At 61.5% G+C, this 57,671-nt stretch carries 39 protein-coding genes, 2 tRNA genes and 4 rRNA genes (1 of these 45 running past the window's edge); 9 read left to right on the top strand and 36 right to left on the bottom strand.

Annotated features, from left to right (window positions below; genetic code table 11):
* The 14 genes from pgaA to BB029_RS23735 form a co-directional block, all read right to left on the bottom strand.
* Positions 1–1,136, bottom strand: the beginning of a protein-coding gene (pgaA, locus tag BB029_RS23795; RefSeq protein ID WP_065941020.1) for a poly-beta-1,6 N-acetyl-D-glucosamine export porin PgaA. 1,345 nt of this gene lie to the left of the window's left edge; the window shows 1,136 of its 2,481 coding nt (coding positions 1–1,136); its start codon is at positions 1,134–1,136; its stop codon lies beyond the left edge, outside the window.
* A gap of 300 nt (positions 1,137–1,436) precedes the next feature.
* A complete protein-coding gene (locus BB029_RS23790) occupies positions 1,437–2,933 on the bottom strand; it encodes a YdgA family protein (protein WP_065941019.1) in 1,497 nt (498 codons plus the stop codon).
* 148 nt (positions 2,934–3,081) lie between these two features.
* Positions 3,082–3,714 carry a hypothetical protein gene (locus BB029_RS23785; protein ID WP_027608077.1) on the bottom strand — a complete coding sequence of 211 codons (633 nt, stop codon included), beginning with the start codon at positions 3,712–3,714 and terminating at the stop codon, positions 3,082–3,084.
* An 81-nt stretch (positions 3,715–3,795) separates the two neighbouring features.
* Positions 3,796–5,238 carry an efflux transporter outer membrane subunit gene (locus BB029_RS23780; protein WP_065941018.1) on the bottom strand — a complete coding sequence of 481 codons (1,443 nt, stop codon included), beginning with the start codon at positions 5,236–5,238 and terminating at the stop codon, positions 3,796–3,798.
* Positions 5,235–6,125, bottom strand: a complete 891-nt coding sequence (locus tag BB029_RS23775) for an efflux RND transporter periplasmic adaptor subunit (protein ID WP_065941017.1) — start codon at positions 6,123–6,125, stop codon at positions 5,235–5,237. The genes BB029_RS23780 and BB029_RS23775 overlap by 4 nt, the downstream gene beginning before the upstream one ends.
* Positions 6,122–6,331 carry a DUF1656 domain-containing protein gene (locus tag BB029_RS23770; protein WP_012721577.1) on the bottom strand — a complete coding sequence of 70 codons (210 nt, stop codon included), beginning with the start codon at positions 6,329–6,331 and terminating at the stop codon, positions 6,122–6,124. The genes BB029_RS23775 and BB029_RS23770 overlap by 4 nt, the downstream gene beginning before the upstream one ends.
* The gene (locus BB029_RS23765; protein WP_065941016.1) at positions 6,328–8,406 is read right to left on the bottom strand and encodes an FUSC family protein; all 2,079 of its coding nucleotides are present in this window, start codon (positions 8,404–8,406) and stop codon (positions 6,328–6,330) included. Before BB029_RS23765 ends, BB029_RS23770 begins: the two co-directional genes overlap by 4 nt.
* Positions 8,403–8,813, bottom strand: coding sequence for a MarR family winged helix-turn-helix transcriptional regulator (locus BB029_RS23760; protein ID WP_065941015.1), 411 nt, complete (start codon positions 8,811–8,813; stop codon positions 8,403–8,405). The genes BB029_RS23765 and BB029_RS23760 overlap by 4 nt, the downstream gene beginning before the upstream one ends.
* Before the next feature lie 381 nt (positions 8,814–9,194).
* Complete coding sequence (locus BB029_RS23755; RefSeq protein WP_065941014.1) at positions 9,195–9,440, bottom strand: DUF2789 domain-containing protein; 246 nt, start codon at positions 9,438–9,440, stop codon at positions 9,195–9,197.
* 32 nt (positions 9,441–9,472) lie between these two features.
* Positions 9,473–9,676: a hypothetical protein gene (locus BB029_RS32510; protein ID WP_083236474.1), complete on the bottom strand. Its 204-nt coding sequence runs from the start codon at positions 9,674–9,676 to the stop codon at positions 9,473–9,475.
* A complete protein-coding gene (locus BB029_RS23750) occupies positions 9,660–11,174 on the bottom strand; it encodes a TolC family protein (protein WP_065941013.1) in 1,515 nt (504 codons plus the stop codon). The genes BB029_RS32510 and BB029_RS23750 overlap by 17 nt, the downstream gene beginning before the upstream one ends.
* Before the next feature lie 40 nt (positions 11,175–11,214).
* Positions 11,215–18,171, bottom strand: a complete 6,957-nt coding sequence (locus BB029_RS23745) for an Ig-like domain-containing protein (protein ID WP_065941012.1) — start codon at positions 18,169–18,171, stop codon at positions 11,215–11,217.
* Positions 18,172–18,218: 47 nt separating this feature from the next.
* Complete coding sequence (locus BB029_RS23740; RefSeq protein WP_083236473.1) at positions 18,219–19,064, bottom strand: sulfotransferase; 846 nt, start codon at positions 19,062–19,064, stop codon at positions 18,219–18,221.
* 149 nt (positions 19,065–19,213) lie between these two features.
* On the bottom strand, positions 19,214–20,794 hold the full coding sequence (locus tag BB029_RS23735; RefSeq protein ID WP_065941010.1) for a glycosyltransferase family 39 protein: 1,581 nt from the start codon (positions 20,792–20,794) through the stop codon (positions 19,214–19,216).
* A gap of 216 nt (positions 20,795–21,010) precedes the next feature.
* Here BB029_RS23735 and BB029_RS23730 point away from each other — a divergent pair, with 216 nt between their 5' ends.
* Both BB029_RS23730 and BB029_RS23725 read left to right on the top strand, forming a co-directional pair.
* Positions 21,011–21,601: a phage tail protein gene (locus tag BB029_RS23730; RefSeq protein ID WP_065941009.1), complete on the top strand. Its 591-nt coding sequence runs from the start codon at positions 21,011–21,013 to the stop codon at positions 21,599–21,601.
* Between the two features lie 58 nt (positions 21,602–21,659).
* The gene (locus BB029_RS23725) at positions 21,660–21,971 is read left to right on the top strand and encodes a hypothetical protein (RefSeq protein ID WP_065941008.1); all 312 of its coding nucleotides are present in this window, start codon (positions 21,660–21,662) and stop codon (positions 21,969–21,971) included.
* On the opposite strand, the gene BB029_RS23720 is transcribed toward BB029_RS23725, so the two are convergent.
* The 4 genes from BB029_RS23720 to BB029_RS23705 are packed head-to-tail and all read right to left on the bottom strand — an operon-like array spanning position 21,964 to position 26,621.
* Positions 21,964–22,458: a GNAT family N-acetyltransferase gene (locus BB029_RS23720; protein WP_065941007.1), complete on the bottom strand. Its 495-nt coding sequence runs from the start codon at positions 22,456–22,458 to the stop codon at positions 21,964–21,966. The genes BB029_RS23725 and BB029_RS23720 overlap by 8 nt on opposite strands.
* A 16-nt stretch (positions 22,459–22,474) precedes the next feature.
* On the bottom strand, positions 22,475–24,571 hold the full coding sequence (locus BB029_RS23715) for an efflux RND transporter periplasmic adaptor subunit (protein WP_065941006.1): 2,097 nt from the start codon (positions 24,569–24,571) through the stop codon (positions 22,475–22,477).
* The gene (locus BB029_RS23710) at positions 24,571–25,893 is read right to left on the bottom strand and encodes an efflux RND transporter periplasmic adaptor subunit (RefSeq protein WP_065941005.1); all 1,323 of its coding nucleotides are present in this window, start codon (positions 25,891–25,893) and stop codon (positions 24,571–24,573) included. Before BB029_RS23710 ends, BB029_RS23715 begins: the two co-directional genes overlap by 1 nt.
* Complete coding sequence (locus BB029_RS23705; RefSeq protein WP_371914634.1) at positions 25,890–26,621, bottom strand: efflux RND transporter periplasmic adaptor subunit; 732 nt, start codon at positions 26,619–26,621, stop codon at positions 25,890–25,892. The genes BB029_RS23710 and BB029_RS23705 overlap by 4 nt, the downstream gene beginning before the upstream one ends.
* 205 nt (positions 26,622–26,826) lie before the next feature.
* Between BB029_RS23705 and BB029_RS23700 the strand changes: the two genes are divergently transcribed.
* The gene (locus BB029_RS23700) at positions 26,827–28,989 is read left to right on the top strand and encodes an outer membrane assembly lipoprotein YfiO (protein ID WP_065941003.1); all 2,163 of its coding nucleotides are present in this window, start codon (positions 26,827–26,829) and stop codon (positions 28,987–28,989) included.
* Positions 28,986–29,690, top strand: a complete 705-nt coding sequence (locus BB029_RS23695; RefSeq protein ID WP_065941002.1) for a DUF3142 domain-containing protein — start codon at positions 28,986–28,988, stop codon at positions 29,688–29,690. Before BB029_RS23700 ends, BB029_RS23695 begins: the two co-directional genes overlap by 4 nt.
* Positions 29,691–29,795: 105 nt before the next feature.
* Here BB029_RS23695 and BB029_RS23690 read toward each other — a convergent pair whose 3' ends face one another.
* The 11 genes from BB029_RS23690 to BB029_RS23640 form a co-directional block, all read right to left on the bottom strand.
* A complete protein-coding gene (locus BB029_RS23690; RefSeq protein WP_065941001.1) occupies positions 29,796–32,246 on the bottom strand; it encodes a TonB-dependent siderophore receptor in 2,451 nt (816 codons plus the stop codon).
* 92 nt (positions 32,247–32,338) lie between these two features.
* Positions 32,339–33,289 carry a FecR domain-containing protein gene (locus tag BB029_RS23685; protein ID WP_065941000.1) on the bottom strand — a complete coding sequence of 317 codons (951 nt, stop codon included), beginning with the start codon at positions 33,287–33,289 and terminating at the stop codon, positions 32,339–32,341.
* The gene (locus BB029_RS23680) at positions 33,286–33,795 is read right to left on the bottom strand and encodes a sigma-70 family RNA polymerase sigma factor (RefSeq protein ID WP_027608065.1); all 510 of its coding nucleotides are present in this window, start codon (positions 33,793–33,795) and stop codon (positions 33,286–33,288) included. Before BB029_RS23680 ends, BB029_RS23685 begins: the two co-directional genes overlap by 4 nt.
* A 73-nt stretch (positions 33,796–33,868) precedes the next feature.
* Positions 33,869–35,314 (bottom strand): efflux transporter outer membrane subunit, encoded by a 1,446-nt coding sequence (locus BB029_RS23675; RefSeq protein WP_065940999.1) that lies wholly within the window; start codon positions 35,312–35,314, stop codon positions 33,869–33,871.
* Positions 35,311–36,369, bottom strand: a complete 1,059-nt coding sequence (locus BB029_RS23670) for an HlyD family secretion protein (protein WP_065940998.1) — start codon at positions 36,367–36,369, stop codon at positions 35,311–35,313. Before BB029_RS23670 ends, BB029_RS23675 begins: the two co-directional genes overlap by 4 nt.
* Before the next feature lie 15 nt (positions 36,370–36,384).
* Positions 36,385–37,920: an MFS transporter gene (locus BB029_RS23665; RefSeq protein WP_065940997.1), complete on the bottom strand. Its 1,536-nt coding sequence runs from the start codon at positions 37,918–37,920 to the stop codon at positions 36,385–36,387.
* Positions 37,921–38,155: 235 nt separating this feature from the next.
* The gene (locus BB029_RS23660) at positions 38,156–39,076 is read right to left on the bottom strand and encodes a LysR family transcriptional regulator (protein WP_027608061.1); all 921 of its coding nucleotides are present in this window, start codon (positions 39,074–39,076) and stop codon (positions 38,156–38,158) included.
* Positions 39,077–39,135: 59 nt separating this feature from the next.
* Positions 39,136–39,984: an ABC transporter permease gene (locus BB029_RS23655; protein WP_065940996.1), complete on the bottom strand. Its 849-nt coding sequence runs from the start codon at positions 39,982–39,984 to the stop codon at positions 39,136–39,138.
* Between the two features lie 12 nt (positions 39,985–39,996).
* Positions 39,997–40,848 carry an ABC transporter ATP-binding protein gene (locus tag BB029_RS23650; RefSeq protein ID WP_065940995.1) on the bottom strand — a complete coding sequence of 284 codons (852 nt, stop codon included), beginning with the start codon at positions 40,846–40,848 and terminating at the stop codon, positions 39,997–39,999.
* Between the two features lies 1 nt (position 40,849).
* A complete protein-coding gene (locus BB029_RS23645; RefSeq protein WP_065940994.1) occupies positions 40,850–41,875 on the bottom strand; it encodes an ABC transporter substrate-binding protein in 1,026 nt (341 codons plus the stop codon).
* Positions 41,876–41,889: 14 nt separating this feature from the next.
* Positions 41,890–42,783 (bottom strand): TauD/TfdA family dioxygenase, encoded by an 894-nt coding sequence (locus tag BB029_RS23640; protein WP_065940993.1) that lies wholly within the window; start codon positions 42,781–42,783, stop codon positions 41,890–41,892.
* A 265-nt stretch (positions 42,784–43,048) separates the two neighbouring features.
* On the opposite strand from BB029_RS23640, the gene BB029_RS23635 reads away from it, so the two are divergent.
* From BB029_RS23635 to BB029_RS23615, 5 genes are all read left to right on the top strand, one after another.
* Positions 43,049–43,756, top strand: coding sequence for a GntR family transcriptional regulator (locus BB029_RS23635; RefSeq protein WP_065940992.1), 708 nt, complete (start codon positions 43,049–43,051; stop codon positions 43,754–43,756).
* Between the two features lie 337 nt (positions 43,757–44,093).
* The gene (locus BB029_RS23630) at positions 44,094–44,852 is read left to right on the top strand and encodes a DUF3050 domain-containing protein (RefSeq protein ID WP_065940991.1); all 759 of its coding nucleotides are present in this window, start codon (positions 44,094–44,096) and stop codon (positions 44,850–44,852) included.
* Entirely contained in the window at positions 44,849–45,787 is a 939-nt protein-coding gene (locus BB029_RS23625; protein WP_065940990.1) for a diiron oxygenase, read from the top strand. Before BB029_RS23630 ends, BB029_RS23625 begins: the two co-directional genes overlap by 4 nt.
* Complete coding sequence (locus tag BB029_RS23620) at positions 45,784–49,161, top strand: amino acid adenylation domain-containing protein (RefSeq protein ID WP_065940989.1); 3,378 nt, start codon at positions 45,784–45,786, stop codon at positions 49,159–49,161. Before BB029_RS23625 ends, BB029_RS23620 begins: the two co-directional genes overlap by 4 nt.
* A 19-nt stretch (positions 49,162–49,180) precedes the next feature.
* Positions 49,181–49,645, top strand: a complete 465-nt coding sequence (locus BB029_RS23615; protein ID WP_065940988.1) for an SRPBCC family protein — start codon at positions 49,181–49,183, stop codon at positions 49,643–49,645.
* 38 nt (positions 49,646–49,683) lie between these two features.
* Here BB029_RS23615 and BB029_RS23610 read toward each other — a convergent pair whose 3' ends face one another.
* From BB029_RS23610 to BB029_RS23580, 7 genes are all read right to left on the bottom strand, one after another.
* Complete coding sequence (locus BB029_RS23610) at positions 49,684–51,564, bottom strand: methyl-accepting chemotaxis protein (protein WP_027608051.1); 1,881 nt, start codon at positions 51,562–51,564, stop codon at positions 49,684–49,686.
* 377 nt (positions 51,565–51,941) lie between these two features.
* Positions 51,942–52,057 (bottom strand): 5S ribosomal RNA (gene rrf, locus BB029_RS23605).
* A gap of 109 nt (positions 52,058–52,166) precedes the next feature.
* A 5S ribosomal RNA gene (rrf, locus tag BB029_RS23600) occupies positions 52,167–52,282 on the bottom strand.
* Positions 52,283–52,434: 152 nt separating this feature from the next.
* Positions 52,435–55,326: ribosomal RNA gene (locus tag BB029_RS23595) — 23S ribosomal RNA — on the bottom strand.
* Between the two features lie 249 nt (positions 55,327–55,575).
* A tRNA-Ala gene (locus BB029_RS23590) sits at positions 55,576–55,651 on the bottom strand.
* Positions 55,652–55,681: 30 nt separating this feature from the next.
* A tRNA-Ile gene (locus BB029_RS23585) sits at positions 55,682–55,758 on the bottom strand.
* Between the two features lie 83 nt (positions 55,759–55,841).
* A 16S ribosomal RNA gene (locus BB029_RS23580) occupies positions 55,842–57,378 on the bottom strand.
* Together the 16S, 23S and 5S rRNA genes with 2 tRNA genes alongside form the textbook arrangement of a ribosomal RNA operon.
* Positions 57,379–57,671 lie beyond the last annotated feature (293 nt).

The following is a 57,671-nucleotide window of genomic DNA, read 5'->3' as shown; positions in this document are numbered from 1 at the left end:
TTATCGCTTTCCTGCAAGGCGTAGAACAGCGCAGTGGTGTCTTCGACCCGATCATCGGGCTCGGCGTCGGGGGCGCTCAGGGCCTGGCGATACAGCGGCTCGGCTTTTTCCGGCTGGCGCTGGTCCAGGTAGGCCGCAGCCACCCAACGCACGGCGTAGGTCGGCAGTTGCACGCCTTCGGCCTTAAGCGTCTCGTATTCGCGGATCACCTCGGCGGTACGCGCCCGCGCCTTGAGTGCACCGAGGCGGTCGATGCGCCAGCGCACCACATCGTCATGGGCGCTGGCGTCCGGGGTCCAGCGGGCGAGCAGTTTGTCGTAATCCGCCAGGGCGCGGTCGGCAATCACGTAGCGTTCTTTTTCGCTGCGTGTGGCGAACTCGGCCATGCGCACACGCTCGGCAGCGAGGTCGCCTTCCAGGCGGCGCTGGGTCACCGGGTCCAGCAGGCCAGGACGCTGGGCCGACAGGCGCAACGCGGCTTCCGGCAGGCGGGCCTTTTGCAGGGCGACGATGTATTCGCGGGCGACGTCAGGCTTGTCGCCGGCGCGGATAAACGCCTGGTCGAACTCGAACAGCGCGTCGTAGTTCAAGCCGGCGCGGGTCAGTGCATAGCCCAGGGCCATGCGACGGTTGGGGTCATCGGGCTTGGCGGCGACCAATGCGCGGGTACGTTGTACCGCTTCGTCCGCCTTGCCGCCGTCGGCCTGGGTCAGGGCCAGGCCCAGTTGCAGGTCAACGTTATTCGGCTCACGCAGCAACGCCTGGCGATAGACGGCCTCAGCCTGGGCCCATTGCTTCTGGTTGCGATAGGTCCGCGCGACGGTGGCGAGCGCCTGGGTGCTGAGGTTGCGATGTTTACCCTGGGCCTCGTACACCTTCAGCACTTCGGCGTCCTGGCCGGCCCAGCCGGCGATCACCACATGATCGCTGACCTGGCCTGGCGTCTGGCGCTCGGCGGACAGTTGGCGCAATTGAGTCAGGGCCGGGGTGAAGTTGCCGTTGCGCGCCTGAATGATCAGCGCGTCATAGGCCGGATCGGCCATGGCGAAGGCGGGGATCAGTAATTGGCTGCATAAGGCGGCCCCGACGAGCAGTCGCAACCGGCCTGATGCACTGAGTGGTGGGTTTCGCAACATATCGTGAGCTTCCTTACACACGGAAAGCTGTAACGATAGGTGGTCCTGAGCGAATTGCCGCAGGGTGCCGGCGTCCAATGACCCGGCCTAGCTTTCCTGTGTGAACTATCTCTCAGGAAAGTAGGGAAAAGACCAATCCGGAACAATTGTTCAGAATTGCGCGGCCCGCCTGAAATGTGAATGTGGGAGCGGACTTGCCTGCGATAACGGGGTGCCAGTCAGTACGTGCGTCGACTGTTTGACCCTTATCGCGGGCACTTGCGCTCCCACATTATTTATTTCCGGGCGATGGCGAACGCTTTACTGGGCGCCGCTGACCGCGCCGAACTTGGCCATCACAAACCCAATGAACTGCTCGACGGTCATCTTCTGACCGTTGAAGGTCACTTCATTGTTGGCGTAGTGCAACTTGGACACCACATCGCTGCCGACCAGGGTCGCCAACTGAGTACCGACCGCCATGCCGCTGACCATCTCGGCGGCCATCTGGGACTGCTGCTCGATGGCTTTCGGGTCGGTCACGCCACCGAGTTGCGCCTGCAGGGCAGCCACGTCACCGATCATCGGCTTGGACAGGGTCAGGTTGGCATCCAGCAATGCAATCATCTGCTTGCCCAGTTCAACCGGCGGCAACTCCATGGAGGCCGGCTTGGCCAGGTCCACCAGCAGGTTGAACTTGCTTTCGCCATGGGTGGTTTTCAGCGACAGGTTTTCCACGGCGATCTGCGGCTTGGCGGCCAATACCTGGTTGACGTTAGCTTCAGCCAGGGCCTGCTCGGCTTCGGTCAGTTGCAGCTCAGGCGTGGGCTGGCCCGCTGCGGCAGCGGCTTGCACCGGCTGCATCTTGTCCTGGTACAGCTTGGTCAACACCAGCATGGCCGGGATGTCGACGTTCTTCATGCTCAGGGCCATGGCCGCCGAACCCACGGGTTTGCCCTGGTAACCGATCTCGTCGATCTTGTAGTCGACACGGCCGGCCAGGTTGTTGTCCTTGGTTTCGCTGGAGTCTTTCTGCTCGAAGCCTTTGACCGTCAGCACGGATTTCTGCGGGCCGAAGGTGAATGTGCTGTCGGTCAGCTCAACGGTGTTTTGCCCGGTGTAGAAGCCAAAGGTGGATTTTTCCAGGTTGCTGGCGATGGTCAGGCCAGCCAGTTCGGCCTCGAAGGCGTCGCCCTTGGCATCGACCGCTGCGATCTTGAGGCTGTTCATGAAGCCGTCGGCCTTGACCTTCTGGCCTTCGGCGGTGCCGTCGAAATTCAGGTTGGCGCCGGAGAAGTTCACCGAAGACGTGTCGTCCTTGAACGTCAAGGGCAGCAATTCGATGTTGCCGTTGACCGAGCGGCTGTAGCCGATATTGGCCACGCCCTTGAGCGGCGACACGTCTTTGGCGGCGGCGAACCACTTCTCGGTGGTGGGGTTCTTTTCCAGTTCGTAGTGACTGGTGGCCATGACCGGCAGCCATTTGAGCGTCACCAGGCGCGAGAACGGCAGCGGGCCGTGTTCGATATGGTCGACGAAGAGCAATTCCGGATTAGGGTTTTCTTCGCCGAACACCGAGCCTTGGCCCTTCAGGCGGTAGTGCGCGGTGCTGCTGAACACGCCACGCTCCAGGGACACCAGCTCCAGGGCCACGGTGCCATCGACGCCGGCCATGGAGGTCTGCAGTTCCTTGTTGGCGTTCTGGATCGCGGTTTGCAGCACCGGTTCCAGTTGTTTACCGGTGTACCAGGCGCCGCCTGCACTGACGACGCCTACGGCGACAACTAAACCCAAAAGAACGACTGCTGGCTTATTCATGAAGTGACCTGATCAAATCCTGTGAGAAGTGGGCTGTCTTCCTTGAACCCCGTAAGGGTTGGCTCAAGCCCGCCGAAAACGGGGGAAGATTAGCACTGGCGGCCGCAAACGGCCCAGCTTTCTCAGAGGGGTCAGGCGTGCAGTTGGTTCACGAATACTCCAACTCGATCTCGTCGAGCTGGTGGTCAAAACTCTTCAGGCGCGCCGTCCAGGTGTACACCAGCACCTCAAACTCGCGGTGTATCACCGCATTGCCGGGCGTGTCGGACTTGGGGTCGCAGAAGTCCAGCTGGTAGCGCTCCCGGGCCATCTGCGTGGCGACGTCGGACAATTCCCGCGCGTTATTCAGCCAATGCCGGCCATCGGCGACCTGCCGATCGAGGGCCACGCACTGTTTTTTCAGGACTTCGAGGCTTTTTTCCAGGGGCGTGCCGGTAAGGTCGCCCATGACTTCCTGGAAGGTGCGCCCCGGCTGCCAATAGCTGCCCCAGAAATAGCGGTCGAACACGGTTTCGACCCGACGCAGGGCGACCTTGGTGTCCCAGATCGCGACGCGGGTCTTGCCTTGTTCGAGGAGTTTTTTCTTCACGCGCTGGTTCTGGTAGGACGCCCAGGCCACCACGCCGATGGACAGGGAGCCGATCACCAGGCAGGCGCTGTCGAGGAACACCATGGCCTTGTCGAGTTGATGGGCGAGCATGACGCCGTAGAAATACGCGGCCGATAACAACACCAGTGCGAAGAGCACGCACCAGAAAGCGGGAGCATAAGGGTTTTTCATTATTGGAATCCCCATGAGCAAACGCGAGCAGTGTCAGGCGAGTCGTCACGGCGACCCGCCTGTCCAAGCATAGCTATTCGCTCAGGGTTTGCCGGGCTGTGACGCTTGCGTTCGTCCGCTTTCCCAGCCGCCGCCCAGGGCCAGGAACAGATCGATCTGGCTCATGGCAACCTGGGTATTCGCCGCCGCCAGTTGCGCGCGCATCGCGGTGTAGGTGCGGGTGGCTTGCAGGTCGGCGAGGAACGATTCGCGGCCGGCCTGGAAGAAGCGGTGGGTCTGGTCTGCCGCCTCTTGGGCCGATTGCTCGGCGTCCGCCAGCGCTGCGCGCCGTTGCAGCACGGCGGTGTATTGCGCCAGGCCGGTCTGGGTTTCGCGGATGGCGTTGAGGACCACCCCGTCGAAATGCGCCAGGGCACCCTGGGTCGCGGCTTCGGCCTCGTGGATGCGCGCACGGGCGCCGTTGGTCGGCACCGTCCAACTGATCATCGGGCCGAAGCCCCAGCGGTTGGTCGCGGGCTGGCCGAGGTTGTCGAGCAGGCCCACGGTGCCCACCGTGGCGCCGATGGCGATGTCCGGGTACAAGGCGCCGGTGGCCACGCCGATACGCGCGGTGGCGGCGGCCAGTTGGCGCTCGGCCTGGCGCACGTCGGGGCGACGTTTCAGCAGCGCCGCACCATCGCCCACCGGCAACAGCTGGGCGATGTGCGGCAGCTCGGCGCAGGTGCCGGTGCCCGCCGGCAGTTGGTCCACTGGCTTGGCCAGCAGCATCGACAGGCGAAACAGCCCGGCCTGGCGCGCCGCTTCGTAGCGCGGCATGTCGGCGCGCAAGGATTTGTACTGGGTTTGCGAGCGGGTGACCTGGGTTTCATCGCCACGGCCCGCGTCACGCAGGCGTTGGGTCAGTTTGGTGCTCTGGGCTTGCAGGTCGAGGGATTCGTTGGCAATCGCCAGTTCTTCGTTGGCCGCGCAGACCTGGGTGTAGGAGCGCACCACATCGGCCACCAGGGTGATGCGCGCGGTATCGGCGGCAGCCTGGGCCGCATCGGCGCTGGCCTGGGCGCTTTCGATGCCACGTTGCAAGGTGCCGAACAGGTCGAATTGATACGAGGTGGTAAGGCCGACGCTGCCGATGTTATCCACCGGCACTTTGTCCGCCTGCAAAAACGCTTCGCCGGATTCCTGCAGGCGCTGCACTTCGGCCTTGGCGCCGGCACTCCAGCCGCCGACGGATTCAGCCTGTTGGGTCTGATAACGGGCGCGCTGCAGGTTGGCTGCGGCCACCCGCAGGTCGGTGTTGGAGGCCATGGCCTGGCGTACCAGCTCGTCCAGGCGCGGGTCTTTGTACAGCTTCCACCAGTCGGCCGGCACCGGCGCCGACACCACGTCGCTGCCCTTGCCCGCCAGTTGCCCTTGCAGGTCAGCGCGGTTGACGGCAGACGTTTGCGGCAACTGGTAATCCGGCCCCACCACTTGGCAGGCCGACAGTAACAACCCCAGCGCAGCGGTTGCCCACAGCGGCTTCATGGCTTGGCTCCCTCATTGGGTTTGTCGCCAATGATCGATACCGTGGCCGTACGCCCGGCGATCATGCGGAAGTCCGCCGGGACATCGTCAAAGGCAATACGCACCGGAATCCGCTGGGCCAGGCGCACCCAGCTGAACGCCGGGTTGACGTTGGGCAGCAGGTTCGAGCCGCTGCTGCGGTCGCGGTCTTCGATACCGGCGACGATGCTCTGCACATGCCCGTGCAGGCGGGCGTTGTCGCCGATCACACGGATGTCGACGCCCATGCCGACGTGGATGCCGTCGAGCTTGGTCTCTTCGAAGTAGCCGTCGATATGGAAGGAATTGCTGTCCACCACCGACAGCACCGGCCGCCCGGCGGTGACGAACTCCTGGGTACGCGGTGCGCGGTCGTTGACGTAGCCGTCCACCGGGCTGCGGATTACCGAGCGGTCGAGGTTGAGTTGGGCCGAGTCCACCGTCACTTGCGCTTCGGCCAGGGCCGATTGGGCGCGGGCAACACGGGACTGGCTTTCTTCCAGCTGCTCGCTGGGCACCAGGTTGCCGAGGCCACGGTTACGCTTGTACTCGCGACTTGCCTGGGCCAGGGTTTCCTGGCGGTCGGCCACGGCGGCCTGGGCCTGACGCAGGGCCAGCTTGAAGCGGTCCTGGTCGACGGCAAACAGTACCTGGCCCTTGGTCACCAGCTGGTTGTCGTGCACATCGACGCGCTGGATCAGCCCGGACACGTCCGGCGCGATCTGCACGATGTCGGCACGGATGTGACCGTCACGGGTCCAGGGCGCAAACATGTAGTACATGACCATGCGCCACACAACGACGACCGCGAAGCTCACGATCAACAACGTCAGGACTACACGGCCGATGGTCAAAAAAGGTTTTTTCATGTCATCAGGTATCGACTGAGTGAGTCCACCGCGCCCAGCAACAGCGCGTAGAGCCCCACATTGAACAATGCCCGGTGCCAGACCAGGCGATAGAAGTGGACGCGGGTCAACAGCCCGTGCACCACCAGAAATAACACGTACGTAATGCCCATCAGCACCAGCAGCGTGGGCAGGAACACCCCGCTGATATCCAGATCACCGATCATAAAGGCGCTCCATCGGGTAGCGGCGCTTCCATCTCAGTGCCGCCAATGAATTCCACACCCGGCAGCAGTGCCAGGCGCAGGCCGGCCAGCGCGTGCAGCAGGTGCAGGCGGGTATCGTCTTCGTCTTGCAGGCCCTGGCCGTTGAGGGCGCGGCGCGTGCGGTCGAGGGTCATCAGCAGACCGCTGGGCGCGGGCAAGCGTTCACCCGCCTTGAGGCAGGCCTTGAAGTAACCGCCCACACCTTCCACCACCTGGTTGAGCAGCACCCGCGGCACGCCGAGGATGCGCGGCGAATAGGCCAGCAGGTCGAGCAGGTTGAGCGCCACGCGCAGGTCGCGCAGGGCGATGCCGGTGTCCTGGCCGATCATCGCCAGGCGCGGCAGGTGCTGCATCAGGCGGTCGAGCATCTGTGCGGCGAGGTGCCGGTGTTCGTTCAGGGTGGCGGGCTCGGTCAGGCCGACGATGTCACGCCAGCTGAAACGGGTCAGGCGCTTGGCCGCCAGTTCGGCGCCGAAGGGCCGGGCGATCAACGTCCACACAAAGGCGAACAGCAGGCCCACGGGCCCGGCCAGGTTGACGTTGGCGAAGTTGAGGAAGTCCGCGTCGTAGGCGCCCTGGATGCTGATGAACGACGAGGTGTTCACCAGCGTCAGCAGCATGCCCAGGTAAAAACGCGGCTGCACGGTCAGCGTGCCGATGCAGATGAACGGCACCGCGAACGCCAGTACCAGCATCGGGAAATCGTGCAGGTTGGGCAGGACCAGGAACAGGTAGAGGCTGGCGAACAGCACCGACATGGCGGTCCAGAAAAAGAACCGATAGATCTGCGGCGCCGGGTCGTCCATAGAAGCGAAAAAACTGCAGGCCACGGCTGCCAGGATCACCGCGCTGCCGCCGTCGGTCCAGCCCAGCAGGATCCACAGCACCGACGCGACGATGATCGCGGTGACGGTGGAAAACGCCGAGTAGAGCATCAGGCCATGGTCGAGGAACGGCGTGAGCCGGCCCAGGCGCCAGTGACGGTACACGGCACGCCAGGTGTCCTGGCTTTCGCACTGGATGGCGACTTGCAGGCTGCGACAGTCCTGCCACAGGTCGATCCACTCGCCCAGGCGGTAGAGGGCATTGGAGAACAGCAGCGTGTGGCGCTCGTCCAGCACTTCGCCGTGGGGTTGCAGGGCGTCGACCTGGTCACGCAGGGCACGCCAGCGTTCCAGCGGTGCGCTTTCGGTGGTGTTTTCCAGCCACTGCCGGGTAGCTTCCAGCAGCGGCGTCAGTTGCTCGAGAAACTGCGGCGCACGCTGTTCGACGGCATACAGCGCATCGTCGAGCTCCTCCACCAACGGCAGCAGGTGGATCATGCGCCCGCGCAACTCCTTGGTATTGCGCACCGTCTGCGGCCGCGCGCCTTCGTGGGGCAACTGGCCGATCATCAATTCCAGGGTATTGAAGGTGGCGACCATGCCGCCGCGCAGGGCGCTGACTTCTTCCGGCTGCACATTGCGAGAAAGAAAACGCTGGCTGTAGACCTGGGCGTCGCCAAACCACTTGGCCACCGCGCCATCGAACACCGGCATCAGCCGCCGCGGCCAGAACATCGCGCCCACCACCGCCGCGACCGCAATGCCGAGGAAGATTTCCTCGGTCCGCGCCTCGGCCACATCCCACACCGCCAGCGGGTTATCCACCACCGGCAGGGCGATCAGCGGCAAGGTGTAGCCGGCCAGCATCAAGGCATAGTTGTTGGCGGTGCGCAGGTGCATGGAGAGGAACAGCAAGGTGCCCGTCCACAGTGCGATCACCACCACCAGGATGTACGGCGACTGCACGAACATCGGCACAAAAAACACCGCCGCCGCCGCCCCCATCAAGGTGCCGATGGCGCGGTACAACGCCTTGGAACTGGTAGGCCCGACAAACGGGCTGGAGACGATATACACCGTGGCCATCGCCCAGTACGGACGCGGCATTTGCATCAGCATGGCGATGTACAACGCGATCATCGACGCGGCGAAGGTACGAACCCCATAGAACCAGTCACGGGCGGGCGGAAAGCCGGTAAAAAATCCGTTCAAAGCGTCGCCGCCTCAAAGGCCCGCAGTACGCGCAGCGCGGCTTCCATGTCGGCGGTCGGAAGGTCCGCCAGCACTTCGCGGCGCAGGCGCACCAGTTGCACCTCCACCGCCTGCACCAACTCGCGACCACGCTCGGTGAGGCTCAGGGCCTTGGCGCGGCGGTCGTGGATGTCTTCGGTACGGCACACATAGCCGTCATGGCACAGCCGGTCGAGCAGACGCACCAGGGACGGGCTTTCCATCCCCGACGCTTGGGCCACTTTGACCTGATGCACCCCGTCGCCCAGGCGGCCGATCATCAACAGCGGCACGGCGCAGGCTTCGGAGATGCCATAGCTGACCAGCGTGCTCTGGCAGATTTTGCGCCAGTTACGGGCGCCCACCACCATGCTGCTGCTGAGGTTCATCTGAAGTTGTTCGAGGGATTGAGGCACTGGATAGTTCGCATACAGTTAGTTTGCTAACTATCAATATGGCCGAGGGATCGAATTGCGTCAAGTTTTGAAACAATTTAGCGGATGGGTGGAGCGATATCAGTGGCGACACCGCAGGACGAATGCTGGAGGGGGCTTATTCCCGACAGTGGAGTGTCAATGAACTGATTCATTAGCTGATCCACCGCCATCGGGGGCAAGCCCCCTCCCACATTTGGATCGGTGTCGGCTTCAGGGTTGCTGTGCGGCCTGGCCATCCGCGACCTCAGAAAAAATCACTCAGGCGATCAAAACCCAGATTTTTTTACTGCTCACCATTTTTTTTTACAAAAACACAATTTTCAAAAGATTTTTTTACACCCCTCGCCCACCCCGCAACATCAGATTCAACTCATCCACCACTTCCGCCCAATCCGCATCGTCCAAAATTTCCTCGCGCAAAAACGCTTTCTGGCTGTCGGTCCAAAAAAACGCATCTGCCAATTTCAGCTCCGGCTTGAGTGGCGAATGGGTGGTCACAAACTGATCAATACTGACCGGATCATCCGGCAGCCCAAGCTGTTTGAACAGTGACGGCAAGCTGTGCACAGGCGATTCCATGGCGGGCTCCTGAGAAGATGAATGCCCAGAGTCTAGTTCAGGCGCCAACCAGGCCAACAACCGCTCGACGCCCTGCTGTGCCGACAGCACCACACTTCCCGATAATCGGCACCCAGGCGCTCGGCGAAGACCTCGCGCAATCGCACCAGGGGCTCAATCAGCGCCAGGATCACGATCTGCTCGATGGCCATTGCGCGCCTCGCCGTCGGCGCCACCAGGTTATTGGGCGACGGCACGCGGCACCGGTGCGGTGATGTTGCCGGCGGCCCAGGCCGATTCACGGCTGGCCAGAGCGGTGGCGATGCTTTGCACGCGGTCGGAGTCCAGTTGTTCCGGCAGCGGGTCGAGCCCGGCGCTGGCGAAGATCTGGCCGTAGGCGTTGCGCAGGTCCGCATAGGCCAGGTCGCGGCGCAGGTCGGCTTGCAGGGTGTTGAGCTCGCCCTGGATCAGGTCGAGCTCGCCCAGGCCCGCCGCCTGATGGCGATTGCGCAGCTGGGTGAGGATCTGCCCGTCGATATTGGCCAGTTGTTCGTTGGTCTTGAACTGACGCACGGCGTCCTGGTAGTTGGCGTTGGCCACGTAGATCTGCGCCAGCACCGCGATGGACATCGCCTGGCGACGGGCGGTGGCGACCTCTTCCCCGGCCTTGGCGACGTCAATGGCGGCCGGGGCCGAGATCACGTTGAACAGGTTCCAGGTGACCTTGGCGCCGTAGTCGGCCCAGCGGTTGTCCACCAGGAACGAGTTGCTGTCGTAGTGCCCGCCAGCGCTGAATTCCAGGCCCGGAAGCAGGCGCAGCATGGCTTTGCGGGTTTCGGCGGCGCTGATGCGGGTCTGATAGTCCTGCTCGCGCAGTTCAGGCCGGTTGGCCAGGGCTTCCTGTTCAAGGCTGGCGAGGTTGACCTTCAATTGCGGCACGCTGTAGTCGTCCGGCGTGGCCAGCTTGAGGTCGGTGCCCATCGGCAGGTTGATCAGGGTCGCCAGTTCGGTCTTGGCCAGGGACAAGGCCCGGCGCTGCTCCTGCAGCTGGCGCGTGGCTTCGATCAGCGAGCGCTGGTAGCCAAGGGCCTGGACCGGGTCGCCGATGCGTTGTTCGCTCATGCTCTGGCTGTCGGTCTGGGCCTGGTCGACCCGCGCCATCAGGCTGTCGATCTGGCCGAGCAAGCGTTCGGCCGCCACGGCGCGCCAGTAGGCCGAGCGCACGTCCTGAACGATGGTGTTGATCACCTTGCGGCGGCGTTCCTGGATGATCAGGCGCTGATCGCCTTGCTGCTTGGCGCTGATATAGCTGACGCCAAAGTCGAGCACGTTCCACACCATGGTCAGGTCCGCCACGCGGCGGTCGCGATCCTGGGAGGTGGACGGTTCCAGGGACTGGGTACCGGTGCGCACGCTCTGGCTGCTGGAGGCGTTGGTGTTGTTGCGACCGGCGTAACCGGCCGACAGCGCCATGCGCGGCAGCATGTCAAAGCTGGAGAGGTCGGATTGACGCTTGGCCAGCGCCTCTTCCATCACCTTCAAACGACCTTCGAGGTTGTACTTCACCGCACGGGCCATGGCCTCGTGCAGGGTCAGCGGGCCGCTCAGCGGTTCCTGATCCTTGTACATACCCTGCAGGTCACTACGAGCGCGCTGCTCGCTGACGCTGCGCTCAATCGGCTTGCTGGTGACCGCACAACCGCTGATCGCCAGCGCCAGCAGGCTGGCGCCGAACAACTTGTGACGTGTATTCATCCTTGTACTGCCCCTGTTCCTGCGCCGAAATTAAGTATATTCAAGCCTGCATTTCGCTGATGCCGACTTGTTGCAGTGCCTGTGCCAGGTCGATCATCTGGCGATGCTCCCTCTCGTTGATCTGTTGCAATTGTTGCCCAAGGGTCGGCGCGCCAAAGACGCCACGCAGGCCCTGGGCCGCATCGCCGCCGCCCTTGATGGACTTGCTGTCGAACGCCTTGAAGCCACTATCGTTGCCACCGGTGTCGCGATTGAACAGGCCCGACAACGTGCTTGAGCCAAACACCCCGCCGTCTCCACCACCGAAGCCGAGGAAACCACTGCCACTTCCGTCGCCACTGCCATCGGTGCTGAACACCTGGGCGATAAAGCTGGGAGACGAGGCACCGTTGCTGATGAAAATGCGGCCGATCGGCGGCAGGCCTGCGCCCATTTCACGTTGCTCAAACAGCGGCGGGAAGCCGATGGATGAACCCAGGTCGCCAGTCGGGCGGCCGAAGATAATGGGCTGCAACGGCGCGTTCGGCGCGCCCTGAGGCGCAACCGGGTCGGTGACGCGAAACAGCGGGTCCCCGGTCAGTGCAAGGGTGTTGACCCCAAAGTTATTGGAGTTGGCAAAACCGCTACCGGCGTTGCCAGCCAGGTCTGCCACCAGGCTGGTGTCAAGGGTGATGAAATTACTCGGGTCGTTGATATTCGCCGTCGGCGTCAGGGTCGCGGTCCAGGTCTTGCCGCCATCGCTGGTGGCCAGGTTGGACAAGGTGCCGTTGGCGACGCTGAGGTCATCCAGGTCGAAGCCGGTGACTTTCTCGCTGAAGGTGAAGGTTACGGTCGTGGTCTGACCGACGACCAGGTTCGGATTGGCGACCGAAATAGTCGCCGTCGGCAGGTCGCCGTCGATTGCGTAGTTATTGGAGATGGCAATGCCCGAGCCGGCATTGCCTGCGCCATCGCTGACCAGGCTGCCGTCGAGTACCACCAGGTTGGTGGCGTCGGTGATGCCGGCGGTGGGGGTGAGGGTCGCGGTCCAGTGGATATTGTCGCTGGTGGTCAGGTTGGACAACACACCGTTGGCCACGCTCAGGTCCGACAGGTCAAAGCCGCTGACCGCCTCGGTGAAGGTGATGCTCACGGTGGTGGTCTGGCCGATCCCCAACAGGCCGTTGGCCACTGTAATAGTCGCGCCTGGACGCTGGGTGTCGATGCTGTAGTTACTGGAGGTTGTGGTGCCGCTGCCAGCGTTGCCGGAGGCGTTGACGACACCGCTGTTGTCCAGGGTGATGACGTTAGTGGTGTCGGTGATATTGCTGGTCGGCGTGAGTGTCGCGGTCCAGGTGATGCCACCGTCGCTGGAGGTAACGTTCGTCAGTGTGCCGTTGCTGAGGCTCAGGTCGGCATTGCTGAAACCGCTCACGGCTTCGCTGAAGGTGATGGTCACCGTCGAGGTTTCGCCAGCCTTGAGAGCCGTATCCGCCACTACGATAGTTGCGGTTGGCCGCACCGTGTCGATGGTGAAGTTGGCCGAGTGGGTCACACCGGTGCCGGTATTGCCTGCCAGGTCGGCGTAGCCGGTGTTGTTCAGGGTGATCAGGTTGGTGGTGTCGTGAACATTGCTGTCCGGGGTAAAGGTCCCGGTCCAGGTGATACCGCCGTCGCTGCTGACCAGGGTGCCCAAGGTGCCGTTGGGCACGCTCAAGTCGCTGCTGTCGAGGCCGGCCACCGCTTCGCTGAAGGTGATGGTCACCGTCGTGGTTTGCCCGACGAGCAGGCTCGCGCTGCCGAGCACAATGCTGGCCGTCGGCGCCACGGTATCGACGCTGTACGCATTGGAGACGGTATTCCCCGCACCGGCATTACCGGCACTGTCGCTGACCAGGCTGTTGTCCAGGCTGATGACGTCGCCGGCATGGGTGGTCGCGGCGTTCGGCGTCAGGGTTGCGGTCCAGGTGATGTTGTCCAGGGTGCTCAGGTTGCTCAGGGTGCCGTTGGGGGCTGTCAGGTCGCCCAGGGTGAAGCCGGTCACGGCTTCACTGAAGGTGATGGTCACCACCGATGAACCCGCTGCATTCAGGGCGTCGTTACTGACCACGATGGTCGCCGTCGGTCGCTGGGTGTCGATGCTGAAGTTGTTGGAATCGGTACTGCCGATGCCGGTGTTGCCCGAGGCATTCGCCACGCCGGTATTGTCCAACACGATCAGGTTGCTGATGTCGGTGATGTTGCTGGTCGGCGTTAAGGTCGCCGTCCAGGTGATGCCGCCGTCGCCGCTGGCAAGGTTCGTCAACGTGCCGTTGCTGATCGTCAGGTCGGCGCTGCTGAAGCCGCTCACCGCTTCGCTGAAGGTGATGGTCACCGTCGAGGTTTCACCAAGCGCCAGGGCGCTGTCCGCCACCACGATCGTCGCGGTCGGCCGTACCGTATCGATAGTGAAATTACCCGAGGTGGTGGAGCCGGTGCCGGCGTTGCCCGACAGGTCCGTATAGCCTGCGTTGTTCAGGCTGATGATATTGGTGGTGTCCTTGATGCCACTGGTCGGCGTGAACGTTGCGGTCCAGGTGATGCCGCCATCGCTGCTGCTCACCGCGCTCAACGTGCCATTGGGCACGGTCAGGTCGCTGTTGTCGAAACCGTTCACCGCCTCGCTGAAGGTGATGGTCACCAGCGAGGTTTCACCCGCCGCGAGCACCGGATCGGCTATCACGATGGTCGCGGTCGGCCGTTGGCTGTCGATGGCATAGTTGTTGGAGTCAGTGGTGCCGGAGCCGCTGTTGCCAGCAATGTCGACCACGCCGGTGTTGTCCAGGGTGATCAGGTTACTGGCCTGGTTGATGCCCGCCACCGCCGTCAGGGTTGCGGTATAGGTGATGTTGTCGCTGGTGCTCAGGTTGCTGAGGGTACCGTTGCTGACGGTCAGGTCGGACAGGTTAAAGCCGGTCACCGCTTCGTTGAAGGTAATGGTCACCGTTGACGTGCCACCGACGCCCAGGTGCTCGTTGGCCACCACCACGGTGGCGGTCGGGCGTTGGGTGTCGATAGCGAAGTTGTTGGAGTCAGTGGTGCCGCTACCCACATTGCCCGACACCATCGCCTGTACGCCGCTGTTGTCCAGGGTGATCAGGTTGGTGGCGTCGGTGAGATTGTTGCTCGGGGTGAAGGTGGCGGTCCAGGTGATGCCACCGTCGCCCGTGTGCACCGCGCTCAGGGTGCCGTTGGCAATGGTCAGGTCGGCATTGCTGAAACCGGTGACCGCCTCGCTGAACGTGATGGTCACCAGCGACGTGCCACCGATATTCAACGCGGGGCTGGCTACCACGATGCTGGCGGTGGGTAACACGGTGTCGATGGTGAAGTTGGCCGAGGTGGTACTGCCGGCACCCGCGTTGCCGGCAAGGTCAGCGATACCGGCATTGGCCAGGGTAATGGCATTGGTTGCGCTGCTGGTGTTCGTGCCTGGCGTGAAGGTCGCGGTCCAGGTGATGCCGTCAGCGCTGCTCAAGCCGCTCAGGCTCCCGTGGCTGGTACTCAGGTCGCTCAGGCTGAAACCGCTTACCGCTTCGCTGAACGTGATGGTCACCAGCGAGGTTTCCCCGGCCGTCAGTGTCGGATCGGCGACGACGATGGTCGCCGTCGGCCGCTGGGTGTCGATGCTGTAGTTGTTGGAGTCAGTAGTGCCGGTGCCGGCATTGCCAGCCGTGTCACTGTAGGCAGTGTTATCCAGGGTGATCAGGTTGGCGGTGTCGGAGACGCTCGCGCTCGGGGTGAAGGTGGCGGTCCAGGTGATGCCGCCGTCGCTGGTACTCACCGCCGTCAGCGTGCCGTTGGCAACGGTCAGGTCGGCGTTGCTGAATCCGACCACGGCTTCCGAGAAAGTAATAGTGACCAGCGAGGTGTCGCCGATTTTCAGCGAGTCGTTGGCGACCACCACGCTGGCGGTCGGGCGCACGCCATCGATGGCGATGTTGTTGGAGGTGCTGCTACCGCTGCCGGCGTTGCCCGCCCCATCCTGGACCCCGGTGTTGTCCAGGGTGATGTGGTTGCTCGCGCTGACGATGGCCGCGGTCGGGGTGAAGGTCGCGGTCCAGGTAATGTTGTCGCTGGTACTCAGGTTGCTCAGGACGCCGTTGCTCACCGTCAGGTCGGCCAGGGTGAAACCGCTCACGGCTTCGCTGAAGGTGATGGTCACCGGGGAGGTTTGGCCGATCCCCAGGTTGGTGTTGCCGAACACGATGGTCGCGGTCGGGCGCTCGGTATCGACGGCATAGGTGTTGGAGCTGGTGCTGCCGCTGCCGGCGTTGCCCGCAGCGTCGGTAATCAACGTGTTGTTCAGGGTGACCAGATCACCACTGTGGGTAACCCCACTGTTGGCGGTGAGGACGGCCGTCCAGTGGGTGCCATCGACCTGGACCAGGTTGCTCAGTACGCCATTGGATGCGCTCAGGTCGCTCAGGTCCAGATCGTTGACCGTTTCGCTGAAGGTGATGGTCACCTGAGACGAACCGCCAATGTTGAGCGCGGTGTTGGACACCACGATGCCCGCGGTCGGCCGCACGGTATCGATCACGTAGGCGTTGGACGTGCTGGTGCCGGTGCCCGCGTTGCTTGCGGTATCGGTATACAGCGTGTTGTCCAGGGAGATGCTGTTGCCGCTGCTGTTGTTGCCGGCCGCCGGGGTCAGGGTGGCGGTCCAGTGGATGTTGTCGCTGGTGGCCAGGTTGCTCAGGGTGCCGTTGGTTGCCGTCATGTCCGACAGACTGAAACCACTCACTGCCTCGTTGAACGTGATGTGCACTTGGGACGAGCCACCGACTTTCAACGCGGGACTGTCGACCACGATGGTCGCGCTCGGGCGCTCGGTGTCGACGGTGTAGCTGTTGGACGTGGTGGTGCCGATGCCTGCCAAACCCAGCGACTGGCTGGTGACACCGGTGTTGTCCAAGGTGATCTGGCCGGCACTGCTGGCGACGTTCGCGTTCGGGGTGAAGGTCGCGGTCCAGGTCTTGTTATCGCTGGTGGTCAGGTTAGTGAGAACCCCGTTGGCAGCTGTCAGGTCAGCCAGGGTGAAACCGTTGACGGCTTCGCTGAAGGTAATGGTCACCTGCGACGTGCTGCCGATATGCTGGGCTGGGGTTGCAACCACGATGGTTGCGGTCGGGTTCGGCACATAGGCATTGTCCGACGTACCGCCGATATCGTTGAACAGGCCATTGACCGCCGTCGGTTTGTTGCCGGCCGTGCCGGCACTGGCCAGGCCGCCATTGCCGCTGGCGCCGGAGTTGGCGCTACCGCCCAGGCTGGCGAAGTTGGCCGCCGTGATCAGCACCGAACCCTTGTTCCAGATTGCGCCGACGCCCAGGCCACCGTCGCCGCCATTGGTGGTGCTGCCGCTGTTCAGGGAGCCACCACCGCCGCCACCGCCGCCAGCACCGATGTTACCGGTAATCGCCGAGGTGCCGATGATGGTCAATTTGGCGCCAGCGGCGTTGTAGATACCGCCCGCAGCACCACCCCCCTTGCCACCGAGGGCGTTCCAGCCGGCACCGCCGCCACCGCCGCCGATCGATATTCCGCCGACGGCCGCAGCGCCGCCGGCGCTGCCGTTGGAGTAGCCGTAGGGGTTGGTCGAGCCCGCGCCGGCGCTGCCCGAGCCACCCTTGCCGCCCATCACAACCAGGTTATACCCGCCTCCCGTACCGCCCTGGTTGGCCGAGCCAGCGGCGCCAGCGTAGTTGCCAGTACCACTGCCGGTGCTGCCGCCATGCCCGCCGATGCCGTTGCCCAATGCCCCGCCACCACCCCCGGCGCCGCCGACCGCGCCACCGGTGACACCGCCACCGCCACCGCCACCGGAAGCCGCGTTTGCCGTGACGCTGACGTTTCTCAGCGTCAGGTCGCCGAAGTTGCTGAGCCCCGCGCCCAGCGAGTTGCCCGCACTGGTACCGCTGCCGCCATTGCCACCGTTACCGGCAATCAGGCCACGGGTAATCACCAGGCCGTCGAAGGTCACGGTGGTACCGCTGTTGACCTGGATCACGCTGGTCTTGTACTGCCCGTCCAGGGTTACCTCGGCAACGCCGTCATTGTTCAGGTCGCCGTCGAGGGTGATGTTCTTGGTGACCACCAACTGGCTGTTCAACAGTACGGTCATGCCGTTGTTGAAGGTCACGATGTCGCCGTTCTGCGAGGACGCCAGCGCCGCGCGCAGGGAGCCGACCCCCGAATCATTGCCGTTGGTCGCGGTCCAGGTCGCCAGGCCCCACTGGTAATCGTTCATCACCTGTTGCGACAGCAGGGGCGTGCTTTCGATGGCGCCGGTTGCGATTTCCAACGTCCAGTCGCCACCCAGGCCGGTGCGGTTGGTGGAGGCAGCAATGTCACGCCCGGTGTACTGCGCCAGGGAATCGACGAAGCTCACGCCGCGCTCGCCTTCGGCAGTGTTGCAGGCGTAGATCAGGATATCGCCGCCCACGTTCATGTCTTTGCCGATCTGACCCAGCACATCGGCGCGCGCCGCGACGTTGTCCGCCGACAGGTAGGTGCTGCCCAGCCACAAATCACCGGTATTGCCGTGGGCAATGATCTCCACGGTGCTCACGCCCTGGTGGCTGCCCAGGTAATCGGCGATCTGTTGCAGGCCGTCCTTGCTGCCGTCCAGCACCACAACCTGAGTGCCGGGAGCGACGCCCTTGAGCAGGCTGTCGAAGTCCTTGACCCGCGAGTCGACAAACACCACGGCCTGGCCGGGCACGGCAACAGGTGCGGTCGCCGGGGTGGCATCCGCCTGACCATGGGTGTCCTTGGCAGCAGTGGGCTGGTCTGCGGTGGGCGGCTTGGCCGCGTCCACGGTCGAGTGGTTATCGGCCGCCGTCGCCACAGTCGCCGCCACGGCGCCGTCGAACAACATGCGCGGTTCCAGGGACATGATCATGGGCGAACCCAGGGACCGGGCTGCGGCTGTTGCCCGCGCTACTCCACGCGACTTCTGTTTATTCCACCACATGAGACTCACCCGGGATCGAACGTCTGAAACTCAGGAAAAAACCGCGGTCAATGACTCGCAGGGTTGTTTTTGATACGAATCACATTGGCGGCGCTGGAGGCACCATCCAGCCAGAACGACAGCTTGGAATACTGTTCGAACAAGTCCGGCGGCAAAATCGTGGTGCGTGTCTCAAAGGCCACCTTGCGCTTGACCTTATGCAGCCCGGCCACGCCCAGGGCTTCATCGAAGGCCGGGGCGTCATAGGCGAGGTTGTCGAAGTCGTGCTCGAACCAGGGCTCGCCGATGAACTCGTAGACCAGGCGCAGTACACGCTCAGGCGCCTGGCTCAGCAGGTCGTAGTCTATAATCAGCAAAGAGTCGGCCTGTTCGCCGTAATAGGCTTCCTTGAGCGCCGCCCAGGCAAACCCCACCAGGCGATTACGCTGGGCCAAGGTTTCGACCCGGCTGTAGACGGTGTTGCGCTCACCGTCATCATTGAACAGCTTGGTGTTCTCGAAAGGATTGGCGCGGTACAGACGCTCGATGCTGTCCATGACCCAGGCGACATTGCGCACACAAGCGATGACCTTGGCCTGGGGAAACAAGTCGCGAATAGCCGGGAGACGAGCGGACCACTGCCGATTGGTGTCGAACACCACGGACTTGTCGACCTGGTCGGCGTAATAGGCGTCGAACAAACCGCCCAGCAGGCGGCGACGTACATCCGTGTTGATGACCGCGCCAAACTCACTGCCGGCACTGCACTGGCCAAGTACACCGGCAAACAGCGCACCGACAGGGCTGGTCATGCCCGCATGAAAACGCGGATTCTGTAAAAGAATGGCGGACAACAGGGTCGAACCCGAACGCGGCAACCCGGAAATGAAGTGAAAACGGCTCAATCCTTTCACCCTTACTGGCAGTCCTTTGTAGGACAAAGCGTAGCGTAAGAAATCATTTCAGACCAATATTACTTTGCCATCAACTGGTTTAATTCGGCATGAATGCCCTTTGTTTTCGGGGCTATGCGATATATCCGACGAATGACACCTATTGCGCCTCAGGGCCCCACACAGGTCAGATGACAAACCTCATATAAAACTGCCTGTGTATCACCCCCTGCATGCTGGTCAATGGCTCGCCAGTTCTTCGGAATCGAGGGGAATTCGTCAGGGGCTACCCGGCTCATCACCAGCCATACCCGGCCGTTGCCAATGGGAAGATCGTTCAAGTCGTCCAGATAAACCCCGGCGTCGGGCTCGATCAAGGTACCGAAGCCGTAGGCATTGGGCCGGGTTGACGCACCATTGGCCGCCGGCGGGGTGTAGAGACGGGGTGCGGTTGCGCTTTTATCGTAATAACCCCAGGTGAGGTACCAGAACATATCCCCCAGGACTACCTGGTCACCGGCCACGGTGTGCTGGTTCATATAGTCGACCATGTTGCTGAATTGATCATCGGGGTCGACCGTGTAGTTGTTCTTCAGCCCCACGACCGAAGCGCCCAGTACCACGGCCAGCAGCACCGCCGCCAAGGTTCTGTGGCGCAGGGCCAGGCGGTCGATGGCCAACGCCAGGACAATCGGCAAACCCAGGGCCGGCGCGGTCAAATAGCGGTCGATAAACACCGGCGAAATAAACGATATCGCAAACACCAGCAGCACCGGCAAGGTGCAATAGATCACTACCAGCGTGGCGAAGCGGTAGCGGCTGCGGTCGTTCCACAGCACATAACCGAGTACCGCCGTAACCACAGTCGGCAACGTGAGTAACAGCCACGCCGGCATGGTTTCTCCATCATCCAGCGCCAACAGCTGCCAGACCATCGACGGCAGTGAACGCCAGGTGACCGGCAACTCCCACCCCACATCGTTGCCGGCCTTCAGCTCGTCCATGTGCAGTACCAGGTCGATCAGCCCGGGCAGCCAGGGCGCAAACAGCAGCACAATCGCGACGTTGGCCAGCCACCAGTCGTGACGGCCGATAAAACGCTGGCGTGCACCAGGCACGGGCCCGAGCAGCGCCACATACAACCAGTGGGCAAGCACACACAAGGCCGCGAAATAATGGGTGTAGAACGCCGCCGTCATCAGCAACGCGTAGAGCACCAGGTAACGCGAACGCTGCGGCGCCTTCACCCAATACACCAGCGCGAGGGTCGCCCCCAACAGCCAGACACCCAGCAACGAGTACATGCGGATTTCCTGGCTGTAGCGCACCGCCGTGGGCAGCAGGGCCAGCAGCAGGCAGGCCAGCAACGTGGCCCGGCGCGTGGCGATCAGGTGCACCAGCCAGGTGCCGAGAAACACCGCGACCACCCCCGGCAATGCGCTGAGCAGGCGGAGCGACAGGATGGAGTCGCCAAACACCGCGATCCAGCCGTGCAGCAGCATGAAATACAGCGGCGGGTGCACATCGTGGGCCGCATGGAACCAGATGCCGGGCAACGCGTAATGGGCCAGCAAAAGGCTGGAGCCTTCATCGCCCCAGATCGCCGCCGCCGTCAACTCATAGCAGCGCACCCCCAGGGCCAGCGCCAGGAGCGGCAGTAACCAGGGTTCGCGAAGCAATTGGAAAAGAGAGCGTGCAGGTGGAACAGGCTGACAAGTGCTCATTGTTTCATCACGACTCGGAACGCCCATTACCACCCTCTGGAATCGACAGCAGCACCCGGCTGGGTGCTCGAACGCGCTGATTGTAGGCCGAAAGCAGGCCCAGCGGCCGGTGTAATCCCACCCCTACACCACAGCGAGGCCAAAAAGCGGACGAAGTGCGAACCCGCGTCTAGGCTGTGGGGCGGTGCGCCAGGTTTGCATCGCGCGGCGTATCTCATCCGACACTTGGCAGGAGAGGTTTTCATGGAAGTTTTTCTCGGTACGGTTCAGATGTTCGCTTTCAACTACGCCCCCCAGGGATGGGCCTATTGCAACGGCCAGTTGGTATCGATCGCGCAAAACAGCGCACTGTTTGCCTTGTTGGGCACGGTCTATGGCGGTGACGGCCAGAACACTTTTGCCCTACCCAACCTGCAAGGCCGTGCACCGATCCACATGGGCAATGGCGGCGGCCTGACGCCACGGGTCATCGGTGAAGTCGGCGGCACCGAAAAGTCGAGCATCCTGAGCGGCAACCTTCCGACCCAACTGATCCCCACCACCGGCCTGACGGTCACCACCACCATCAACCTGGCCAACGAACCCAGTGCCGCCGCCACCACACCAACCAGCACCAATGCCTACATCGGCGCCTCCAGCACGGGGGGCCCAGGCTCGGCGGCGATCTACTCCGACAAACCCGGCAGCGCACCCGTCGCCCTCAAAGGCGCCAGCAGCACCTTGGGCGGCAACCTGACGGTTCCAGGCGGCAACCAGCCGTTGCCAACAATGGCACCCTACCTCGCGCTGAATTTCAGCATCGCCCTGACAGGGATTTTCCCGCCCCGCCCGTAAACCGCTCCAACACCGGGGCAAACACCCCGGTGCCCGCCGCAACTATCGGAGACGCCCCATGCTGCAACAGGTCTGCAACGAACACTTCCAGCCCCTGATCAACCAGTCCTGCCCGCTGCAACTGCCCGATGGCCGAGTACTGCACGTGCACATCGAGGCCGTCGACCTGCGCCCGCAATCGCGCCTGCCGGACAACCCCCGCACGCCCTTCAACGTTACGCTGCGCAGCCTTGCGCCCACGGATTTCGTCGATGGGCTGTGCGCCCTTGCGTTACCGCAACTGGGCACCGTTGAAGCCATTTTTGTCTCACGGGAGCCGGCCATGGGCCGCGACCCGAACCTTGGCTATTTCAACATTGTGTTCAACTGAGCCCCGGGTACCACACCAGCCGCTCGGCCCCCGGCACGGATTCCTCGACGCGAAACCCCAGCGCCAGGTAATGCTGGCGCGCACCGGGGTTGCTGGCCCACACCACCGTCGCCACCGGACAGCGCACTTGGGCGGCGGCTTTTTGCACGCCTTGCAGCACTGCGCGGCCAAAACCCTGGCCGCGCGCAGCGGGGACAAATGCCAGGTAGAGCACGCGCACTTCATTCGCACCGAAGTCCGCCGTCAACACGCCGATCGGGGTGTCGAGTTTCTCCACCACGTAGTGCATCGCTCCCGGAAAACGCTCGGCGATCCCCTGTTCCTGAACCTGATACTGCTGGGCGACAATCTGCTCGATCACTTCGGGGTCGGCATCGACCCACTGCAACTCCGGCCGTGCGCTGCGGTACAGGTTGTGCAAAAACGGCGCATCGGTGGGCCGTGAAGGGCGCATGGATAAACCTGCGCACGACGAACTGTCCAGCATTGATCATCTCCTTGGATCAAAAACCACTTTCGCGTACACCCAACGCCGCCATGCGCCGCCAGGCCGTCCCCAGCAATGATTCACTGCGCCCCTGCAAAACCACCACACCGCGCAGTGGATGGGGGGGCGCCGGCGCGTCGTCGAGCAGTTTCAGGCGCGCGCCATACTGCGCCTGCACCGGCTCCGGTCGACGGCTCTCGTCACGGCGTACGGCAATCGGCCCGTGCTGGTCCGAAGTCAGGGCTTCCTGGTCGAGGACGGCCACGCCGTTGGCATCCACGTCCAACAGTTCCACCGGCCACGCCGGGCGCATCGGGTCGTCGGCGATAAACCGCCCGCTGGCACCCGGCGCCACGCGCCACAGGTCCGCCTCAGCCAGGTAACCGCGCAGGCGTGTGCCGCCTTCGACAATGCGCGCCAGCGGGTCGCGGGTCGACACCCAGCGGCCTGCCACCAACTGCGGCATCAGGTCACGCACCTGCCCAGCCTCGGGCGCGCGCAGCAGCAGGCGCTCACGCCGGGCCTGCAAGCCGCGGTATTCGGCGACGGCTTCGGCCAGGCGTTGCTCCAGAATGCCGACATCTGCCGCCGTTTCGCTGCGTCCGGCCTGGCGGCGCATCTGTAATTGCAGGATGTCGATTTCGCGGCGCACGATCAGCAGCCGCGAATCAATGTCCGGCGACTCCAGTTCCACCAGCACCGCGCCCCGCTCCACGGTTTGGCCATCGACCACATTCACCTGCTTGACCCGCGACGCCACCGGTGCATGCAACGCCGTGACCCGCGCCGCCTCAAGCATCGCCGGCACCTCCACGCTGCTGCGCCACGGCACCGCCACCAGCAACAACAGCGCCAGCAGCCCCAGGCCCGTCACCAGCACACGCGGGGTATGCGCCTGCTCGCGCCGGCTCCACCATTCACGACCTTCCTTGAGAATCGGCAGGACAATAAACCAACCCAACTCCACCACCATCAGAAAGATCCCCAGCAGCTTGAAGAACAAGTGGTAGACCGCCAGCGCGATCCCGAAAAACAATGCGGCGCGCCATAGCCACGACAAATAGCCCCACCACAACAGGCGCCGGCGCATGGCGGGCGACCACGCCTCCGGCGCGGGTTCGCCGTAGCCGAACAAGGCCTCGCGCAGACGCCAGCGACACAGGGCGAAGGCGCGTCCTTGCAGGTTGTCGACCTCCCATAGATCGCTGATCAGAAAATAACCATCAAAACGCATGAATGGGTTGAGGTTGACCACCAGCGTGGTGATCCACGTCGCGCTGGCGAGCATGAATGCGGCGGTGCGCGCCGGCCCGTCCGGCAGCAACGACCAGGCCAGCAAGGCGATGCAGGCCAGCAGCAATTCGGCCATGACCCCACCGGCACCGATCAGCAGCCTCGCCTTGCGATCGTTGACCCGCCAGGCATCACTCACATCGGTGTAGAACAACGGCAACAGCACCATGAACGCCACGCCCATGCTCTGCACCCGACACCCCGCGCGCTTGGCCATGAACGCATGGCCGAATTCATGGCACAGCTTGGCGAAGAACAACGCCACACCAAACGCGAGGGCACCGCCGAGGCTGAACAGATGGGGAAAGGTCGCCAGGAACCGCTCCCAGTCACGGGACACCAGAAACACACCGAGCCCGAGCGTCGCCGGCAACCCGTAGCGCAACAAGCGCGGGCCAAATCGCTGCAGCCACGGCCAGGCACGATTGAGGAAGGCGTCGGGGCGCCACAGGGGAATGCGGAAAAACAGGTATTGGTGCAACGCTTTTTGCCACAGACTCTGGCGTGATGCGGCGGACTTCAAGACGTAGCTGGCGCGCTGCTGCGGGTCCAGCGCGGCGATCAGGTCATGGGCGCGCAGAAACGCCAGCAACTCTTCGAGCTCTGTCTCACCCAACTTCAAGCCCGGCTCGCGGTTAGCCGCGTGCAGCACTTGGGCCGCATCCCCCAGCGCCCAATGACGCAGCAGGCGCATGGCCTGGGCGCCCAACTTGAAGTAGCGGCCGCGCAGCGGGTCGGCCAGGGTCCAGCGTGGCGAGCCGTCCAGGGCCGGGGCAGCAGCGGTCAGCTGCAGGTCTTCGCGCAGGCCGGGCAACCCCATTAAAGGCCCACGCTTTGGCGCAGCCCGGCCAAGGGGCGACGCAGCAGGTACAGGGCCAACGGCGCGCGCTGGCCAAACAGCTTGGCGGTACCGCGCAGGCCGATGCGCGGTGGGGGCGATTCGTTGAAGGCTGCGTCGACCCGATAGGCCAACTGCCCGGACGGCGTCGGCTGCGCTTCATAGGCGACGCGCTCGACCCGAGCGGCATAGCGTTGCAGCGGGTCACTGTCGAGAAATAGCGCCACCTCGGCGTCCGTCGCCAGGGCGATGGCGTCACCCACAGCCAACTCGATGCGCAGTTCGGCCTGAGCAGGGTCGGCAATATCCATCAGCCGCTCGCCGGTCTGGATCGGCTTGCCGGTCCAGCGCTCGGCATCGGCGAACACTGCGATGCCATCGCGCTCAGCGCGCACTTCGCTGCGCTTGAGCAACTGTTCGGCATAGTTGCGTTCGGCGCGCTTTTGCTCGACGCGGGCGGCGAGCAAATCGATTTTCGAATTGGACTCGGCATCGGCGAACGCCCGTTGCGCGCTGGCCTTCAATTCGGCTTCCGCCACCCCCAGCGCACGCTGGGCCACATCGGCCTGGGCCTTGAGGGTGGTGCTTTCAAAGCGCACCAGCAGATCGCCACTTTTCACCGCCTGGTTGGGCTTGACCAGAAACTCGGCAATCACCCCATCCAGCGGTGCAGCGACCACCCGCCCCCCCAGCGGCACCACTTGCGCCGGTGCCAGCACTGACTGACGCACCGGAATCAACAGCCCCAGCACGACCGCCGCCGCCAGCAGTAACTGGCGCTTGCGGTTAAACCGCAGGCGCCACGGGCGTCGGGGCTGCAAGGCCAGCCAGGCGTGGCTATAGGTATCGCCCAATTGCGCAAGCAACACCTGCTCCGGTGGGCTCCAGGGCGTATCGCGAGCCAGCCAGACGCCGCCGAACACCTCGCCGTGATGATCGAGCAATGGCAGCCAGAACACGTGGGGCGCCGACAGGCTTTGCCAGTCCTCACGCACTGCCGTACTGAAAGCCTCTATCGGCAGCACGGTCGCAGGTGCAGACCGCCCCTGCTTGAACGCTTCGGCTACGGCATGCTCGACAAACGCCACAAACGGCGCATTCGGCTCGACCATGCTCACCCCGGTCACCGCACGCACTTTGCCGGCGATCAACAGCGCAGCATGGCGAAAGCCGAACAGCGCCTGCCCATCGTTCACCAGGCTGTAGGCCAGTTGATCAAGAGTGCGAGCGGCGCGGGTAAGGCGTTCAAGATCAAGGAACTGGGCAAAGAAACGCTCGGCGCTACCCGTCATGGGCGCATTCACTTAAGTGCCTCGAAATGCGCGGTGCCACTCATGCCGGCCAGCAAACCCTCGGCCTTGGGCATGCTCGCTACCAGCAGCAGCGTCTGGCTGCCTTCATCAATGCGCGCACCGAGGCGTTTGACCGTGGCGCTGAACGCTTGGCCGGTTTCGTCGGGGGTGAAACTGAAGGTCTGCCCGGGCTTGAGCTTGCCCATCCAGCGCGACGGCACCAGCAGGTGGATTTCCAGACTGCGGTTATCGACGATTTCCAGCAGCGGCGCACCGGCCGACACGCTTTCATAGCGCTGGACCTTGCGCTGCACCACCTGGCCGTCATACGGCGCCAGCACGCTGCAGCGCTTGACCTGCACCTGGTAGACCTGGGACTGGGCCTGGGTTTCGGTGAGTTTGGCTTCGGCGCGGGCCACTTCGAAACGCCCGACGGAATTCAGTGCAGCCAATTGCTTGTTATGGGCCAGCTCTTCACCGGCACCTCGGCTGGCCGCCGATGCGGCGTTGAGCTGGGCCTGGTAGGCCGAACAATCAAAACGCGCCAGGGTGTCGCCCTTCTTGAAGGATTCGCCTTCGCTGAACGGCAGGTCGACGATGCGCCCGGATAATTCGCTGGCCAGCATCGCCTGGTCGCGGGCACGCAATACGCCGCGCGCCTCACTGTCGTTGCTGACGTTCGCCGCAGGCGGATGATCCAGTAATGGGTCGTCAGCCATTACCATCGGCGCCGCAGCCATCAGGCAGGAAAAACTCAATATCCATCCATGCCACTGCTTCATACACAAAGTTCTCCCTAACGATGAGCGCAGTCTAGGGCAGCAAGATTAAATTGCCACTACCCTCAATCGGACAAATCTACGATTTGTGTAGGGCTTCACCGACGCGATTGTCAGATCAAGCTATGATTGCCGCCCTCCAAGGACCCAGGATCAAGGACACGTCATGCGCATCGGTTTTCTCTCCCCCCTGGCACTGGCCCTGCTGGCCGGTATTTCCCAGCAGGCCCAGGCCAGTTCCGACGATTCGTGCTACCCCGATTGGCGTGTCTCGCGTGACAGCCTCGACCCTTGCAACAACGTGCCGTTCCTGAGCCCGGGCAATGACAGCCGGGCCAACCTGCGCCTGTTGCTGGCGGACAAAAAGGCCGCGCCGTTGGCGCCCAAGGTGTTGAGCGAAGATGACCTGGCCCAGGGTTTCGGCCCGGTGCCGTTCCCGGTGTATCGCCTGGCCGCTGCCTCCAGTGCAGAGACCGAGCCCGACTCGGACGATTCGCCTACCGCTGAGCTGGACACCCTGCTGACGCCCCTGGGCATCAAGCGCGAGGCGTACAAAACCGCCGGCGAAGCCTTCCTCAATGGCGAAGGCAGCCGCTGCCGCAGCAACGACGATGACAGCGCCACGGCGTTTATCCGCCAAGTGGTCAAGGCCGACATGCCGGCGGCCGAGCGCGCGCTGCTGGCGAAGGCGCGGCTGCAACTGCTCACCACCTGCACCTGGGATGGCCCGGTGATCGCCGAGGCGCAGCAGATCCAGTCAGCCGACGGCCAACTGTTTCGCACCTACCTGCAAGCCGCCGCCGATTTCTACAGCGGCCGCTTCGCCGAGGCCGCGCAAGGCTTTGCTGGCGTCGGCAGTGCACAGTCGCCGTGGCTGAAGGAAACCGCGCTGTACATGACCGCCCGCACAGCGCTCAACCAGGCCCAGGCCGACACTTATGACGAAGATGGCGTACCGCACCTGGACCGTGTGGATAAGCCCGCATTGGCCACGGCCGAGCAGGGTTTCAAGGCCTACCTGAAAACTTATCCACAGGGCGAATATGCGGCTTCGGCCCACGGCCTGCTGCGCCGGGTGTACTGGCTGGCCGACGACAACACCCAGCTCGCCGACGCGTTCGCCTGGGCACTGACGGCCACCGACGAGCAGCGCAACGTGTCTGAGGATGAGCTGGTAGAAGAAGCTGACCTCAAGCTGTTGATGGTCAACAGCGATACGGTCAAGACCCCGATGATCCAGCTCGTCAGCGACCTGATGGTGATGCGCGGCGGCAACCAGCCGGCCCTCAGCCGCGCAGACCTCGAGAAGCAAAAAGCCGCGTTCGCCAGCGAGCCGGAGCTCTATGAGTACTTGCTGGCCGTGTGTGCGCTGTACATCGAGCATCAACCGGATGCTGCCCTGAAGCAGTTGCCGCAAAACGTGCCGGCAAGCCTCAACTACTTCGCCTTCAGCCAACAGACCCTGCGCGCACTGGCCCTGGAAGCCAAGCAGGACTGGAAAGGCGCCGAAGCGCTGTGGCTGCAACTGTTGCCGCTGGCAAAACTGCCGCTGCAACGCGACCAGCTGGAATTGGCCCTGGCCATGAACTACGAGCGCAGCGGCCAGTTGGCCAAGGTATTCGCCGCCGATTCGCCGATCAGTGCCAAGCAGGTGCGCTACATCCTGCTGCGCAACGTTGCCGGGCCTGAACTGCTGCGCCAACAGATCGCCCAGGCCAGCGATCCGCTGGAACGCCAGACCGCGCAATTCGTGCTGCTCTACAAAGACTTGCTGCGCGGCCAGTTCGCCACCTTCGCCGAGGACCTCAAGCAACTGCCGGCCCAGGCCCCCGAGGACAAACTGGGCACCAGTCTGGGTTATGTCTACAGCGCCAGCCAGACGCTTAAGCTGTTCCAGTGGAACGGCGACAAGGCCGAATCCGGCTACGCCTGCCCGAGCATCGCGCAAACCGCAGCGACCTTGCAGACCGACGCGAAGAACCCCCAGGCCCTGAACTGCTTCGGCGAATTTATCCTGCGCAACGGCCTGGACGGCATGCCCCTGGAGCAGGCCCGCGCCGCCGGCAGCCTGGGCAGCACCGCCTCGGACTTCAAGGGTGAAACCTTCTCGCGGCTCGACGGTTACCAACAGGTCATCGGCAACGCCAAGGCGCCGAAAAACGACAAGGCCTACGCCTTGTTCCGCGCTATCAACTGCTACGCGCCGGCCGGCTACAACAGCTGCGGCGGCAAGGACGTCGAACCTGCCGTGCGCAAAGCCTGGTTCCGCCAACTGAAAAGTGGTTTCGCCGACACCCAGTGGGGCAAATCGCTGCAGTACTACTGGTGAAACACCTGTGGCTGGGCATGCTGTTGCTGGCAAGCCCGGCATTCGGTGCCGTCGATGCCCGCGACTACGACGCCTTCTGGCTGTGGAGCGGCGTCACGCCACAGCCGGTACTCAAGCAGGCCAAGACCCTGTACATCCTCCAGGGCCAGATCAACGCCACCCGCCGCGCGCCCCAGCGCGGTGTGCAACTGATCGCCCAAGGCATCAGCGTACCGCGCCTCACCCGCGGCGACGTCTGGGTGGTCTACCGCGCCCACACCCTGCACTGGCCCGAACAGGTCTACACCCAACTGCTCGGCCAGGTACAACGCTGGCGCGACGCAGGCAACCCGGTGGTCGGCATCCAGATCGACTTCGACGCCCGCACCCAATACCTGCACGAATACGCCGACTTCCTGCGCGACCTGCGCCAGCGCCTGCCGGCCGATCTGAAACTGAGCATCACCGGCCTGATGGACTGGAGCAGCAACGCCGACCCCACCGCCATCAGCCAGCTCAAAGGCGTGGTGGATGAGGTGGTGGTGCAGACCTATCAGGGCCGCCAGAGCATCCCGGATTACGCGGCGTATCTGCCACGGATGAACCGGATGGGGCTGCCGTTCAAGATCGGTTTGATTCAGGGTGGAGAGTGGGAGGAGCCGGGGTATTTGCAGGGGAGTGAGTGGTTTCGGGGGTATGTGGTGTTTTTACGCAATCCTTGATGGATGCTTGCTCGCGAAAACCTGAGATTGCCGCGAGCATTCAGAAAGACCCGCGTCATCGTTAACGTTTTTCGCGAGCAAGCTCGCTCCTACATTGGAAGGTGGTTACCAGTCATAGGTCAGGCTGGACACCACCGTACGCCCTTCCCCGTAGTAACAATCCAGGTCGCTGGTGCACTGCGAGACATAGGTCTTGTTGGTGAGGTTCTGCACGTTCATCGCCAGTTTCACGCCCTTGAGCTTGAGCGGCGAGGCGCCCAGGTCGTAGTTCAGGCTGGCGTCGTAGACGCTGTACGACGGCACGCTGAACGCGCCTTCGTAATAGTCGCCCAGGCTTTGGCGCGCGTAGCGTACGCCCAGGCCGGCACCGAGGCCGGCGAGCGGGGTGTCGCCCAGTACGGTGTAGTTGACCCACATCGACGCCGTGAGCGGCGAGATACCAGCGGGGTGGCGGCCTTGGCGACCTTCTTCGTCCTTGGTGTACTTGATGTCGTTGCGCGCAGCCGAAGCGATGATCTCCCAGGCGTCGCTGAGGGCGGCCTTGGCTTCCAGCTCTACGCCGCGGGAACGCATGGCGCCGCTCTGAGTACTGAAGGTGTCGTTGGGGTTGGTGGTGAGCACGTTTTCCTGGTCGAGCTGGTAGACCGCGACCTGCACGAAACTCTTCTGGCCCGGCGGCTGGTACTTCATGCCCACTTCGTATTGCTTGCCGGTGGAGGGGTCGAACGGTTTGCGCTGGGCGTCGGTGCCGGTCAGCGGCAGGAACGATTCGGAATAGCTGACAAAAGGCGCCAGGCCGTTATCGAACAGGTACACCAGGCCCGCACGGCCGGTGAAGGCCTCGTCCTTGCTGGCAAAGCGGGTGCCTTGCAGCGGCTCCTTGTTCACCACGCTGGCCCAGTCATAACGCCCACCGAGCACCAGGGCCCACTTATCCAGTTTGATCTGGTCCTGCACATACAGGCCGGTCTGGCTCAGGGTGCGGTCCCAGCGGTACGGTTGGCCGAAATTCAGGCGCTGGCCGTAGACCGGCTTGAACAGGTCGATCACTGGCGGGTTGCGGTCATACAGGCCATGGAACAGCGAGCCGGAGTGGTAGTAATCCAGGCCGACGATCACCGTATGGGACAGCGCACCGGTGTCGAATTCGGCCTGGGCGATGCTGTCCACGCCAAACACTTTGTTGTTCTGCGCCCAGTCCACGCCGAAGCGCTGCAGGTAGCGTTGGTCCTGCACACCGGTGGCCGGGTTGGCGACGAAGCGGTAGCCGTGCAGCGGTGCGGTGTAGCGGTCGTCCACTTCGGCGTAGCGCGCGTTCTGCTTGAGGGTCCAGGTATCGTTGAGGCGATGGGAAATCTCGTAGCCCAGCACGTACTGCTCGCGGTTGTACTGGTTGACGCCGGGCTCGCCGATAAACACATCGCGCTTGATCTTGCCGTTGGGGTTGGCCCACAAGGTGCCGGACGCCGGCAACCCTTGGGCCTCGGGCACGCCCTTGTCCTTCTGGTATTGGGCGAACAGCGTCACACGGGTGTCGTCGTTGGGGCGCCAGGTGAGGCTGGGGGCAATGAACTGGCGTTTGTTCTCGACGTAGTTGATCTCGTCCTGTCCGTCGTTGGCCAGGCCGGTGAGGCGGTAGAGGAATTGCCCCTGTTCATCCAGCGGGCCGCTGAGGTCGATGGCCGCACTCTTGTGCTCGTAGGTGCCCGCTTCCAGCACCACCTGGTGCACCGGGGTTTCGCTGGGGCGCTTGCTGACCATATTGACGATACCGCCCGGCTGGTTCTGCCCGTACAGCACTGAGGCCGGGCCCTTGAGCACTTCGATGCGCTCCAGGGAGTAGGGCTCGATCTGCAGCGCTCCACCCGTGCTGCCGCCGCCGTAGGGCAGGTGCAAACCGTCAAGGTACAAGGGCGTGGGGGTGAAGCCGCGCGAGGTGGGTTCGTCGAACAACTTGACCCGGTCGGCAAAGCCACCGGCGGTCATGCCTGGGGTGTAGAGCAACGCCTGGGTGACGCTCTGGGCGCCGCGAGCCTTGATCTCGGCGGCGGTGATCACGTTGATGGTCTGGGGGATTTCCACCAATGCCGAATCGGTCTTGCTGCCGGACGCACTGCGCGTGGCGACAAGGCCGTCCACCGGGCCCCAGGCGCTTTCCTCGGCCTGCTGGGCGCTGATCTGAGTCGCGCCGAGCTGCAACGGCCCGGCGGATGGCATCGCCTGCAACGACCAACCGCCCTGGGCCTGCACCGCCACCAGGCCGCTGCCCGCCAGCAGCCGCTCCAGACCGGACCCGACGCCATAACTTCCCTGCAGGCCTGTGGTGCGCTTGCCTTGGGTAAGGGAGGCATCGACCGACAACAAGATGCCCGACGCGCTAGCGAACTGGTTCAAGGCCTGATCGAGACTGCCCGCCGGAATGTTGTAGGCACGCAGCGCTTCGGTGCTGTCTTCGGCATGCACCTGGGTCGGCAGCAGCGGCACCGTCGCCAGCAGGCTGACAAACAGGCCACGGCGCAAGGCGCGGGCCAAGGGTTGGATTGGGTGGTGCGGCATTGCAGGACTCCCCGTGAGAACGCTTCTTGATTGGCTTTCAAGAGGTATCCCGAACGGGGCGCGCAAACCGACAAGCATCGATAAAAAAATTTTCAGGCCCGTGCCTTGATGGTCACCCAGTAGCGCGTCACCGACTGCACCTGCACCGGTAGCGAACGCTCCAGGGCCGCGAGGATCGCGTCGGTATCGTTCAACGGGAACACCCCCGTCAGCAGCAGGCCAGACACCGCCTGATCACAACGCAACAGGCCTGGACGATAGCGGCTCAGTTGCGCGACAAACTCGCCCAATGGCTGGCGCTCGGCGATCAGCCGATGCGCGGTCCAACTGCTGGCATTGGCACTTACCGCAGGCAACGCCGAGCTTTGGCGCGAGTTGAACCACAGGCTGTCGCCGGCATTCATCTGCACCGCCGGGCCCTGCAACGGGGTGACCCGCACGCGGCCTTCATACAGGTCGACGCGGCTGCCATCGGGCAGTTCGCACACGGCAAAACGGGTGCCCAGCGCCTGCACGTCACCGGCCGGGGTTTCGACGATCAAAGGGCGCACCGGGTCGTGATCGCTGGTCAACAGGATCTCGCCACGGATCAGGCGAATGCGCCGCTCGCTGGCGCTGAAACGCAGGTCCACTGCACTGTCGCTGTTGAGGTCCAGGCGCGTGCCGTCGCTGAGGGTCATGTGGCGAATCTCGCCGGTGGTGGTGCGGTAGTCGGCAAAGGCTGCCTGCCAGGGTTCGCTGCGCTGCACCAGGTAGCCGCTGCCACCCGCCACCAGCAGCAGGCCGAGCAGTTTCAACGCGGCGCGGCGCTGGGTGTCCGGGGTGTCGCGCAACACCGCACGGGCGCTGTCCACGGGCACGCTGCCAAGGGTTTGTTGCAGGTGCTGCAGACGTTGCCAGGCGCGACGGTGTTCCGGATCCGCCGCCTGCCATTGCACAAACGCCAGGCGTTGCTCGTCTTGCAGCTCGCCACTCCAGTGCAGCATCAGCCATTCGCTGGCTTGCTCGACAATGGCCGGGGCGATGGGGGCGTCGGGCCTCATTCTGCGTACGCCACCTGGTAGCAGGCGACGATCGCGCGGGTCATGTACTTCTGCACCGAACTGACCGTGACGCCCAGGCGCTCGGCGATCTGCGCGTAGCTCAGGCCTTCGAACTGCGAGAGCAGGAACGCGCGGCGTACGTTGTCGGGCATGCGGTCGAGCATGGCGTCGATCTGCATCAGGGTTTCGAGGATCAGCGCACGGGTTTCCAAGCTCGGCGACTCGGGCTCGGGCAGGTGCGCGATGCTTTCCAGGTAGGCGCGCTCGATACGCAGGCGGCGCCATTGGTCGATCACCAGGTTGCGCGCGATCTGCACCAGGTAGCTGCGGCTTTCCTTGTCACCGGGGTAGCGACCGGAGACCAGCAGGCGCAGGAAGGTGTCCTGCGCCACATCGGCGGCGTGTTCGCGGTCGCCCAGGCGCTTGCGCAGCCAGCCTTGCAGCCAGCCGTGATGGTCGCGGTACAGGAGGTGAAGCTGTTGCTGGCCGTCAGTCGCGGTGTCCATGAAAAGCTCAGATGCATTATTGAGAGCAATTATCATTACACCTTGTTTCGCGGCTGGCAAAACTCTTTGTGGTTCAGCGCTCGGCGGTTTGCAGCGGATACACCGATTCCCACCCCCCGCCCAACGCCTTGTACAGGCCGACCATGGCCAACGACACGCCGGTGGAACTCTCCACCCACTGCTCCTGCGTGGCCAGCAGCGCGCTCTGCACGGTGAGCACGTTGACGAAATCCACCACGCCTTCAACGTATTGGTGCTGCGCGGTGGTCAGGGCGATCTGGTTCTGGCGCACGGCTTCGGCGAGGCTGTCGCGACGCAGTTGGCTGGCGTTGTAGCGGGTCAGTTGGTCGTCGATTTCATGCCAGGCTCGCAGCACGGTGTGCTGGTAGGCCAGGGCCGCTTCCTGTTGCTGGGCTTCGCGCAGGTCCAGCATGCCTTGCAGGCGGCCGCCGTTGAACAGTGGCAGGCTCACTTGCGGGCCGAAGGCAAACGCGCGGGAGCCCCAGGAGCCGAAATCCGACAGTTGCATGGCCTGGGAACCGAGGCTGCCGGACAAGGTGATGCGCGGGTAAAAATCGCCCTTGGCCACGCCGATGCTGGCGGTGGCGGCGTGCAGGCGCGCCTCGGCCTGGCGGATGTCGGGGCGGCGTTCGGCGAGTTCCGACGGCAGGCCAATGGCGACCTGGCGTTGGGTCTGCGGTACGGCGGCGTCCTTGGACAATTGCGCGTGCAGGGCCTGGGGTGGCTCGCCCATCAACAGGCTGAGGGCGTTGATCAACTGGTCCTGGCGTTGCTGCAGATCCGGCAGGCGCGCTTCGATGGCGGCGACCTGGGCGGCGGCTTCGGCGACGTCCAAGTCGGTGGCCACGCCGTCAGCCAGGCGCAGTTGCGAGAGCTTGAGGCTGTGGCGGGCGACGTCGAGGTTTTGCTCGGTCACCGCGCGGGTGTTCTGTACGCCACGCAGCTGGATGTAGTCCTGGGCGGTCTCGGCCAGCACCGATAACAACACGGCGCGGCGGTCGTTTTCCGCCACTTGCAGGGTGGCGTCGGCGGCTTCGGTTTCGCGTTTGACCCGCCCCCAGAAGTCCAGCTCCCAGGACGCCGAGAAGCCCGCGTCCCACTGGTTGAACGCGGAACGCCCGTTTTCGCCGGAGGGGTCGTTCAAGCCTTTGCCGCTGTTGCGTTTACGCTGGTAGGCGCCCGTGGCGTCGACAGTGGGATAACGCTCGGCGGTGGTCACCTGGCGCACCGCGCGGCTTTGTTGCAGGCGGCTGCTGGCCAGTTTCAGGTCGAGGTTATCGGTCAGCGCGCGGCGCGTGAGGGCCGACAGTTGCTCGTCGTGGAACACGTCCCACCAGCGCTCTTGCAGCGGATCACTCACTGCTCGGCTGGCGGCTTGTCGCCCTTGAGGTTCGCTCCACCGCGTAGCTTGCGGCGTGTGCGGGCGCTGAAAGTCCGGGCCGACGGTGCAGGCGCTCAGGCTGATAACGCTCAGGGTGAGCCAGGCAAGGTGTCTCATTGCTGGGCCACCTCACGCTGCGGCGCGACCGGCTGGGTGTCGACGCTGGCCTCGACCGACATGCCGACCCGCAGGCGCTCGGTCAGCGGTTGGTTGGGTTCGAGGACGATCTTCACCGGGATACGCTGCACCACCTTGGTGAAGTTGCCGGTCGCGTTGTCCGGCTTGACCGATGCGAAGGTCACACCCGTGGCGGGTGCGAGGCTCTCCAGGTGGCCGTTGAGCAACTCCCCGTCGAGGCTGTCGACCCGCACCTGCACGGCCTGGCCGGCGTGCATATGGGACAGCTGGGTTTCCTGGAAGTTGGCGACCACGTAGGCCTCGGCCAACGGCACCACCGCGAGGATCTTGCTGCCTGGGGTCACATAGGCACCGACCCGCACCGCGCGCTCACCAACCATGCCATCCACCGGCGCGACGATGCGCGTGTAGGACAGCTGATAGCTGGCCATTTCCAACGCGGCCTGGGCACGCTTGAGTCCACCTTCGGCGGCATCGCGCTGGGCCGTGAGGATTTCCACCTGCTTGCGCTCGGCCGCCAACACCGCCGTGGCGTTAGCCAGGCGCGCGTTGGCCTGGTCGATGCGGGTCTTGGCTTGCTGGGCGTTCTGCACGGTACCCGCACCCACGCCGGCGAGGTGGTTGTAGCGGTTCAGTTCATGTTCGGCGAAGGCCACTTCGGCGCGGTCTGCCGCCACGGTGGCCTGGGCCTGGGCGATCACCGAGGTTTGGCGCTCCAGGGTCGCGGTGGCGTTTTTCAGCTGGGCCTGGGCGACCAGGGTGTCGGCGTCGGCAGCCTGGGCGGCGGCGCGAAAATCGCGGTCGTCAATCAGCGCCAGCAGTTGCCCGGCCTTGACGCGCTGGTTGTCTTCCACCAGCACTTCCTTGATAAAGCCCGCCACACGTGGCGCCACCAGGGTGAAATCGGCGGCGACGAAGGCGTCGTTGGTAGCCTGGCGCTTGTTGCCCAACAGGCCGGGCGCGACCAGGTACACCAGCACCCCGACAGCAAACACGGCGATAACGGAGACGGCGATTTTGTCTTTGCGTTTCATGGGAAGTCCTTGTGGCTAGGTCGGTGCGCGAGGCGGAAAAATCCGCGTGGGCATCCAGAAAATCAGCAGGATCAACGCCACCGCTACAGCGGCCATGACGTAATAAAGATCCGAAGAAGTCAGCACCACGGCCTGCTCGTGCAGGCGGTGGGCCAGGCCCGGCGCATCGCCGTCGGCCAGGGGCGAGTTACCCAGGCGGTCCACCAGCATGGTCGAGTGAAAGTGCAGGCGCTGGGTGGTCAGCGCATCCAGCACGCCGGTGGCAATCACGGCGGCCAGGCCTTTGACGGTGTTGAACCAGGCCGAAGCGAACGGCCCATCCGCCGGTTGAATGCTGCCGGTGGAGAGCATCAGCAGCGGCAACACCGCCATGGGCTGCCCGAAGATTTGCAGCAGGTACAGGCCGTAGAAATCATCGCGAATCCACGCCGAGGTCAGGTGCGCGCTGCCCACGCAACACAGCACCAACATCCCCAGCCCGATCCCCAAAACCCAGCGGCAATCGACCCAGCGCAGGTTGCACAACGCCGCCACCAGCGGCAGCGCGATCAATTGCGGCAGCGCCATCAGCAGCATCACCGGCGCGGTTTGCAATGGGCGATAACCCTGGACCTGGGCGAGGAAACTCGAGGGGATGATGATCACCGAGGTCAGCACCATCAGCACGCCTGCCAGCACGATCAGGGCAAACGCCAGGTTGCGCAGGCCTAGCATCTGCAATTTGAAAAACGGCATCGGGTGCGACCATTCATTGAGCATGAACAGCACCAGCAGCACACTGCCGCCGCATAGCAGGAAGGTGATCAGGCCCGACTCGAACCAGTCCAGGCGATTGCCCTGCAGAATGCCGATCACCAGCATGCAGATCGCCGGAAACCCGAGTAGCAGGCCGCGCCAATTGAATTGCTTGAAGCGCTCCAGGCGCAGCGGGTCTTGCGGCAAACCGTAGGCCACGGCGGCCATGGCCAACAGACACGGCCCGACGATCTGCCAGAACGCCCACTGCCAGCCGACATACTCGGTCCACAGCGCAGCCAATGGCGTGCCGAGGCTCGGCCCGAAGGTGGCGGTGAGTGCATAGCCGGCCAGGCCATACAGCTTGACGTTGGCCGGCAGGAAGCGCAGCGCCACGGTCATCAGCATCGGCGGCAAGGCACCGCCCGCCAGGCCCTGGACGGTACGCAGCAGCAGCAGGCTTTGGTAGTTCGGCGCAAACGGGCACAGGATCCCGAGCACGGTGAACAGGCCAATGGCGCACAGGGTGAAGCGCCGCAGGGAAAACGTCACCGAACACCAGGGCGCGAAGGCCATTGCCGACACGGAGGTGGCCGTGTACGCGGCCACCAGCCAGGTGCCTTCGTCAAAGCCGATGTACAGCGCGCCGCGAATATCCGCGAGGGCCACCTTGGTGACCATCTCGTTGAGGCCGGACACCAGCACCGCGAGCAACACGCCGACCAGGCCGATGATGATGCGCGGGCCAAATACAGGCGGGGTGATGGCGGTGGGTCTGGCTGCGGCCGCAAGGGTGGGGGCAGCGAGGGAAGTCATGAACAGGCAGCTCGGAATTAGAAATACCCGAGCAGTTTAATCAGGCACATCCATGACAAAAAGTTACATGTTGGCAGGGTATAAGTGCGCCAGGCGCAATCCTGGATTCACTATAGAACCCTTGTGGGAGGGGGCTTGCTCCCGATTGCTGTGTGCCAGACCCAGATTTTCTATCTAATCCACCGCAATCGGGAGCAAGCCCCCTCCCACATTTTTACCGTGCATGGCTTGTAGATCAGGTGGGTTGGGCTTCCAGCCAGGTGGCGTGGCAACTTTCGCGCATGGTTTCGCGCAGCCACTTATGAGCCGGGTCTTTGTCGAAGCGCGGGTGCCAGGATTGAGCCAATACCAACGTCGGCAGCGAGATCGGCAGCGCAAACGCGCGCAGTGGCAGCTTCAAGCGGTTGGCGCTCAACAGGGCTTCCTTGGGCACCGGCAGAATCAGGTCGGAATCGGGCAACATGAACATCGCACCGTGAAACCCCGGGGCGATCATCGCCACCCGCCGCTCCAGGCCCTGGGCATTCAACGCGGTGTCGATCGGCCCACGGGCGATGCCACGCCGCGAGATACTGATATGGGAATAGCTGGCGAAGCGCGCGGCGGTGATCTCGTCGTCAAACAATGGATGGTCCTCCCGCGCGAGGCCCACGAAGGTGGTGGAAAACAGGTTCTGCACCTTCACTTCCGGAGTGACCGGCATGGTGTTACTCACGCGCAGGTCCAGCCGCCCTTCGCGCAGGGCTTCATCATCGGTGTCGCCTTCAGGCACGAAACACAGCTCGCACAGGGGCGCCATGCGCTCCATTGTGTCGAACAGCCGACCGCCATACACACCGATGAAAAAGTCATTGGCGCGCACGCTGAAGCGACGGCGCAGGGTGCTCAGGTCAACCTGATCCGCCGAGCGAAACAACAGCGCGGCCTGCTCCACCACGTTGCGCACCTGGCCTTGCAGCTGCAAGGCCTTGGGCGTCGGCACCAGGCCGCGACCGGCGCGCACCAGGATCGGGTCGCCTACCGCTTCGCGAATACGTGTGAGGGTACGGCTCATGGCTGCCGGGCTGAGGTTCATCCGCCGCGCGGCGCCCACTACGCTGCCCTCGTCGAGCAGGGCGTCGAGGGCGACCAACAGGTTCATGTCGGGTAGTTGCATGCCAAGCACTCGTGATCAGTCGGGAGTGAGCTGGCCGCAATCGTAGCAGGCTGGGTGCATCAGCGCTGCATGCCCCACCGTTTCACGGTGAGCCGCTCGAAGGTGTCGAACACCAGGTTTTCCACCAGCAGGCCGATCAGGATCACCACCGCCAACCCGGCGAATACCTTGTCGGTGTACAGCTCGTTGCGGTTCTGGAAGATGTACCAGCCCAGGCCGCCCTTGCCGCTGGTCGCACCGAATACCAGCTCGGCGGCGATCAGGGTGCGCCAGGCGAAGGCCCAGCCGATTTTCAGCCCGGCGAGGATCGACGGCAGTGCCGCCGGGATCAGGATGAACAACACGAAACGCATGCCCTTGAGGCCATAGTTGCGACCGGCCATGCGCAGGGTTTCGGACACGCCGAGAAACCCGGAATAGGTGTTGAGCGCCAGCGCCCACAACACCGAATGCACCAGCACGAAAATCAGGCTGTTCTGGCCCAGGCCGAACCACAGCAGCGCCAGCGGCAATAAGGCGATGGCCGGCAGCGGGTTGAACATCGAGGTCAGGGTGCTCAGCAGGTCACGACCCAGTTGCGTCGACACCGCGAGGGTGGTCAGGGCAAACGCCAGCACGATACCGATCAGGTAGCCCTTGATCAGTACCACCAGCGAGATGCTCACCTTGCCCAGCAGTTCGCCACTGAGCAGGCCGTCATAGAGCGCGTGAAAGGTCTGCAGGAAACTCGGCAGCAGCAGGTCGTTGTTCTGGTAGCGCGCGACGGCTTCCCAAAGGATCGCGAGCACGATCAGGATCAGGCCCTTGCGCAGCCAGCCTTGCTGCCACAGGCGTTGGCGCAGGGGCAATTCGCGCTCCACGGGGACGCTGAGCAGCGGCTCAAGGTTGATTTCGTATTCCTGGCGCATTGGGTTGTCCCCTTAGTAAGCGATGCGGATGTCGGCGAAACCCAACTCACGTTCGGCCTCGGGCGCTTCATCGAACAACAGGCGATGAATCCGCCGCGCCGACGCCTGAAACTCCACGCCACCGAGGCTGTGCAGGTCGTATTGATGGCTGTGGATTTCCGCGCGCACACGCCCCGGATGCGGCGACAGCAACAGGATGCGATTGCCCACCACCAGCGCTTCTTCAATGGAGTGGGTGACGAACAGCAGGGTGAAGCGCACCTCTTCCCAGAGCAGCAGCAATTCTTCCTGCATCTTGCGCCGGGTCAGGGCGTCGAGGGCGGCGAAGGGTTCGTCCATCAGCAGGATTTTCGGCTGCATGGCCAGGGCGCGGGCGATGGCCACGCGGGCTTTCATACCGCCGGACAGCGTGTGCGGGTAAGCGTCGGCAAAGGCGCTGAGGCCGACTTTGTCGAGGTAGTGCAGCGCCCGTTCTTCGGCTTCGCGCCGCGGTAAGGTCTTCGACGCCAGCAGCGGAAACATCACGTTCTGCTTGACGGTTTTCCACGGCGGCAGCTGGTCGAATTCCTGGAACACCACGATGCGGTCCGGGCCCGGCTGTTCGACCTTTTGCCCCAGCAGGCGGATCTCGCCTTCGCAGGGCTTGATAAACCCGGCAATGGACTTTAGCAGCGTGGATTTGCCGCAACCCGAGGGGCCGAGCAACACGTAGCGATCAGCCGGGTCGATTTCGAAACTGACCTGGTGAGTGGCGCGCACCACGCGCTCGGGGGTGCGGTATTCCAGGCTGACGTTATCCACTGCCAGCAATGGCAAGGGGGTGTGCAGGTTGCTGGCCGTGTGGCCTTGCAAGGGCGCGTTCATCTCAACTTCCTTGCAGGGGCTTGGCATCCTGGAAGAAGTAGTCCTTCCACGATTCAGGCTTGTTTTTGATGGCGCCGACGCGGTAGAGGAATTCCGCCAGCGGGTAGGTGTTTTTTGGCGTGACGCTGAATTCGAATTGCGGGTTGTCGATGATTTTCAGCAACTCAGCGCGGTCGATCTTGGCCTTGGTGACGCGAATGTAAGTGTCGGCCGCCGCGCCTTTATCGTTCTGGGCGAATTGCGCGGCTTCGGTCAGCGCCTCGACAAATGCCTTGTAGGTTTTCGGGTTGTCGTTACGGAATTTCTCGGTGGCGAACAGCACCGTTGGCGAGTTCGGCCCCAGCAGGTCGTAGGTGTTCAGCACCACATGCACGTTCGGGTTGGCCAGGGCCTGGTCCTGGAACGGCGGGTTGGAAAAGTGCCCGGTCAGTTCGGTGCCGCCGGCGATCAGGGCAGCGGTGGCATCCGGGTGCGGGACGGCGACGGTGTACTTGTCGAGGCGATTGAATTCCTTGTCGCCCCATTGCTTGGCGGCGGCGTATTGCAGGAAGCGCGACTGTACCGACACGCCCACCGCCGGCACGGCGATACGGTCCTTGTCGGTGAAGTCGGCAATGGTCTTGACCTTGGGATTGTTACTGACCAGGTAGTAGGGGAAGTTGCCCAGGGAGGCCACGGCCTTGACGTTCTGCTTGCCACGGGTGCGGTCCCAGATGGTCAACAGCGGGCCGACGCCGGCACCGGCGATATCGATCGAGCCGGAGAGCAGTGCGTCGTTGACCGCTGCGCCGCCGGACAGCTGGGTCCAATCGACCTTGATGTCGAGACCTTCCTGCTTGCCGTATTTTTCGATCAGGTTCTGGTCGCGCACTACGTTAAGCAGCAGGTAGACGATACCGAACTGTTCGGCGATGCGGATCTCGCCTTCGGCTTGCGCAGCCGTCGGCGCCAGCAGGCTGCCGGCCAACAGGCTGATACCGAGGCCGACGGTCGCGGCCAGCCGCGCAAATGGGGTTTTCCTGGACATGGTCATGCTCCGAATCAGAAAGGCGCGTCGCCCTGGATGGTGGTGCGAAACAGCTTGCGGCGCAGATGGCTCGGGCAACCGGCGGCCAGGTGGATCAGCGAGCGGTTGTCCCAGAACACCAGGTCGTGGGGCTGCCATTGGTGGCGGTAGATGTTGTGCGGCAGCACGCTGTGGGCGTAGAGCTGGGCCAGCAGGTCGCGGCTTTCGTCTTCCGGCAGGCCGACGATGCGGGTGGTGAACCCTTCGCTGACGAACAGCGCCTTGCGGCCGTTTTCCGGGTGGGTGCGCACGATGGGGTGAACCACTTCCGCGACTTGGGCAAGCTGCTCGGGCGTCAACGTCGGGCGCCAGTTGCCTTCGAATTTGGTTTCGCTGTAGCGCGCGGTATAAGAGTGCGCGGCACTGCGGCCTTCCACGGCTTTGCGCAGGTGCTCGGGCAGTTGGTCCCAGGCTTTGTGCATGTCGGCAAACAGGGTATCGCCGCCTTCGGACGGCAGCTCCTGGGCGTGGAGCATCGAGCCCAAGCTCGGCAGCTCTTTATAGGACAGGTCCGAGTGCCAGAATTTGCCTGCGTCACCCAGGCCGATGGATTGGCCGTTTTCGATGATGTTGGAGACGATCAGGATCTCCGGGTGGTTGGCCAGCAGGAACTGCTTGAGCACGTGGATCTGCAGGACGCCAAAGCGGCGGCTGAAAGCGATCTGTTGTTCGGGGGTGATGCGTTGGTCGCGGAACACCACGACGTGGTGATCCAGGTGCGCGCGATGAATGCGGGCGAAATCCTGGTCGTTGACTGGCCGGGACAAATCCAGGCCGACAATCTCGGCACCGACGCTGCCGGGCAGTGGTCGAATCTCGAACGTTTGAGTGGCAAGGGTCGCTGTTGGAACAGTAGAGGTGGCGGACATGAGTTCACTCCCGGTCAGACAGGAGAGTGACTTTATAGGCATAAGAACGGTAATTTAAATACCGTTAGGGAATATATATATGCGGTAATGTCGCAATACGTCAGCGGCGTGTCAGACCTGGCAAAACCCGCGCGTGGGCCGCCGGAGTCGCACGTTGAAACGCTTACAAGCCGAAACCGGGCCCGTTTGACAAGCCTATGGGCAGCCTCTAGTGTGCATTGGATCCAATTAGCCACCCTATTTTAATAAGGAGGATAGCGTAACCGTGACGCAGAAGCCGAACCCGTTGAACAGCATCAAGATCACCGGCCCTATTCCTGCCCATCTTGCTCGCTCCGTGATTGAAGAAACCTTGCGCAATGCCATCCTTGATGGCCGCTTGCCCTGCGGTACCGCCATGCGTCAGCAGGAGCTGGCCAGCCTGTTCGGGGTCAGCCGCATGCCGGTGCGTGAAGCCTTGCGCCAGTTGGAGGCGCAGTCACTGCTGCATGTGGTCACCCACAAGGGCGCCGTGGTTGCACCGTTGATCGAAGACAATTCGGCTGAGACCTATGAGCTGCGAATGTTGCTGGAGTCTGAAGCCCTGCGTTTGTCGATTCCCTTGCTGACCGAAGCCGATATCACCGAGGCAGACACGCTCATCTGTGCCCTGGAACAGGAAAAAGACTACACCGAGATTGGTCGTCTCAATCGCCTGTTCCACATGACCCTGTATGGCAAGGCCCCCAACCAGCGGCTGCTCAAGCTGGTGGAGCACGGGCTGAATGAGGAGGAGCGCTTCCTGCGTTTCAACCTCGAGGCGATGGGACTCGGCGAGACCTCCCAGGAAGACCACCGTGAACTGCTGAACCTGGTGACACAAAAGAAGGTCGAGGAAAGCATCCTGACGCTGCGTAATCACTTGATGCGCGGGATGGACGTGATCACAACCTATCTCGATAATCTCGACGCCGCCGCAAAGAAGACGCTTTAACAAGGCGTCAGGTCGCTCGGCTTGCCCGTCGAGCACTGCGGGGTGCCCTACCTGGCCAAGTAGCGCCCCGCGCAGAAGAAACTTCCCACTCTTATAAAGTAAGTTGCCGACAGCTTATATTATTTAGAAAAACATCTAATGCATTCATATACTGGCCAACTTGTTTAACCCGCTTATTATCTTTCATCACTAAACCAGCCACTTAATTCGACCGTGCAGTCCCACTTGCGTGAGCGCTCGTGCGCGCAAAGCCTGGTTTACATCTTTTTCATCTTCTGCGGCACACAAAAGCCCAACGTTGTTTTAGCGGCGACGCAATAATTTATAGGCATCAACTATGTACCCACCTTTACTGGAACAAAGAAAACGGCTGTTGTGCAGCCATCCGTTATTTCTGGAAATAACTTCGCTGGAAAAGTTACGACTGTTCATGGAAAACCATGTATTCGCTGTCTGGGACTTCATGACGCTCACCAAACGCCTGCAGCAGGACCTGACCTGCACTCGCCTACCCTGGCTGCCACCGGCCGACCCGCAAGCTGCACGCCTGATCAATGAGATTGTGCTGGGCGAAGAATCAGACTCACACCCCAGGCAAGGCCATTGCAGCCACTTCGAGTGGTACCTGGAAGCCATGGTCGAAGTCGGCGCCAGCACCTCGGCGATACACCGTTTCATTGCACTGCTGCACCAGGAGGTGGAAGCAAGCACAGCCCTGCGCATGGCCGATGTTCCTGCTGGGGCCGCGCGCTTCGTCAGCGACACGCTGCACATTGCGCTGCAAGCCCCTACCCATTGCGTAGCAGCCGCATTCCTTCATGGGCGTGAGCGTGTCATCCCAAGTATGTTCGAACACCTCCTGCAGCCCGATACGCTCATCCATCGCCAGGCACCGGCCTTGTGTGGCTACTTCAGGCGCCACATCGAGTTGGACACTGAACATCACGGGCCAGCAGCTGAAGAACTGCTCGAACGCCTGGTGGGTGCAGACCCGGCTTATCCGCAACAGGCCCATGACGCAGCCCTTGCCGCCGTCGAAAGCCGTATCACGTTCTGGGACGAGGTGCGCGCCGCGCTGCACGAGGTGTACCCATGAATACCGCCGGCTACACCACCATCGCCGACGACTGGGAACGCCGCGCCACCATCCGAACCCGTCCTCGTCGCCTGTTGGAAGACGACGACAAGCTGATCTACCCACTGTGCCGTCAGCCCTTGGTACTCAACGCGACCTTCATGGAACATTGCTCGCAATGGCGCGACTTCGTGCTGGTGCAAAGCTTCTATAAGTTCATCCACGATGTGGTGATTTTCGAAACCGAAATCGTCGACAAGACCGCGCGCAGCATTGCCAAGAATCGCTTCTCGGTGCCCTTCCCGCTTGCCTGTCGCGTTGATGCGATGACGGTTGTGGTAGACGAGGACTACCACGCCTTGGTGGCCCTGGATTTCATGCAACAGACTGTCGCAATGACGGGCATACAACCGATTGACCTGCCCGGGCATATCGAACTGAGTCGCGCGCTGCCGGCGGCGCAGGCGCAAGCTCCGGAACACCTGAGCGATGCTGTGGAGCTGATTGGCGTAGCCATCGCCGAAAACACCGTGACCCACGATGTCGCAGCGTTTTCCAAGGACCTCAGTGTCAAGGCCTCCATACGAGGCTTGATGGACGACCACCTGTTTGACGAAGGTCGCCACGCGCAGTTCTGGACGCGACTGGTGCGCATCTACTGGCAAGCCGCGAGCCCGGAGGACCGTGACAGCATCGCTCACGTACTGCCGACATTCCTGGCACATTACCTGACCAACGACCTGCAGAAAAACTTCGACCTGCACCTGATCGAACACCTGGACATCAACGAGCGCCTGCGCGGTGTGCTGCGCGATGAAATATCAGCGCTGGCGTTCCCCATCACCCGCCAGCACCCGTTGATGGCCAATATCATGGGCTTCCTGCAACACAGCGGCGTGCTGCAAACGCCGAGCGTGGGACAAGTGCTGAACGACTACCTGTCGGTGTCGCCATGAGGTGCCTGACCATCGGCTGGTGCGGCACAAGCAAGGCACTGGGCGAAATCAGGCCAATGCTGGAACAGTACGGCCATGTTTCAGGGCATGAGGCCACCGACCTGTGGATTGAAGACGGCAGCCTGCCGTTGCCGGATGACGTGGGCGAAACCACCTGTATAAGTCTGCGCCTGGGGATAGGCCCGTTGAGCGACGGTGGGTTGCCTGCGCTGCAAGTGCGCGCCTATGGCCATGGCCGACGCTTGTTCGCCGTGCTGGACATCGCCGAGGAGCCCAGTGGCAACGGCCAGCGATTGCGTCGGCAGGCAACAACCGCGCTGGTGGATTGGATCGCGCTGCTGGTCAGTGGCTTCTCACGTGACCCCGAGTCTCTGTCTACACGCGCGATTGCCACTGACTGGCCCGAGCACGGCCTGCACGAGCTTGAGCCGTTGGCATTTATGCATCGATTCAATCGTACGGCAAACCCTGCCCTGATCCAGGAAGCCCAGGTACCGGTGATCGAACGGGTGCAGGCCAGCCTTCACCTGTTCGCCGACCGGCAGGCGCTGAACATTGCGGGGCACACCGTGACCTACCGCCAACTGCACCTGCAGGCCATGGCGATTCAGCTGCGATTGCGCCCGCTGCTGGAGGCGCTTGAGGCGCCACCGGTGATCGCTGTATGCCTGGAAAAATCCGTGGAATTGTATGCCAGCATTCTTGCCATACTGGGCAGTGGCGCGGTGTACCTGCCACTGGGACCTGATCAACCCACACAACGCCATCAGGCCATGCTCGACAGCGCCGGGGCCCGCGTATTGCTGGATGCCGGCCAACATCCATTACGGGAGCGTTTCATTTCACTGGATGTCAGCACAGTCGAGCCGCACAACGCCAACTCCCCATCCTCGCTGATGCACGATCGCCCCTGCTCGGATATGCCGTGCATGGTGCTCTATACATCGGGCAGTACGGGCCAGCCCAAGGGTGTGCTGCTCAGCCAAGGTAACCTGGCGCATTTCACCGCTTGGTTCGGGTCCTGCATGACACTGGATGAACGGAGCCGCGTCCTGCAGTTTTCGCCCCTGGGTTTCGACTCGTCATTGATCGAAATCTTCCCCGCCCTGATTGCCGGCGCCAAGTTGATCGTACCCAGTGAGGAACAGCGACGCGACCCTGGGCAACTGGTGGAACTGCTCCGCCGACAGCGCGTCACTCATGCCTTCCTGCCGCCTGCGCTGCTCAACATCCTGCCGCCGGATTCCCCCCTGGGCGTGACGCATCTGCTCACCGGTGGCGATGCCTGCGAACCCCATGTAATCGAGCGGCTGGCGGGACGGTGTCAGTTGCACAACCTCTATGGCCCCACCGAAACCACGGTACTGATTACGCACCGGACGTTCACCCCCGATGACAATAATCGTAATGTCGGCTACCCCATCGCCAATAGCCAGGTGCTGATCCTCGATGACGATCTGCAACCGGTGGATGAGCAGGTGATGGGCGAGTTGTACATCGTCGGGCCCGGAGTGAGCCTGGGATATGTGAATGCGTCGCCGCAGGCTGACAGCCCGTTCGTCGAACTGCTGGTGCCGGGCGGCCAAACGCTGCGGGCCTACCGCAGCGGTGACTTGGCGCAGTGGACCGCCGAAGGGATTGTGCTGGGTGGGCGTCGCGACGATCAGGTAAAGATCCGCGGCTTTCGGGTCGACCCTCGGGAGATTGAACAATGCCTGCGCAGCAGCAGGCTGTATCGCGAGCTGGCCGTGGTGATCGACCATGGAAGCAGGATCTGCGCCTTTGTCGCCCAGCCCGAACCCAACGCTTCGCTGGTGGCCTTGCAGCAGCATGCGCGCCAGTGGCTACCGGACTACATGCAACCTGGTTTCTGGGTGGAACTGCCAGCCATTCCGCACAGCGACAACGGCAAAGTTGACCGCAAGGGGCTGCTGTTGCGACCCTTCCTTCCCATTTTGCAGGCCACTCCCCGCGCCGCACATACGCCGCTTCAAGCGCGATTGAGCGACCTTTGGGGTGAGCTGCTGGGCTTGCCCACCAGCCAGTTGCCCATCGATGAAAGCTTCTTTGCACTGGGCGGCCATTCGATTTTGCTGTCGACGCTGTTGTTGCGCGTTCGCGAGCAATTTGGCCGTAGTTTCGCGTTGAGCCATTTCATTGAAGTACCGACTATTCGTACGCTCGCAACGCTGATGGAGGATGGTGAACTGCCAGACGCATCCTCTGCCCAAGCGGCCATGGACGCTCAACGGGAGTGGGAAATCAATCCGTTGCAAGGGGACCGCGCAGGCAATCCGCACAAGGTGATCGTGACGGGGGCGAACAGCTTCGTCGGCGTCCATATTGTCGAGGCGTTGTTGAACGCCGGTGCCACCGAGGTGGCCTGCCTGGTGCGTGACTTGCCGGGGAGTCCTGCGATGGCTCGTTTTACCCAGGCGTTGCGTGACTACCAACTGGAACATCTGGACTTGAGCCGGGTGCGAGTATTCGCCGCCGATGTCAGCCTGCCACGATTGGGTTTGGCCGGTGACGCGTATGACGCACTCGCCACAGACTTTGGCGCCCTGGTGCACAACGCAGCACGGGTCAACCACGTGCTGGACTACGCCTCACTGACCAGGGACAACGTCGACCCCATATTCGAATGCCTGCGCCTGTGCGAAACCCGCTGCAAGAAAGTCTTCAACTTTGTCTCGACGTTGTCGGCCGCCAGCAGCATCGGCACGACGGGGCATGTGCTCGAAGCTCCGGCGGCAGCCACCCTGCCGCTGTACATCCGAAATGGCTACAACCTGTCCAAGTGGGTCGCCGAGCGGGTCCTGGGACGTGCAGTGGAGCAAGGAGCCTGGGTGAACGTCCATCGCCCTGGAAATATCAGCTTCAACAGCCATAACGGTATCTGCCAGCCACAAAAGAATCGCCTGATGTTGATGCTCAAGGGGTCGCTGCAGTTGGGCTTGCTGCCGAGGTTGGACCTGAATTTCGACCTGATGCCCGTGGACTTTCTGGCTCGCTTCATTGCGTTCCACTGCAATCGCTTTCAAGCCGATAGAAGCGTATTCAACCTGCATAACCCACAACCACTGAGCTGGGAGCACTACCTGGATGCATTCAACCGGGCGGGCCACCGGTTCGAGCGGGTAAGTACTGCGCATTGGCAGCAGGCGCTGCGAACGGTAAGCCAGGACAATGCGATGTTTGGTGTCCTCGGGTTTTACCTTGATCGACTGGATGAAGACATCGGTGACACCTCGATGATCCTCCATCACAACGCGCAACGCGGCGTTCAGCAGATGGGTGAGCAATACCCCGAAAAAGACCCGGCACTGCTGAGTAAAGGCTGCAACTACCTCAAGGCCATCGGCTTTCTTTGAACCGCTTCAGGACAACTTCATGAAACCGCTGCAACCCGATACGTTAATTCATAACCCGAACGGCCAGCCGATAGTGTCCTCTGTGGTGATCGACTGCCATGCCAATCGTCTATGGAACATGGTGGGGCAGTTTGCAGGCTTCGATGCGTTCATCCCTTCCTTGACGCATATCGAAATGATCGGCACCGGAGTGGGCGCTTTACGCACGAAATTTTTCCGCGATGGCAACCGCGTCGTAGAACAACTCAATAGCCGGGATGAGCAAGCGATGCACATGACCTGGACCACGATCTACAACACCCTGGGCGTGGCCAGGTTGTGGGCCGCAATCAAAGTGGAAGCGCTTGGAGCACACTGCTCCAAGGTAACCTGGACCATCATTGCCGACCCCCTGGAGACGGCACAGGAAGGATTTGAGCAGTTTGTGCAAGGCTTCGCAGACAGCGCGCTGGACAATGTTCGCCGCTTGCTGGGTAAGCAGTAGGAGCGAAAGGGCTCGCTCCTACTCGTACACTCAGCGGCTCAGATCTTGAAGCTGTCGACCAGCTGCTTCAACCGATTGGCCTGTTGCGACAACGCATCACAGTCTTTCAGGGTCTCGTTGAGGTTGGTCACGCCCTGCTGGTTCAGCAGGTTGATCTGGTTGATATCGACGTTGAGGGTTTCCACCACGGCAGTTTGTTCCTCGGTGGCCGCAGCGACGGACTGGTTCATGCCGTCGATCTCGACAATTCTCTGCGTTACGCTGACCAGGCGCTCACCGGCCTGGTTGGCCACCTGGACACTTTCCTCACTGGAGGTCTGGCTGGCATTCATGGTGGTCACTGCTTCACGCGACCCCACTTGCAGCGAAGTGATCATTTTATGAATCTCCTCAGCCGACTCCTGGGTACGGTGAGCCAGGTTACGCACCTCGTCGGCGACCACGGCAAACCCACGTCCAGCTTCCCCGGCACGTGCTGCTTCAATCGCAGCGTTCAGTGCCAGCAAGTTGGTTTGCTGGGAGATGCCTTTGATCACATCAAGGATGTGGCCGATATTGTCGGTGCTGGCGTTCAGGGTTTCGATCTGAGTGCAGGACAGGCTGATTTTCTGCGACAGCTCCGACATTGCCAGGATGGTTTGCTCGACCACTTTACGCCCATCATCGGCCTGCTCGCTGGCACCGCTGGCGTGCTGTGAAGCATCGGCGGCGTTACGCGCAATTTCCTGGGTGGCAGCCCCCAGTTCGTTGATTGCGGCGGCCACGCTGTTGGTGCGTGCGCTTTGCTCATCAGAGCCGATGATCGAGGCGTTGGATGATGCCATCACACGCTGAGACAGGTCATGCACCTGACGTGTTGCAGAAGACACTTCGGAAATCGAGGCGTGGATACGCTCCACGAACCGGTTGAACGCGCTACCCACCTCACCGAACTCGTCTTTACTGGTGACCGTCAAGCGGCGGGTCAGGTCGCCCTCACCTTGGGCAATGTCCTGCATGGCAATGCCCATGGTGGTCAGGGGCCGCAGTAACACTTGAATCAACAGACTCAAGAGCACGGCAATCGCGACTACGGCGATCAGCATGGCGATCAATGCAGACGTACGGAATTTGCCCAGCGGTGCGTAGGCTTTGTCTTTATCAATCGACAGGCCGATATACCAATCTGCACCGGGCAAGCCACTGATAGGTGTGAACGACAGGATGCGATCCTGGCCCTTGAGAACTACGTCCTGATTAACTTTCTCAATACGGACGTTAGTGCCTGGGTAGATGTCCTTGAGGTTTTTCATCACCTGGTCTTCGTCAGGACTTACGATGACTTGGCCGTCGCCGCTGACCAGGAACGCATGGCCGATGCCGCCGAAGTCCACCGAATTGATGATTTTTACCAGGGTTTGCAGGCTCAGGTCTCCGCCGACCACGCCGAGCAACTCGCCGTTCTTTTTCACCGGCATAGCAATAGTTACGATCTGCCCACCTACGGCGGCCATATAGGGCGGCGTGAGCATGGGTTTATCGGCAGCCACGGCTTGCTTGTACCAAGGACGCTGACGAGGGTCGTAGCCGTCAGGCATTTTTGCGTCCGGGCGCTGGGTGAACACACCGTTGGTTTGGCCAACGTAGGTGAACTGGAAGTTCGAGGTGAACGCCGGTTGATCGACCAACCCTGGAAGATCAGCAGCACTACCCTGATGGGCAACGTTTTGCGTCAGACTTTCGAGCACCAGTATTCGACCGCTAAGCCAGTTCTGCACACTACTCGCGGTGAGCTCACCGGACTGCTGGATAGACGACTCCAGATTCTGTTTGATGGTGCTGCGCTGCAGGTAATCGTTGTAAAGCGTGAATAACGCGAAGGCCAGAACCACAACGCCTGACGCGGCCAACAGAATTTTATGACTGAATTTGAGATTCATTTCATCGACTTCTTTTTGCCAAATGGGGGTGAGCGTGCCGAGAGGAACATTCCATGTAACGGTATAGGCGGCGTCTCGAGCCGCTCTATTTCGGTGCACGCATGGCTCATCAGGCTTTCGGCCAAGCGGGAGGAAAGCTTAGAAAATTGTGGGATGAATTGCCCTTTTACGTTGGAAACCGACCAAAGGTTGTCGTACAAGATTTAAAAGTAAAAAATTCTTTCCTACTACCTGTGTCGTGCTCTTAAAGCAGATCAGTGCCATGAACATGATTTGGGAGTTGGGTAGGCGTAGTTGCTGTTCGCTTACAGAGTTCATAAACCCTCTAAACGACAAAACCCCTGTCTGCATAAGCAGACAGGGGTTCTGGAATTTAATCTTGACGATGACCTACTCTCACATGGGGAAACCCCACACTACCATCGGCGATGCATCGTTTCACTGCTGAGTTCGGGATGGGATCAGGTGGTTCCAATGCTCTATGGTCGTCAAGAAATTCTGTGTACCGGAGCGTTGCTTTAGCAACGTGCCGATAAAATTCATGGACTTCTACATAAACGAAACCCCTGTCTGCGTTAGCAAACAGGGGTTTCGGAATTTAATCTTGACGATGACCTACTCTCACATGGGGAAACCCCACACTACCATCGGCGATGCATCGTTTCACTGCTGAGTTCGGGATGGGATCAGGTGGTTCCAATGCTCTATGGTCGTCAAGAAATTCGGGTACTGAGTCGTGGCCAGCGGGCCTCGCTTCAGCAAATTGGGTATGTGACAGCTGTCGGTGTTTTGTGAAATCTCGAACTTTCGGTTCATTGCGTCTTCACACACCGCAATCTGGCCTTTCGACGCAAATTGCTTGGGTGTTATATGGTCAAGCCTCACGGGCAATTAGTATTGGTTAGCTCAACGCCTCACAGCGCTTACACACCCAACCTATCAACGTCGTAGTCTTCGACGGCCCTTCAGGGGACTCAAGGTCCCAGTGAGATCTCATCTTGAGGCTAGTTTCCCGCTTAGATGCTTTCAGCGGTTATCTATTCCGAACATAGCTACCCGGCAATGCCACTGGCGTGACAACCGGAACACCAGAGGTTCGTCCACTCCGGTCCTCTCGTACTAGGAGCAGCCCCTCTCAAATCTCAAACGTCCACGGCAGATAGGGACCGAACTGTCTCACGACGTTCTAAACCCAGCTCGCGTACCACTTTAAATGGCGAACAGCCATACCCTTGGGACCGGCTTCAGCCCCAGGATGTGATGAGCCGACATCGAGGTGCCAAACACCGCCGTCGATATGAACTCTTGGGCGGTATCAGCCTGTTATCCCCGGAGTACCTTTTATCCGTTGAGCGATGGCCCTTCCATACAGAACCACCGGATCACTAAGACCTACTTTCGTACCTGCTCGACGTGTCTGTCTCGCAGTCAAGCGCGCTTTTGCCTTTATACTCTACGACCGATTTCCGACCGGTCTGAGCGCACCTTCGTACTCCTCCGTTACTCTTTAGGAGGAGACCGCCCCAGTCAAACTACCCACCATACACTGTCCTCGATCCGGATAACGGACCTGAGTTAGAACCTCAAAGTTGCCAGGGTGGTATTTCAAGGTTGGCTCCACGCAGACTGGCGTCCACGCTTCAAAGCCTCCCACCTATCCTACACAAGCAAATTCAAAGTCCAGTGCAAAGCTATAGTAAAGGTTCACGGGGTCTTTCCGTCTAGCCGCGGATACACTGCATCTTCACAGCGATTTCAATTTCACTGAGTCTCGGGTGGAGACAGCGCCGCCATCGTTACGCCATTCGTGCAGGTCGGAACTTACCCGACAAGGAATTTCGCTACCTTAGGACCGTTATAGTTACGGCCGCCGTTTACCGGGGCTTCGATCAAGAGCTTCGCGTTAGCTAACCCCATCAATTAACCTTCCGGCACCGGGCAGGCGTCACACCCTATACGTCCACTTTCGTGTTTGCAGAGTGCTGTGTTTTTAATAAACAGTCGCAGCGGCCTGGTATCTTCGACCGGCATGGGCTTACGGAGCAAGTCCTTCACCCTCACCGGCGCACCTTCTCCCGAAGTTACGGTGCCATTTTGCCTAGTTCCTTCACCCGAGTTCTCTCAAGCGCCTTGGTATTCTCTACCCAACCACCTGTGTCGGTTTGGGGTACGGTTCCTGGTTACCTGAAGCTTAGAAGCTTTTCTTGGAAGCATGGCATCAACCACTTCGTTAACTAAAAGTTAACTCGTCATCAGCTCTCGGCCTTAGAATCCCGGATTTACCTAAGATTCCAGCCTACCACCTTAAACTTGGACAACCAACGCCAAGCTGGCCTAGCCTTCTCCGTCCCTCCATCGCAATAACCAGAAGTACAGGAATATTAACCTGTTTTCCATCGACTACGCTTTTCAGCCTCGCCTTAGGGACCGACTAACCCTGCGTCGATTAACGTTGCGCAGGAAACCTTGGTCTTTCGGCGTGGGTGTTTTTCACACCCATTATCGTTACTCATGTCAGCATTCGCACTTCTGATACCTCCAGCAAGCTTCTCAACTCACCTTCACAGGCTTACAGAACGCTCCTCTACCGCATCACTTACGTGATACCCGTAGCTTCGGTGTATGGTTTGAGCCCCGTTACATCTTCCGCGCAGGCCGACTCGACTAGTGAGCTATTACGCTTTCTTTAAAGGGTGGCTGCTTCTAAGCCAACCTCCTAGCTGTCTAAGCCTTCCCACATCGTTTCCCACTTAACCATAACTTTGGGACCTTAGCTGACGGTCTGGGTTGTTTCCCTTTTCACGACGGACGTTAGCACCCGCCGTGTGTCTCCCATGCTCGGCACTTGTAGGTATTCGGAGTTTGCATCGGTTTGGTAAGTCGGGATGACCCCCTAGCCGAAACAGTGCTCTACCCCCTACAGTGATACATGAGGCGCTACCTAAATAGCTTTCGAGGAGAACCAGCTATCTCCGAGCTTGATTAGCCTTTCACTCCGATCCACAGGTCATCCGCTAACTTTTCAACGGTAGTCGGTTCGGTCCTCCAGTTAGTGTTACCCAACCTTCAACCTGCCCATGGATAGATCGCCCGGTTTCGGGTCTATTCCCAGCGACTAGACGCCCTATTAAGACTCGCTTTCGCTACGCCTCCCCTATTCGGTTAAGCTCGCCACTGAAAATAAGTCGCTGACCCATTATACAAAAGGTACGCAGTCACCCAACAAAGTGGGCTCCCACTGCTTGTACGCATACGGTTTCAGGATCTATTTCACTCCCCTCTCCGGGGTTCTTTTCGCCTTTCCCTCACGGTACTAGTTCACTATCGGTCAGTCAGTAGTATTTAGCCTTGGAGGATGGTCCCCCCATATTCAGACAAAGTTTCTCGTGCTCCGTCCTACTCGATTTCATGACTAAGAGATTTTCGCGTACAGGGCTATCACCCACTATGGCCGCACTTTCCAGAGCGTTCCGCTAATCTCAAAGCCACTTAAGGGCTAGTCCCCGTTCGCTCGCCACTACTAAGGGAATCTCGGTTGATTTCTTTTCCTCAGGGTACTTAGATGTTTCAGTTCCCCTGGTTCGCCTCTTGCACCTATGTATTCAGTACAAGATAACCATCTTATGATGGCTGGGTTCCCCCATTCAGACATCTCCGGATCAAAGTCTGTTTGCCGACTCCCCGAAGCTTTTCGCAGGCTACCACGTCTTTCATCGCCTCTGACTGCCAAGGCATCCACCGTATGCGCTTCTTCACTTGACCATATAACCCCAAGCAATCTGGTTATACTGTGAAGACGACATTCGCCGAAAATTCGATCATACTCAATTAAGAGCCACTCACAAATTTTACCTTAGCCTGATCCGTTACCAGTGAAAGTAACGTTCAGTCTATCTTTCTATCACATACCCAAATTTTTAAAGAACGATCTAATCAAAGACTAGAAATCAACATTCACCATCATACTGATGGAATGCTCATTTCTAAGCTTTCATAACGCAGAAGCAGTAGTGGTGGAGCCAAACGGGATCGAACCGTTGACCTCCTGCGTGCAAGGCAGGCGCTCTCCCAGCTGAGCTATGGCCCCGTATTTCTACAGGCGTTTCCCACACAAAATTGGTGGGTCTGGGCAGATTCGAACTGCCGACCTCACCCTTATCAGGGGTGCGCTCTAACCAACTGAGCTACAGACCCAATTTCGGGCTGCTTCTTTATCGTCTTCTTCAATGAATCAAGCAATTCGTGTGGGAACTTATGGAGCAGCTGATGTCGTCGATTAAGGAGGTGATCCAGCCGCAGGTTCCCCTACGGCTACCTTGTTACGACTTCACCCCAGTCATGAATCACACCGTGGTAACCGTCCTCCCGAAGGTTAGACTAGCTACTTCTGGTGCAACCCACTCCCATGGTGTGACGGGCGGTGTGTACAAGGCCCGGGAACGTATTCACCGCGACATTCTGATTCGCGATTACTAGCGATTCCGACTTCACGCAGTCGAGTTGCAGACTGCGATCCGGACTACGATCGGTTTTCTGGGATTAGCTCCACCTCGCGGCTTGGCAACCCTCTGTACCGACCATTGTAGCACGTGTGTAGCCCAGGCCGTAAGGGCCATGATGACTTGACGTCATCCCCACCTTCCTCCGGTTTGTCACCGGCAGTCTCCTTAGAGTGCCCACCATGACGTGCTGGTAACTAAGGACAAGGGTTGCGCTCGTTACGGGACTTAACCCAACATCTCACGACACGAGCTGACGACAGCCATGCAGCACCTGTCTCAATGTTCCCGAAGGCACCAATCCATCTCTGGAAAGTTCATTGGATGTCAAGGCCTGGTAAGGTTCTTCGCGTTGCTTCGAATTAAACCACATGCTCCACCGCTTGTGCGGGCCCCCGTCAATTCATTTGAGTTTTAACCTTGCGGCCGTACTCCCCAGGCGGTCAACTTAATGCGTTAGCTGCGCCACTAAGAGCTCAAGGCTCCCAACGGCTAGTTGACATCGTTTACGGCGTGGACTACCAGGGTATCTAATCCTGTTTGCTCCCCACGCTTTCGCACCTCAGTGTCAGTATCAGTCCAGGTGGTCGCCTTCGCCACTGGTGTTCCTTCCTATATCTACGCATTTCACCGCTACACAGGAAATTCCACCACCCTCTACCATACTCTAGTCAGTCAGTTTTGAATGCAGTTCCCAGGTTGAGCCCGGGGATTTCACATCCAACTTAACAAACCACCTACGCGCGCTTTACGCCCAGTAATTCCGATTAACGCTTGCACCCTCTGTATTACCGCGGCTGCTGGCACAGAGTTAGCCGGTGCTTATTCTGTCGGTAACGTCAAAACCATCACGTATTAGGTAATGGCCCTTCCTCCCAACTTAAAGTGCTTTACAATCCGAAGACCTTCTTCACACACGCGGCATGGCTGGATCAGGCTTTCGCCCATTGTCCAATATTCCCCACTGCTGCCTCCCGTAGGAGTCTGGACCGTGTCTCAGTTCCAGTGTGACTGATCATCCTCTCAGACCAGTTACGGATCGTCGCCTTGGTGAGCCATTACCCCACCAACTAGCTAATCCGACCTAGGCTCATCTGATAGCGCAAGGCCCGAAGGTCCCCTGCTTTCTCCCGTAGGACGTATGCGGTATTAGCGTCCGTTTCCGAACGTTATCCCCCACTACCAGGCAGATTCCTAGGCATTACTCACCCGTCCGCCGCTCTCAAGAGAAGCAAGCTTCTCTCTACCGCTCGACTTGCATGTGTTAGGCCTGCCGCCAGCGTTCAATCTGAGCCATGATCAAACTCTTCAGTTCAAACATCTTTGGGTTTTTAAGAAACCCTAAACTTGGCTCAGCAATCGTTGGTTATTCTTTGATTTCTCGCGGAGTAACTTGTGATGCTGATAATCTTGTTGACTATCAGTCTGACTCCACAAGCACCCACACGAATTGCTTGATTCAGTTGTTAAAGAGCGGTTGGTTAAGAGCTTTCGTCTCAACCGAGGCGCGCATTCTACAGCAGCCTCATTTGCTGTCAAGTGATTATTTTCAGAAGCTTTCGAAGATTTCTTCAACAACTTCAACCACTTGCGCTTGCGATCTCTCGT

The organism is Pseudomonas sp. S3E12 (assembly GCF_001702295.1).
Classification (GTDB): Bacteria; Pseudomonadota; Gammaproteobacteria; order Pseudomonadales; family Pseudomonadaceae; genus Aquipseudomonas; species Aquipseudomonas marginalis.
Note: the sequence above shows the minus strand (reverse complement) of the source record. Positions and strands in the feature narration are given on the sequence as shown.

What these genes read in the sequence shown, in the direction of transcription:
- BB029_RS23690 (WP_065941001.1), bottom strand. Translation starts at nt 32,246, where the DNA reads ATGCCGCACCACCCAATCCAACCCTTGGCCCGCGCCTTGCGCCGTGGC.
- BB029_RS23785 (WP_027608077.1), bottom strand. Translation starts at nt 3,714, where the DNA reads ATGAAAAACCCTTATGCTCCCGCTTTCTGGTGCGTGCTCTTCGCACTG.
- BB029_RS23725 (WP_065941008.1), top strand. Translation starts at nt 21,660, where the DNA reads ATGCTGCAACAGGTCTGCAACGAACACTTCCAGCCCCTGATCAACCAG.
- BB029_RS23655 (WP_065940996.1), bottom strand. Translation starts at nt 39,984, where the DNA reads ATGCGCCAGGAATACGAAATCAACCTTGAGCCGCTGCTCAGCGTCCCC.
- BB029_RS23660 (WP_027608061.1), bottom strand. Translation starts at nt 39,076, where the DNA reads ATGCAACTACCCGACATGAACCTGTTGGTCGCCCTCGACGCCCTGCTC.
- BB029_RS23630 (WP_065940991.1), top strand. Translation starts at nt 44,094, where the DNA reads ATGTACCCACCTTTACTGGAACAAAGAAAACGGCTGTTGTGCAGCCAT.
- BB029_RS23610 (WP_027608051.1), bottom strand. Translation starts at nt 51,564, where the DNA reads ATGAATCTCAAATTCAGTCATAAAATTCTGTTGGCCGCGTCAGGCGTT.
- BB029_RS23780 (WP_065941018.1), bottom strand. Translation starts at nt 5,238, where the DNA reads ATGAAGCCGCTGTGGGCAACCGCTGCGCTGGGGTTGTTACTGTCGGCC.
- BB029_RS23700 (WP_065941003.1), top strand. Translation starts at nt 26,827, where the DNA reads ATGCGCATCGGTTTTCTCTCCCCCCTGGCACTGGCCCTGCTGGCCGGT.
- BB029_RS23650 (WP_065940995.1), bottom strand. Translation starts at nt 40,848, where the DNA reads ATGAACGCGCCCTTGCAAGGCCACACGGCCAGCAACCTGCACACCCCC.
- BB029_RS23665 (WP_065940997.1), bottom strand. Translation starts at nt 37,920, where the DNA reads ATGACTTCCCTCGCTGCCCCCACCCTTGCGGCCGCAGCCAGACCCACC.
- BB029_RS23720 (WP_065941007.1), bottom strand. Translation starts at nt 22,458, where the DNA reads ATGCTGGACAGTTCGTCGTGCGCAGGTTTATCCATGCGCCCTTCACGG.
- BB029_RS23640 (WP_065940993.1), bottom strand. Translation starts at nt 42,783, where the DNA reads ATGTCCGCCACCTCTACTGTTCCAACAGCGACCCTTGCCACTCAAACG.
- BB029_RS23645 (WP_065940994.1), bottom strand. Translation starts at nt 41,875, where the DNA reads ATGTCCAGGAAAACCCCATTTGCGCGGCTGGCCGCGACCGTCGGCCTC.
- BB029_RS23625 (WP_065940990.1), top strand. Translation starts at nt 44,849, where the DNA reads ATGAATACCGCCGGCTACACCACCATCGCCGACGACTGGGAACGCCGC.
- BB029_RS23745 (WP_065941012.1), bottom strand. Translation starts at nt 18,171, where the DNA reads ATGTGGTGGAATAAACAGAAGTCGCGTGGAGTAGCGCGGGCAACAGCC.
- BB029_RS23730 (WP_065941009.1), top strand. Translation starts at nt 21,011, where the DNA reads ATGGAAGTTTTTCTCGGTACGGTTCAGATGTTCGCTTTCAACTACGCC.
- BB029_RS23790 (WP_065941019.1), bottom strand. Translation starts at nt 2,933, where the DNA reads ATGAATAAGCCAGCAGTCGTTCTTTTGGGTTTAGTTGTCGCCGTAGGC.
- BB029_RS23770 (WP_012721577.1), bottom strand. Translation starts at nt 6,331, where the DNA reads ATGATCGGTGATCTGGATATCAGCGGGGTGTTCCTGCCCACGCTGCTG.
- BB029_RS23705 (WP_371914634.1), bottom strand. Translation starts at nt 26,621, where the DNA reads ATGGCTGCGGCGCCGATGGTAATGGCTGACGACCCATTACTGGATCAT.
- BB029_RS23615 (WP_065940988.1), top strand. Translation starts at nt 49,181, where the DNA reads ATGAAACCGCTGCAACCCGATACGTTAATTCATAACCCGAACGGCCAG.
- BB029_RS23715 (WP_065941006.1), bottom strand. Translation starts at nt 24,571, where the DNA reads ATGGGGTTGCCCGGCCTGCGCGAAGACCTGCAGCTGACCGCTGCTGCC.
- BB029_RS23750 (WP_065941013.1), bottom strand. Translation starts at nt 11,174, where the DNA reads ATGAATACACGTCACAAGTTGTTCGGCGCCAGCCTGCTGGCGCTGGCG.
- BB029_RS23735 (WP_065941010.1), bottom strand. Translation starts at nt 20,794, where the DNA reads ATGGGCGTTCCGAGTCGTGATGAAACAATGAGCACTTGTCAGCCTGTT.
- BB029_RS23620 (WP_065940989.1), top strand. Translation starts at nt 45,784, where the DNA reads ATGAGGTGCCTGACCATCGGCTGGTGCGGCACAAGCAAGGCACTGGGC.
- BB029_RS23755 (WP_065941014.1), bottom strand. Translation starts at nt 9,440, where the DNA reads ATGGAATCGCCTGTGCACAGCTTGCCGTCACTGTTCAAACAGCTTGGG.
- BB029_RS23775 (WP_065941017.1), bottom strand. Translation starts at nt 6,125, where the DNA reads ATGAAAAAACCTTTTTTGACCATCGGCCGTGTAGTCCTGACGTTGTTG.
- BB029_RS23670 (WP_065940998.1), bottom strand. Translation starts at nt 36,369, where the DNA reads ATGAAACGCAAAGACAAAATCGCCGTCTCCGTTATCGCCGTGTTTGCT.
- BB029_RS23685 (WP_065941000.1), bottom strand. Translation starts at nt 33,289, where the DNA reads ATGAGGCCCGACGCCCCCATCGCCCCGGCCATTGTCGAGCAAGCCAGC.
- BB029_RS23680 (WP_027608065.1), bottom strand. Translation starts at nt 33,795, where the DNA reads ATGGACACCGCGACTGACGGCCAGCAACAGCTTCACCTCCTGTACCGC.
- BB029_RS23760 (WP_065941015.1), bottom strand. Translation starts at nt 8,813, where the DNA reads ATGAACCTCAGCAGCAGCATGGTGGTGGGCGCCCGTAACTGGCGCAAA.
- BB029_RS23675 (WP_065940999.1), bottom strand. Translation starts at nt 35,314, where the DNA reads ATGAGACACCTTGCCTGGCTCACCCTGAGCGTTATCAGCCTGAGCGCC.